General features: G+C 70.5%; 53 protein-coding genes (1 of these 53 cut by a window edge). 27 read left to right on the top strand and 26 right to left on the bottom strand.

From position 1 onward, the window contains the following. Positions 1-17: 17 nt before the first annotated feature. The 3 genes from QE399_RS07725 to QE399_RS07735 form a co-directional block, all read right to left on the bottom strand. Complete coding sequence (locus tag QE399_RS07725; protein WP_309827721.1) at positions 18-404, bottom strand: hypothetical protein; 387 nt, start codon at positions 402-404, stop codon at positions 18-20. Between the two features lie 360 nt (positions 405-764). Continuing rightward, entirely contained in the window at positions 765-1,118 is a 354-nt protein-coding gene (locus tag QE399_RS07730) for a DUF4148 domain-containing protein (protein WP_309827722.1), read from the bottom strand. Between the two features lie 166 nt (positions 1,119-1,284). Continuing rightward, positions 1,285-2,961 (bottom strand): adenylate/guanylate cyclase domain-containing protein, encoded by a 1,677-nt coding sequence (locus tag QE399_RS07735; protein WP_309827724.1) that lies wholly within the window; start codon positions 2,959-2,961, stop codon positions 1,285-1,287. A 112-nt stretch (positions 2,962-3,073) separates the two neighbouring features. Between QE399_RS07735 and QE399_RS07740 the strand changes: the two genes are divergently transcribed. Beyond that, positions 3,074-3,784 carry a Crp/Fnr family transcriptional regulator gene (locus QE399_RS07740; RefSeq protein WP_309827726.1) on the top strand — a complete coding sequence of 237 codons (711 nt, stop codon included), beginning with the start codon at positions 3,074-3,076 and terminating at the stop codon, positions 3,782-3,784. A gap of 132 nt (positions 3,785-3,916) precedes the next feature. Here QE399_RS07740 and QE399_RS07745 read toward each other — a convergent pair whose 3' ends face one another. Then, positions 3,917-4,819: a LysR substrate-binding domain-containing protein gene (locus QE399_RS07745; protein ID WP_309827728.1), complete on the bottom strand. Its 903-nt coding sequence runs from the start codon at positions 4,817-4,819 to the stop codon at positions 3,917-3,919. Positions 4,820-4,928: 109 nt separating this feature from the next. On the opposite strand from QE399_RS07745, the gene QE399_RS07750 reads away from it, so the two are divergent. From QE399_RS07750 to QE399_RS07760, 3 genes are all read left to right on the top strand, one after another. After that, a complete protein-coding gene (locus QE399_RS07750; RefSeq protein ID WP_309827730.1) occupies positions 4,929-5,891 on the top strand; it encodes a tripartite tricarboxylate transporter substrate binding protein BugE in 963 nt (320 codons plus the stop codon). Positions 5,892-5,909: 18 nt separating this feature from the next. Further along, a complete protein-coding gene (locus QE399_RS07755; RefSeq protein WP_309827731.1) occupies positions 5,910-6,842 on the top strand; it encodes an N-formylglutamate amidohydrolase in 933 nt (310 codons plus the stop codon). 519 nt (positions 6,843-7,361) lie between these two features. Beyond that, positions 7,362-8,339: a tripartite tricarboxylate transporter substrate binding protein BugE gene (locus QE399_RS07760; RefSeq protein ID WP_309827733.1), complete on the top strand. Its 978-nt coding sequence runs from the start codon at positions 7,362-7,364 to the stop codon at positions 8,337-8,339. A gap of 37 nt (positions 8,340-8,376) precedes the next feature. Here QE399_RS07760 and QE399_RS07765 read toward each other — a convergent pair whose 3' ends face one another. The 3 genes from QE399_RS07765 to QE399_RS07775 form a co-directional block, all read right to left on the bottom strand. After that, positions 8,377-9,114 carry an SPOR domain-containing protein gene (locus QE399_RS07765; RefSeq protein WP_309827734.1) on the bottom strand — a complete coding sequence of 246 codons (738 nt, stop codon included), beginning with the start codon at positions 9,112-9,114 and terminating at the stop codon, positions 8,377-8,379. Positions 9,115-9,198: 84 nt separating this feature from the next. Continuing rightward, the gene (locus QE399_RS07770) at positions 9,199-10,041 is read right to left on the bottom strand and encodes a biotin--[acetyl-CoA-carboxylase] ligase (RefSeq protein ID WP_309827736.1); all 843 of its coding nucleotides are present in this window, start codon (positions 10,039-10,041) and stop codon (positions 9,199-9,201) included. Then, on the bottom strand, positions 10,038-10,697 hold the full coding sequence (locus QE399_RS07775) for an SET domain-containing protein (protein ID WP_309827738.1): 660 nt from the start codon (positions 10,695-10,697) through the stop codon (positions 10,038-10,040). The genes QE399_RS07770 and QE399_RS07775 overlap by 4 nt, the downstream gene beginning before the upstream one ends. Before the next feature lie 140 nt (positions 10,698-10,837). On the opposite strand from QE399_RS07775, the gene QE399_RS07780 reads away from it, so the two are divergent. The 5 genes from QE399_RS07780 (at position 10,838) to QE399_RS07800 (ending at position 17,372) form a co-directional block, all read left to right on the top strand. Next, on the top strand, positions 10,838-13,783 hold the full coding sequence (locus tag QE399_RS07780) for a DNA topoisomerase III (protein WP_309827739.1): 2,946 nt from the start codon (positions 10,838-10,840) through the stop codon (positions 13,781-13,783). Further along, positions 13,780-13,989 (top strand): hypothetical protein, encoded by a 210-nt coding sequence (locus tag QE399_RS07785; RefSeq protein ID WP_309827741.1) that lies wholly within the window; start codon positions 13,780-13,782, stop codon positions 13,987-13,989. The genes QE399_RS07780 and QE399_RS07785 overlap by 4 nt, the downstream gene beginning before the upstream one ends. 155 nt (positions 13,990-14,144) lie before the next feature. Next, entirely contained in the window at positions 14,145-15,134 is a 990-nt protein-coding gene (locus QE399_RS07790) for a glycerophosphodiester phosphodiesterase family protein (RefSeq protein ID WP_309827743.1), read from the top strand. Positions 15,135-15,426: 292 nt separating this feature from the next. Further along, complete coding sequence (locus QE399_RS07795; RefSeq protein WP_309827744.1) at positions 15,427-16,836, top strand: DUF2130 domain-containing protein; 1,410 nt, start codon at positions 15,427-15,429, stop codon at positions 16,834-16,836. A 146-nt stretch (positions 16,837-16,982) separates the two neighbouring features. Then, entirely contained in the window at positions 16,983-17,372 is a 390-nt protein-coding gene (locus QE399_RS07800) for a VOC family protein (protein WP_309827746.1), read from the top strand. Positions 17,373-17,445: 73 nt separating this feature from the next. Here the strand turns inward: QE399_RS07800 and QE399_RS07805 are convergent, their stop codons facing one another. After that, a complete protein-coding gene (locus QE399_RS07805) occupies positions 17,446-18,378 on the bottom strand; it encodes an alpha/beta fold hydrolase (protein WP_309827747.1) in 933 nt (310 codons plus the stop codon). Positions 18,379-18,625: 247 nt separating this feature from the next. On the opposite strand from QE399_RS07805, the gene QE399_RS07810 reads away from it, so the two are divergent. From QE399_RS07810 to QE399_RS07825, 4 genes are all read left to right on the top strand, one after another. Then, entirely contained in the window at positions 18,626-19,228 is a 603-nt protein-coding gene (locus QE399_RS07810; protein WP_309827748.1) for a class I SAM-dependent methyltransferase, read from the top strand. Positions 19,229-19,308: 80 nt separating this feature from the next. Beyond that, positions 19,309-19,851, top strand: coding sequence for a DUF6216 family protein (locus tag QE399_RS07815; RefSeq protein WP_309827750.1), 543 nt, complete (start codon positions 19,309-19,311; stop codon positions 19,849-19,851). Then, a complete protein-coding gene (locus QE399_RS07820; RefSeq protein ID WP_309827752.1) occupies positions 19,739-20,161 on the top strand; it encodes a DUF6216 family protein in 423 nt (140 codons plus the stop codon). The genes QE399_RS07815 and QE399_RS07820 overlap by 113 nt, the downstream gene beginning before the upstream one ends. Positions 20,162-20,225: 64 nt before the next feature. Continuing rightward, a complete protein-coding gene (locus tag QE399_RS07825) occupies positions 20,226-21,071 on the top strand; it encodes a tRNA-uridine aminocarboxypropyltransferase (RefSeq protein WP_309827754.1) in 846 nt (281 codons plus the stop codon). Here QE399_RS07825 and QE399_RS07830 read toward each other — a convergent pair. Both QE399_RS07830 and QE399_RS07835 read right to left on the bottom strand, forming a co-directional pair. Further along, the gene (locus QE399_RS07830; RefSeq protein ID WP_309827756.1) at positions 21,025-21,687 is read right to left on the bottom strand and encodes a DNA-3-methyladenine glycosylase; all 663 of its coding nucleotides are present in this window, start codon (positions 21,685-21,687) and stop codon (positions 21,025-21,027) included. The genes QE399_RS07825 and QE399_RS07830 overlap by 47 nt on opposite strands. Before the next feature lie 21 nt (positions 21,688-21,708). Further along, entirely contained in the window at positions 21,709-22,182 is a 474-nt protein-coding gene (locus QE399_RS07835) for a GFA family protein (RefSeq protein ID WP_309827758.1), read from the bottom strand. Positions 22,183-22,561: 379 nt separating this feature from the next. Here QE399_RS07835 and QE399_RS07840 point away from each other — a divergent pair, with 379 nt between their 5' ends. The 9 genes from QE399_RS07840 (at position 22,562) to QE399_RS07880 (ending at position 31,742) form a co-directional block, all read left to right on the top strand. Further along, positions 22,562-23,305, top strand: coding sequence for an exopolysaccharide biosynthesis protein (locus tag QE399_RS07840; RefSeq protein WP_309827760.1), 744 nt, complete (start codon positions 22,562-22,564; stop codon positions 23,303-23,305). A 74-nt stretch (positions 23,306-23,379) separates the two neighbouring features. Next, positions 23,380-23,964, top strand: a complete 585-nt coding sequence (locus tag QE399_RS07845) for a DUF1439 domain-containing protein (RefSeq protein WP_309827762.1) — start codon at positions 23,380-23,382, stop codon at positions 23,962-23,964. Between the two features lie 215 nt (positions 23,965-24,179). Then, positions 24,180-25,025: an SDR family NAD(P)-dependent oxidoreductase gene (locus QE399_RS07850; RefSeq protein WP_309827764.1), complete on the top strand. Its 846-nt coding sequence runs from the start codon at positions 24,180-24,182 to the stop codon at positions 25,023-25,025. A gap of 14 nt (positions 25,026-25,039) precedes the next feature. Continuing rightward, on the top strand, positions 25,040-26,782 hold the full coding sequence (treF, locus tag QE399_RS07855) for an alpha,alpha-trehalase TreF (RefSeq protein ID WP_309827765.1): 1,743 nt from the start codon (positions 25,040-25,042) through the stop codon (positions 26,780-26,782). Between the two features lie 209 nt (positions 26,783-26,991). Next, positions 26,992-28,128, top strand: a complete 1,137-nt coding sequence (locus QE399_RS07860; protein WP_309827767.1) for a mechanosensitive ion channel family protein — start codon at positions 26,992-26,994, stop codon at positions 28,126-28,128. 112 nt (positions 28,129-28,240) lie between these two features. Then, positions 28,241-28,498 (top strand): hypothetical protein, encoded by a 258-nt coding sequence (locus QE399_RS07865; RefSeq protein ID WP_309827769.1) that lies wholly within the window; start codon positions 28,241-28,243, stop codon positions 28,496-28,498. A gap of 186 nt (positions 28,499-28,684) precedes the next feature. Continuing rightward, the gene (locus tag QE399_RS07870; protein ID WP_309827771.1) at positions 28,685-29,704 is read left to right on the top strand and encodes an SDR family oxidoreductase; all 1,020 of its coding nucleotides are present in this window, start codon (positions 28,685-28,687) and stop codon (positions 29,702-29,704) included. A gap of 198 nt (positions 29,705-29,902) precedes the next feature. Further along, complete coding sequence (locus QE399_RS07875) at positions 29,903-30,325, top strand: hypothetical protein (protein WP_309827773.1); 423 nt, start codon at positions 29,903-29,905, stop codon at positions 30,323-30,325. A gap of 361 nt (positions 30,326-30,686) precedes the next feature. After that, on the top strand, positions 30,687-31,742 hold the full coding sequence (locus QE399_RS07880; protein ID WP_309827775.1) for a pirin family protein: 1,056 nt from the start codon (positions 30,687-30,689) through the stop codon (positions 31,740-31,742). An 8-nt stretch (positions 31,743-31,750) separates the two neighbouring features. On the opposite strand, the gene QE399_RS07885 is transcribed toward QE399_RS07880, so the two are convergent. After that, positions 31,751-32,080, bottom strand: a complete 330-nt coding sequence (locus tag QE399_RS07885) for a DHCW motif cupin fold protein (RefSeq protein WP_309827777.1) — start codon at positions 32,078-32,080, stop codon at positions 31,751-31,753. Positions 32,081-32,263: 183 nt separating this feature from the next. Here QE399_RS07885 and QE399_RS07890 point away from each other — a divergent pair, with 183 nt between their 5' ends. Then, the gene (locus QE399_RS07890) at positions 32,264-32,737 is read left to right on the top strand and encodes an FKBP-type peptidyl-prolyl cis-trans isomerase (RefSeq protein WP_309827778.1); all 474 of its coding nucleotides are present in this window, start codon (positions 32,264-32,266) and stop codon (positions 32,735-32,737) included. Between the two features lie 43 nt (positions 32,738-32,780). Here the strand turns inward: QE399_RS07890 and QE399_RS07895 are convergent, their stop codons facing one another. The 6 genes from QE399_RS07895 to QE399_RS07920 all read right to left on the bottom strand — a co-directional run bounded on the left by QE399_RS07895 (position 32,781) and on the right by QE399_RS07920 (position 39,463). Continuing rightward, on the bottom strand, positions 32,781-33,740 hold the full coding sequence (locus QE399_RS07895) for a Csu type fimbrial protein (RefSeq protein WP_309827780.1): 960 nt from the start codon (positions 33,738-33,740) through the stop codon (positions 32,781-32,783). Further along, positions 33,737-36,178 (bottom strand): fimbria/pilus outer membrane usher protein, encoded by a 2,442-nt coding sequence (locus QE399_RS07900; RefSeq protein WP_309827782.1) that lies wholly within the window; start codon positions 36,176-36,178, stop codon positions 33,737-33,739. Before QE399_RS07900 ends, QE399_RS07895 begins: the two co-directional genes overlap by 4 nt. Continuing rightward, entirely contained in the window at positions 36,162-37,040 is an 879-nt protein-coding gene (locus QE399_RS07905; protein ID WP_309827784.1) for a fimbrial biogenesis chaperone, read from the bottom strand. The genes QE399_RS07900 and QE399_RS07905 overlap by 17 nt, the downstream gene beginning before the upstream one ends. After that, positions 37,034-37,615 carry a spore coat protein U domain-containing protein gene (locus tag QE399_RS07910; RefSeq protein ID WP_309827785.1) on the bottom strand — a complete coding sequence of 194 codons (582 nt, stop codon included), beginning with the start codon at positions 37,613-37,615 and terminating at the stop codon, positions 37,034-37,036. Before QE399_RS07910 ends, QE399_RS07905 begins: the two co-directional genes overlap by 7 nt. Before the next feature lie 52 nt (positions 37,616-37,667). Then, positions 37,668-38,282, bottom strand: a complete 615-nt coding sequence (locus QE399_RS07915) for a Csu type fimbrial protein (protein ID WP_309827787.1) — start codon at positions 38,280-38,282, stop codon at positions 37,668-37,670. Between the two features lie 308 nt (positions 38,283-38,590). Beyond that, positions 38,591-39,463: a gamma-glutamyl-gamma-aminobutyrate hydrolase family protein gene (locus QE399_RS07920; protein ID WP_309827789.1), complete on the bottom strand. Its 873-nt coding sequence runs from the start codon at positions 39,461-39,463 to the stop codon at positions 38,591-38,593. A gap of 247 nt (positions 39,464-39,710) precedes the next feature. On the opposite strand from QE399_RS07920, the gene QE399_RS07925 reads away from it, so the two are divergent. After that, a complete protein-coding gene (locus QE399_RS07925) occupies positions 39,711-40,058 on the top strand; it encodes an HPF/RaiA family ribosome-associated protein (protein WP_309827790.1) in 348 nt (115 codons plus the stop codon). 36 nt (positions 40,059-40,094) lie between these two features. Here the strand turns inward: QE399_RS07925 and QE399_RS07930 are convergent, their stop codons facing one another. From QE399_RS07930 to QE399_RS07940, 3 genes are all read right to left on the bottom strand, one after another. Next, the gene (locus tag QE399_RS07930) at positions 40,095-40,964 is read right to left on the bottom strand and encodes a TIGR03915 family putative DNA repair protein (protein ID WP_309827792.1); all 870 of its coding nucleotides are present in this window, start codon (positions 40,962-40,964) and stop codon (positions 40,095-40,097) included. Continuing rightward, a complete protein-coding gene (locus QE399_RS07935) occupies positions 40,961-42,238 on the bottom strand; it encodes a putative DNA modification/repair radical SAM protein (RefSeq protein ID WP_309827794.1) in 1,278 nt (425 codons plus the stop codon). The genes QE399_RS07930 and QE399_RS07935 overlap by 4 nt, the downstream gene beginning before the upstream one ends. Before the next feature lie 164 nt (positions 42,239-42,402). After that, positions 42,403-42,942, bottom strand: a complete 540-nt coding sequence (locus QE399_RS07940; RefSeq protein ID WP_309827796.1) for a DUF924 family protein — start codon at positions 42,940-42,942, stop codon at positions 42,403-42,405. Between the two features lie 245 nt (positions 42,943-43,187). On the opposite strand from QE399_RS07940, the gene QE399_RS07945 reads away from it, so the two are divergent. Beyond that, positions 43,188-44,363 (top strand): M20 aminoacylase family protein, encoded by a 1,176-nt coding sequence (locus QE399_RS07945; protein WP_309831968.1) that lies wholly within the window; start codon positions 43,188-43,190, stop codon positions 44,361-44,363. A 4-nt stretch (positions 44,364-44,367) separates the two neighbouring features. After that, the gene (locus tag QE399_RS07950) at positions 44,368-45,345 is read left to right on the top strand and encodes a tripartite tricarboxylate transporter substrate binding protein (protein WP_309827798.1); all 978 of its coding nucleotides are present in this window, start codon (positions 44,368-44,370) and stop codon (positions 45,343-45,345) included. A 71-nt stretch (positions 45,346-45,416) separates the two neighbouring features. On the opposite strand, the gene QE399_RS07955 is transcribed toward QE399_RS07950, so the two are convergent. Then, positions 45,417-46,892, bottom strand: coding sequence for an ATP-binding protein (locus QE399_RS07955; RefSeq protein WP_309827800.1), 1,476 nt, complete (start codon positions 46,890-46,892; stop codon positions 45,417-45,419). A 4-nt stretch (positions 46,893-46,896) separates the two neighbouring features. Next, on the bottom strand, positions 46,897-47,688 hold the full coding sequence (locus QE399_RS07960; protein ID WP_309827802.1) for a response regulator transcription factor: 792 nt from the start codon (positions 47,686-47,688) through the stop codon (positions 46,897-46,899). A 68-nt stretch (positions 47,689-47,756) separates the two neighbouring features. Here QE399_RS07960 and QE399_RS07965 point away from each other — a divergent pair, with 68 nt between their 5' ends. Beyond that, positions 47,757-49,736 carry a TonB-dependent receptor domain-containing protein gene (locus QE399_RS07965; protein ID WP_309827803.1) on the top strand — a complete coding sequence of 660 codons (1,980 nt, stop codon included), beginning with the start codon at positions 47,757-47,759 and terminating at the stop codon, positions 49,734-49,736. A gap of 51 nt (positions 49,737-49,787) precedes the next feature. Here the strand turns inward: QE399_RS07965 and QE399_RS07970 are convergent, their stop codons facing one another. From QE399_RS07970 to tkt, 4 genes are all read right to left on the bottom strand, one after another. Then, a complete protein-coding gene (locus QE399_RS07970) occupies positions 49,788-51,137 on the bottom strand; it encodes a TonB family protein (RefSeq protein WP_309827805.1) in 1,350 nt (449 codons plus the stop codon). A gap of 48 nt (positions 51,138-51,185) precedes the next feature. Continuing rightward, positions 51,186-52,901, bottom strand: a complete 1,716-nt coding sequence (locus QE399_RS07975) for an Hsp70 family protein (RefSeq protein ID WP_309827807.1) — start codon at positions 52,899-52,901, stop codon at positions 51,186-51,188. Between the two features lie 173 nt (positions 52,902-53,074). Next, complete coding sequence (gap, locus tag QE399_RS07980) at positions 53,075-54,076, bottom strand: type I glyceraldehyde-3-phosphate dehydrogenase (protein ID WP_309827809.1); 1,002 nt, start codon at positions 54,074-54,076, stop codon at positions 53,075-53,077. A gap of 86 nt (positions 54,077-54,162) precedes the next feature. Beyond that, positions 54,163-55,125, bottom strand: partial view of a transketolase gene (gene tkt / locus QE399_RS07985; protein ID WP_309827811.1) — the end only. The gene runs 1,128 nt beyond the window's last position; 963 of the gene's 2,091 nt are visible here — the last part of the coding sequence; its start codon lies off the right edge, out of view — the gene reads right to left on this strand; its stop codon occupies positions 54,163-54,165.

A 55,125-nucleotide genomic window follows, 5' to 3' on the forward strand; every position in this document is an offset into this window, starting at 1 on the left:
TCCCGCCGTCGTCCGGCTTAGTAAGTGGTGGGCACCACGCCGCGTTCGTACTGGTAGGCGATTGTGCTCACGTCACCGCCCAGGCGCTGGATCTCGGCCAGGTACTCAGGGCCGCTGCGCATGCGCTGGTACTCGGCCAGGCGCTGCTGGTACACCGGGTCGGAGGCCAGCGAGCGTTCACCCATTGGGTAGCTGCCCAGGCCGGCGCGCTGCCACAGAGCCCAGTCGGCCTGCACTTCCACCCGTGCCACGCCTTGCTGCGGCTGGGGCGTCATGGTCGACACGGCGGGGCTGGCGGCGATGGGTTCGGGACCGCCCCAGCTTTCCTGGGACACCTGGGCATTGGCGGCGCCCACACCCGTGATGGCAATGGCGGCTGCGGCGATGAGATGCTTGCAATTCATGACAGAAGTCCTTTCTTGGTCATCAAAACGTGCAGTTAGCGGAATTGCTTGCTGCGAGGAATCCAGTGTGCGCCGCCCTGGGACCCCGTCCTGTGCGAAATCCCGGGGATGCGTGTCAGCCCGGTTCCGACAGCGGCGTGCTCCTGGGCGACGGCCCCTGTCCCTGGCGGAGACGGCTTTCCGAGGGGCCGGACCTGTCGTCCATCGCAGGGTCCGGCGCTGCCTGGCGCGCGAAGGCTCCCGTCGCGCTCCCTGCCTTTTCTGCCGGGCTGTCAGACGAAAAAAAGCCTCCCGGCCATACAGGGCGGGAGGCAGCCTCGCGCAAGCGAGGGAGAGGGCTTCTCGTGCGGGGCGAAGCGATCAGTGGGCGTTGCCCGTGGCAGCGCGGCCGGCCACGGCGCTCACATCGCCACCCAGGCGGCGCACTTCGGCGGTGTACTCGGCGCCGCTGCGCAGGCGGCGGTACTCGGCGACCTTCTGGTCATAGGCGGCGTCGGCGACATGGGTCGTCTCGCCGCTGTTGTAGTCGGACAGGCCGGCACGGTTCCACAGGTTCAGGTCGGCCTGCACTTCGGCGCGGCTCAGGGCCGGGCCCTGGGCCACGGGCTCGGCACCGAACCATTCTTCCTGGGAGTGCGTGGCGGCCGAGGCGGTGCCCGCGAAAGAGGCGGCGGCGAGGGCGGCGATGGCGATGAGCTTGTTGGTGTTCTTCATGGCGTACTTCCTTTGGACTAGAGACCGTGCAGCGCGGGATTGCGTCTGCATGGGGGGAAGTTTCCGCTTCTGCCGCCGCGGTGTATGTGCGTAAACGCACAACTTTTCCCAGGTCGCCCTGCTGGGGAAATCCGCTCGATGCGCCGATGCGCCGCGACGGATGCGCTCAGGCGGAAGGCGGCAGGGGCGTGGCGAAGCGCGGCTCGCCCCACTGCTGCGAAGGCCGGCGCACATGCAGCACCTCCAGGGGCTGCGACCGGCCCCGCACCTGCACCTGCTGGGGCGTGCCCAGCGCGTGCTCCACGCCGGCCAGGCGTGCGGCCTCCAGTGACAGCACCAGGCGCGCCTCGGCCACCTTGGAATAGTCCTGTAGGCGGCTGGCGGTGTTGACGACCTCGCCCACGGCCGTGAAGGTGGTGGTGTCTTCGTAGCCCACGCGCCCCACGGCCACGCGGCCGGCGTGCAGCCCCATGCCGAAATCGAGTGGCTGCCCGAATTGCGCGCGGAAGGTGTCGCTCCACGACTCCATGCGCTGCTCGATGAGCGCTGCGGCGTGCACCGCCTGCCGGCAGGCGGTGGGCAGATCCGTCTCCAGGCCGAACAGCGCCATCACGCTGTCGCCGATGAACTGGTTGGCCAGGCCGCCGCTGTCGTGCACGGCCGCGCCGACGCGGGCGAAATACTGGTCCAGCACCCACGCCAGGTCGAAGGGCCACTGCCGCTCCGCCAGGCCGGACCAGCGGCGCAGATCGACGAAGAGCACGGCCACCTCGCGCTCCTCGCCCGCGCGCCCCGCCACGGCCGACGCGCCGGCGCGAAACAGCGGCGTGACCGTCACGTCGCCCCGCGGGCGCAGCTGGCAGGCCAGGCGCACGTCGGCGGGTGCATGCACGCGCTGCAGCGTCAGGCGCTCGTCGCGGTGGGGTGGGGGCAGCACCCCGTCGGCCGCCTGCACGCGCACGCGGCAGGTGGAGCAGCGCGCGCGGCCGCCGCACAGCGACAGGTGCTCGATGCCGTGCGCGCGGCTGGCTTCCAGCACGCTGAAGCCCCGCGGCACCTGCACCGCGCGGTCGGGGTAGCGCAGCGTGATCGGGCCCCGGCCCAGCCCCTGGCGCATGGCGTCCCAGGCCCAGCGCAAGGCCAGCAGCCCGGCCAGGGCGATCACCCACCAGCCGCGCAAGACATCGATGAGCTGGCGCAGCGCATGGCCGGCCTGCGGGCTGGGCCCGGCCACCGGCGGCAGGGCGCTGGCGGTCATCTCGCGCGCCATCGCCAGCAGGCCCAGCGCGGCCAGCACCGGCAGCAGCACCGCGCCCGTCAGCAGCAGCGGCTGCCAGCGCCGCCAACCGGCGCGCAAGCGCAGCGCCAGGTGCAGGCCCAGGCAGCCGTGGGCCCAGGCGGTGCTGAGCAGCAGCAGCTGCAGCGCGAGGCTTTCAGGGCTCCAGATGGCGCGCACGATGCGGGCGTAGGACGGGTCCACGCCCCAGGCCTCCTGGGCCCAGCGGGTGGACACGAAGTGGGCCGCCAGCAGCAGCGGCAGGCACAGGCCGAGCGCCAGGCGCACCGCCTCGATGGCCGGCATGCGCAGGCTGCGCCGCTGCCACACCGCCACGGCGGCCATGCCCAGGTGCACGGCGAACGCGCCATACAGCAGCACCGTGCCGGGCACCGTGCCCCACAGGCCGTGCAGCCCGCGGCGCAGGGCCTCTGCCGCGTCCAGCGACACCAGCCCGGCCGCGTGGTTGACCAGGTGCAGCGCCACATAGACCCACATCACCACGCCGCTGGCCCAGCGCAGGTTGCGCACGGTGGGCAGGCGAAGGCGAGGGAGCGGCAGGGACATGGAGCGGGGGCGCTGCGGAGCGGAGGGGGCCTGAGCATAATGCGCCACCCCGCCCCGCGCGTGGCGGCGTCCCGTGCCATCGCTTCCATCCCTCCTCCGTCCATCCCCTCCCATGACCGCCCCCGCTGCCCGCTCCAGCCTGGCCCTGCGCCGCATTGCTCTGCTGGACGGCCTGGGCGATGCCTGCCTGGACCGCATCGCCGCCGAGTGCGACTGGCGCACCATCGATGCGCGCAAGCCGGTGTTCACGCGGGCCTCTGCGGCGGGCGAGGTGTTCTTTCTGGTGTCGGGGCGCGCGCGCATCACCACCTACTCGGCGAACGGGCGCGAGGTGACCTTCCGCGACTACGAGGCCGGCGAGCACTTCGGCGACCTGTCGGCCATCGACGGCCAACCGCGCTCGGCCGACGTGGTGACTCTGGAGCCGTCGCTGCTGGCCTGCCTGCCGGGCGAGGCCTTTCTGGCGCTGCTGCGGCGCGAGCCGGTGGTGAGCATGCGCATGATGGCCAACCTCACGCTGCTGGTGCGGCGGCTGACCGAGCGCGTCATCGAACTCAGCACCCTGGGCGTGCAGACGCGCCTGCATGCCGAACTGCTGCGCCTGGCGCAGGCCGCAGGCGTGGAGGGCAACACCGCCCGCATCGACCCGGCCCCGGCGCACGCCGTGCTGGCCGGCAAGATCAGCACCAACCGCGAACAGGTCACGCGCGAGCTGAGCGCCCTCACCAAGCGTGGCGTGCTGCGCAAGGACGGGCCGCACGCCCTGGTGGTGGCGGATGTGCGCGAGCTGGAGGCCCTGGTGGCCGAGGTGCGCGGCGACTGAGCGGCGCGCAGCAGGCGGTTTGCTATTAATTAAATAGCTGCTCGCGATTGATGGACAAGCGCTGGAGGCCGATTGGGCTCGTGGCTTCTGTGCCTCGTATCCCCAAGCCCCCGGCCCGGGCTCCGTCGCCGCTCAGGGCACCGGCTTGGGCACCGCCAGCAGCCAGTCGCGAAAGCGCACCAGCGTCGCCAGGTGGGCGCGGGCCTCGGGGTAGCACAGCCAGTAGCCCAGGTCGCTGGTGTAGCCGCCGCCGGGCAGCGGCTCGGCCACGGTGCCGGCGGTGATCTCGTCCTGCACCAGGCAGCGCGGCACCAGGGCCACGCCCATGCCCACGGAGACGGCGCGGATCATGGTCTGGAACTGGTCGAACTGCGGGCCGGCCAGCGTGTTCAGGCCGTGCAGGCCGTGCGCCTCGCTCCAGCGCTCCCACGATGCCGGAATGGTCGCATGGCGCAGCAGCGTGCAGCGCGCCACGTCCTGCGGGCTGCGGATGTCCACCTCGGCCAGCTCCTTGCGCGGCGCGATCAGCGCCACGTCGTTGCCGGCCAGGTAGTGCGATCGCGCGCCCGGCCAGTGCCCGTCCCCGAAGAGGATGGAGCAGTCCAGTTCTGGGTCCGAGAAGTCGTAGCCGTGCACGAAGGGCACGAAGTGCAGCGTCACCTGCGGGTGCTGCTGGTGCAGCTGGGGCAGTAGGGGAATGAGCCATTTGGCGGCGAAGGTGGGCAGCACCGACAGGTGCAGCGCGCCGCCGTCGCCGCCGCTGGTGATCAGCTCCAGCGTGGCCGCCTCCAGCCGCGTGAGCAGCGCGCTCACAGCCTTCTCGTAGCGCTCGCCGGCGGGAGTGAGCGTGAGGCGCTTGCGGCTGCGCTCGAACAGGTCGATGCCCACCCAGCGCTCCAGCTCCTGCACCTGCTTGCTGACGGCGCTCTGCGTGAGGTGCAGCGCCTCCGCGGCACGGGAGACGCCGCCGAAGCGCGCCACGGTACAGAAGGCGCGCAGCAAATGCAGCGGGGGATTGAGGCGGCGCAAAGACATGGCTCGGGGCGATCAAAACATTCCTGGTTGGAATATTAACAGGCATACCATTTGCTTTTTCACCGGCACCGAATCCGGTAATCTCAGTCTCTCTTAAAGGAATAACCCCATGCAACGTCGTCATCTTCTCGCTGCAGTGGCTGCCGCATCTGTCGCTCCTGGAATGTCTTTCGCCCAGGACAAGCCCCTGCGCATCGTCGTTCCCTTCCCGCCGGGCGGCGCCACCGACATCGCCGGCCGTTCGCTGCAGGAGCCCCTGCAGCGCCTGCTGGGCCAGCCCGTGGTGATCGAAAACCGCGCTGGTGCCGGCGGCTCCATCGGCATGGCCGAAATCGCCCGCGCGGCCGGCGACGGCCTGACCTTCGGCGTGGCCACGCTGTCCACGCACGGCGTGAACCCCGCCGTGTACGCCAAGCTGCCCTACGACCCCATCAAGGACTTCGTGGGCGTGACCGAGATCGTCAAGGCCCCCGGCATCATCGTGGTCAACCCGCAAGTGCTGCCTGTCAAGGACTTCGCCGACCTGGTGAAGTACCTCAAGGCCAACCCCGGCAAGATCTCCTACGCCACGCCCGGCAACGGCACCATCGGCCACATGTGGGGCGAGCTGTTCAAGAGCGCGACCGGCACGGCCATGGTGCACATTCCCTACCGCGGTGCGGGTCCGGCCATCAACGACGTGCTGGGCGGCCAGGTGCCGGTGTACTTCGACCAGGTGGCTTCGTCGCTGCCCCACGTGAAGGCCGGCAAGCTGAAAGCGCTGGCCGTTTCGTGGCCCGCACGCCTGGACGTGCTGCCCGACGTGCCGACCTACGCCGAACTGGGCTACAAGCAAGCCAACGAACCCTCGTGGTTCGGCCTGGTGGCGCCGGCTTCCACGCCCGCCGCCGCCGTGCTGCGCGTGCAGCAGGCCGTGGCCACGGCGCTGAAGGAACCGGCCGTGCGCGACCGCCTGGCAGGCCAGGGCCTGTACCCCTCGGGCACCACGCCGGCTGACTTCTCCAAGCAGATCGTGCGCGAGATCGAGAAGATGAAGCAGGTCGCGGCCTATGCCAAGATCAAGATCGAGTAATTCGCAAGGAGTGCGCCTATGCAAGCCGTGCTGAAACTGATCCACAGCCAGTACCTGCACGCCGAGCCCGGCGCCGCGGGGGCGCCCTGCGCGCCGCCGCAGGCGCGCATGGTGACCACCGTGCCCGGCCGGACGCCGGTGGTGCTCGACTCGCCGCACAGCGGCACCGTGTACCCCGAGGACTTCCGCGCCGCGCTGGCCCTGCCGGTGCTGCGCCGGGCCGAAGACACGCACGTCGAAAAGCTCTACGACTTCGCCCCCGCGCTCGGCGTGGGCTGGGTCGAGGCGCATTTCCCGCGCATCTACCTGGACGCCAACCGCGACATCACCGAGGTCGATGCCTCGATGTTCGACGGCGGCCAGTGGCCGCACGAGGTGACGGCCGACCCGGTGGTGCTGCAGAAGGTGCGCCTGGGCAAAGGCCTGGTCTGGAAGTTCACCGACGAAGGCGTGCCCATCTACGACCGCCCGCTGACGGTGGCCGAGATCGAGGAGCGCATCGCCCGCTGCTGGCGCCCCTACCACGCCGCCGTGGCGCAGGAGATCGATGCCGCCCATGCCCGCCATGGCTACAGCATCCACATCAACTGCCACTCCATGCCGGCCGTGGCCGCCAGCCACGCCACGCTGCACCCGGGCCTGCACCATGCGGACTTCGTGGTCGGCGACCGTGACGGCACCACCGCCAGCCCCGCGCTGTCGCAAAAGATCTGTGACTTTTTGCGAGAGCGTGGCTACAGCGTGGACTACAACCACCCCTACAAGGGCGTGGAGCTGGTGCGCCGCTACGGCAACCCGGCGGACCACCGCCACAGCATCCAGGTGGAGATCAACCGCAAGCTGTACATGGACGAGCAGACCCTGGCGCTCGACCCGGCCGGCTATGCGCGGCTGCATGCGGACCTGCGTGCCCTGGTCGAGCTGCTGCTGGCGACCGACCCGCGCGTGTAACGCCCGGCCCCGGGCGCCTGCCGCGCCCGTGGCATGCGGCATGCGCCCAAAGGCTTGCGCCCCAGAGAAGAGGCCCCTTCGGTGACGACGGGGCCTTTTTGCATGGGCCGCCGCCGTGCCCGGAGGGGGCAGCCGCGGCGAGAGCGGCAGGGCCATGCCGCAGCGCCGCGCCACAGGGCGGCAGCGATCAGTGGAACGGTGGGTGAGCGCAGGGCCCGCTGTGGCCCTGATGCCAAGCCTGCGTCACGCCGGGCGTGGCGGCGCGCAAGGCGCCCGTCAACGTCTGCCGAGGCACGGTCGGGTGCTGGCGGCAGCCGGCCGGGCGGAATGTTTGCTCCTGAAAAAGGAGCTACTAGCGCAGGTGGGTAAGGCGTTGAGGCCGATTTTGACTCGAATCGCATACGGCGCCGGCAGTCGGCCGGGGAATGACATCAGTCGCAATGGTCGTTGGCCGCACCGCAGCGAACTCCCCAGAATCGCCGGCATACCAACACCCGAACCGAAGAGGGAGATCTCCACATGCAACGACGCGAACTGCTGGGGTGGGCTGCGGCTGCCTCCATGCTCCCGGCCGGCACCACCGCCCAGACTGCTGCGGGCGGCACGCTGCGCCTGCTGGTGCCGTTCCCGCAGGGCGGCGCCACCGACATCACCGCACGCGCGCTGACCGCGTCGCTGGCGCGGCTGCTGGGCCTTCCCGTGGTGGTGGAAAACCGCCCCGGGGCGGCCGGCGCCACCTGCATGCAGGAAGTGGCCGCAGCCCGCCCCGACGGCATGACGCTCGGCATGGCCACGCTGTCCACGCACGGCGTGAACCCGGCGGTGTACAAGCAGCTGCCCTACGACGCGCTCAAGGGCTTTACGCCGGTGACCGAGGTAGTCAAGGCTCCTGGCGTGCTGGTGGTGCACCCCAGCGTGCCGGCGCAGGACTTCGGGCAGTTCATCCGGCTGCTCAAGGCGCAGCCGGGCAAGATCGCCTATGCGTCGCCCGGCAACGGCACCATCGGCCACATGTGGGCCGAGCTGCTCCAGAGCACCACCGGCACGTCGATGGCGCACGTGCCGTACCGCGGCTCCGCCCCCGCGCTGGCCGATCTGCTGGCGGGCAAGGTGCAGGTCTACTGCGACCAGGTGGCGTCGTCGCTGCCGCACATCCAGTCGGGCAAGCTGCGTGCGCTGGCCGTGTCGTGGAAGGAGCGCCTGGCCGTGCTGCCCCGGGTGCCTACCTATGCCGAGCTGAGCCTGTTCACCAACAACGACCCGTCATGGTTCGGCCTCGTCGGGCCAGCGGGCATGCCGGCCGCACTGGCCCGCAGCCGGCGCGACGCCGTGGCCCAGGCGCTGCAGGACCCGGCCGTGCGCCAGCAACTGGCCGAGCAGGGCCTGTTTCCTGCCGCCAGCATGCCGGACGAGTTTGGCCACCTGATCCAGAAAGAGGTGGAGAAGATGCGCCGCGTGAGCCGCTTCGCGCGCATCGAGCTGGCGGCGGTTCCGTAGAAAAAGTGCCTCGGGCGCGCGTCCCCGGCGGCCGTGCTCAGCCGCAGGCGCGCAGGGCCTTGGTGCCCAGCGCGGGGCGCAGCGTTTCCAGCCGGGCGCGCAGGGCCTCGTTGGCCTTGGGCACACGCAGCACGTAGCCGGTGGCGTCGCTGCGTTCCTGCACCACGCGGGCGGTGCGCACGCCCTGGCCGGCCAGCGTCGCCAGCGCCCGCTCGGCGCCTTCCTCGGTGGAATAGCGGCCCAGCGACAGGCCGGGCTCCAGCGCGGCGCCGGGGCGGTCGAACGGCACCTTGCGGTTGCGCAGTTCGGCCCGCTTCTTCTCCAGCGCTTCCTCGTCGGCGAAGCGGCCCATGTAGACCATCCAGCGGCCGGCGACCGGCGTGCCTTCCAGCGACCAGGTCCCCGAGGGCAGGGCCGCGGCCACCACCTGGCGCAGGGCTTCGGCCTGCTTGGCATCGAACGTGCCGGCCTGCAGGCAGGCGGTGGGCTCCCCTGCCCCCGGGGCAGAGGAGGAGGAGGCTGCCGAGGACGCAGCCGCTTCGGCGGAGCTGGTAGCCGGCGCGGCCGTGGGGGCGGAAGGCATGGGGGTCTCTGCGCCGCTGCGGACCGGCGGTGCGCCCACGATGCGCAGGCGCTCGGGGTGGATCTGCTGCTCCAGCCGCTGGGGCTCCGACTGCTCGGCCGGGCCCAGGCCCACGCTGCGCAGCCAGCCGCCGTGCCAGGCGTAATAGCCGGCGTTGGCGAGGATCAGCACGAGAACGGCGATGCGCAGCATGTCAGCGGCTCCCACCGTCCGGGGGGCGCGGCAGTGCCGGCGGCGCGAACGCAGGCCGGGGCAGGGTGCTTGCGGGCTGCATCGTCACCGGGGCCGCACGCTGATTTCGGAACTGGTCACGGCCTGCATGCCCTGCGGTGTCTGTACCAGCAGGGCGCCGTCCTCGCCCACGCCATGGGCCGTGCCGGCCTGGCCGTCGCTCAGCGCGACCGGCCGGCCGCGCAGCACGTCCCGCCGGTCGAAGCGGGCCTGCACCGGCGCGAAGCCGTACTGCGCAAACGACTGCAGCATGGCCACCAGCGGCGGCGCGATGCGCAGCAGGGCGGCGGGGGCGTCCAGCCCGGGCTCCACGTCCTGCAGGCAGGCGGGCGGCATGCTCATGCCCTCGCCGCTGCGCGGCAGCACGTTCAGGCCGATGCCCACCACCACGTAGCGCGGCGCGGCGCTGCCGACAGGCGCATGCCCGTCCTGCGGCGCGACGAAGCTGGCGGTCTCCACCAGAATACCGCCCAGCTTGCGGTCGCCGTCCAGCCACAGGTCGTTGGGCCACTTGAGGCCGATGCGCGGGGTGCCGCTGCCGGCGGCGGGCAGTGCGGGCTGCAGGCTCTCGGCCACGCTCACCCCCACGGCCAGCGACAGGCCGGACCAATCGCGCGGCGCCAGCGGCAGGCCCAGGGACAGCATCAGCGAGGGCGGGGGGCCCTGCCGATCGCCCGCGCTCTGCCAGGGCCGGCCCAGGCGACCGCGGCCGGCCGTCTGCTCTTCGGCCACCAGCAGCGTGGGCTCGGTCCGGCCGGCGCGCGCGCGGCGCATCAGCTCGGTGTTGGTCGAGTCGATGCTGGGCAGCACCTCGACGGTGAAGCCCGGCAGCAGAGGGGCCACCGCCTCCCACACGGCTTCGGCGGGCCAGCGCACCGGAGTCGTCACGGGCGCTTGCCTCCGGCCCGGGTGCCCGCCTTTTCGGGCTTGGCGGCCTTTGCAGGCTTCGCAGGCTTTGCGCCCTTGACGCTCTTGCCGCCCTTGCCCGGGGCGGCCGCAGCAGCGTCCGCTTTGCGGGCCCTGGGCTTCTTCTCGGGAGCCAGGCCGGGCGGCGCCCAGCCGCGCTTGGGCGCCAGCAGGGTGCCGCGGCAGTTCTTGCTGCCGCACCAGCACGGGTATTCGGCCTTGAGCTTCGGGGTGTAGCGCTCTTCGATGATCAGGCCGTAGTCGTAGTTCAGCTCTTCGCCGGCGCGGATGTTGCGCAGGGCGGTGATGAAGATGCGGCCGTCCTGCTCGTCGGCGAAGCAGTTGGGGTTGCAGCTGTGGTTGATCCAGCGCGAGGAGTTGCCGCCGAACTTCGCGTCGATGACGCGGTCTTCATCCACATGGAAATAGAAGGTATGGTTGGGCTGCTTCGGATCGTGCGGATGCCGGTCCTGCGCTTCCTGCCAGCTGATCACCTCGCCGGTGTACTCCACCAGCACCTCGCCCTCGGCGATATCCTGCACGGCGAACACGCCCTTGCCATGCACGCCCGAGCGCCGGGTCTGGATGCGGCGCCCCGGGGCAATGGTGGGGGCTGCGGGCGGTGCGGTGCGGGGCATGGAAAAACTCTGTTAGTTTGAATATGCACACACATGCGTGCGCGTGCGCGCGTAAGTGACGAATTCTAGGGCCTGTCTCAAGAGCGAGAGACGACGGACACGCCCACCCAACGCCGTCAAGGCGGAACGACCACAAGAAAATGACCAAGACCCTGGTAATCGCAGAAAAGCCGTCGGTGGCGCAGGACATCGTGCGCGCCCTCACCCCTGTGGCGGGCAAGTTCGACAAGCACGAGGACCACTTCGAGAACGACCGCTACGTCGTCACCAGCGCCGTGGGCCACCTGGTGGAGATCCAGGCGCCCGAGGAGTTCGACGTCAAGCGCGGCAAGTGGAGCTTTGCCCACCTGCCGGTGATCCCGCCGCGCTTCGACCTGAAGCCCGTGGACAAGACCAAGAGCCGCCTGAGCGCCGTGGTGCGCCAGGCCAAGCGCAAGGACGTGACCGAACTGGTGAACGCCTGCGACGCGGGCCGCGAAGGCGAGCTGATCTTCCGCCTGATCGAGCAGTACGCCGGCGGGGCCAAGGGCGGGCTGGGCAAGCCCGTCAAGCGGCTGTGGCTGCAGTCCATGACGCCGCAGGCCATCCGCGACGGCTTCGATCACCTGCGCAGCGACCAGCAGATGCAGGGCCTGGCCCACGCCGCGCGCAGCCGCTCCGAGGCCGACTGGCTGGTGGGCATCAACGGCACACGCGCCATGACGGCCTTCAACTCCCGGGACGGCGGCTTCTTCCTGACCACCGTGGGCCGCGTGCAGACGCCCACGCTGTCGCTGGTGGTGGAGCGCGAGGAAAAGATCCGCAAGTTCGTGAGCCGCGAGTACTGGGAGATCCACGCCGGCTTCCACGCCGAGGCCGGGGAGTACCTGGGCAAGTGGTTTGACCCGCAGTGGAAGAAGCACTCCGACGACCCCGAGGCACGCGCCGACCGGCTTTGGGACATCCACGCCGCCCAGGCGATCGCCGAGGCCGTGCGCGGCAAGGCCGCCACCGTCACCGAGGAAAGCAAGCCCACCACGCAGGCGTCGCCGCTGCTGTTCGACCTGACCAGCCTGCAGCGCGAGGCCAACGGCAAGTTCGGCTTCTCCGCCAAGACCACGCTGGCACTGGCGCAGAGCCTGTACGAGCGCCACAAGGCGCTGACCTACCCGCGTACCGACTCCCGTGCCCTGCCCGAGGACTACCTGCCGGTCGCCCGCGACACCTTCGGCATGCTGGCCACCAGCGGCATGCGCCACCTGGCGCCCTTCGCCCAGCAGGCGCTGGACGGCAACTACGTCAAGCCCACCAAGCGCATCTTCGACAACAGCAAGGTGAGCGACCACTTTGCCATCATCCCCACGCTGCAGGCGCCCAGCGGCCTGTCCGAGGCCGAGCAAAAGCTCTACGACCTGGTCGTGCGCCGCTTCATGGCCGTGTTCTTCCCCAGCGCCGAGTACCAGGTCACCACCCGCATCAGCCAGGTGGTGGGCCACAGCTTCAAGACCGAGGGCAAGGTGCTGGTGCGGCCGGGCTGGCTGGCCATCTACGGCAAGGAAGCGGCCAACGAGGTCGAGGACGGCAAGGCCGGCGACAAGGGCCAGCCCCTGGTGGCCGTGAAGCCCGGCGAGATGGTGCGCACCGAGTACGCCGAGGCCAAGGGCCTCAAGACCAAGCCCCCCGCACGCTACTCCGAAGCCACGCTGCTGGGCGCCATGGAAAGCGCCGGCAAGCAGATCGACGACGAAGAGCTGCGCTCGGCCATGCAGGAAAAGGGCCTGGGCACGCCTGCCACGCGCGCGGCCATCATCGAAGGCCTGCTGACCGAGAAGTACATGCTGCGCGAGGGCCGCGAGATCATCCCCACGGCCAAGGCCTTCCAGCTCATGACGCTGCTGCGCGGACTGCAGGTGGATGAACTCTGCCGCGCCGAGCTGACGGGCGAGTGGGAGTACAAGCTCTCGCAGATGGAAAAGGGCCAGCTCAGCCGCGAAGCCTTCATGCAAGAGATTGCCGCCATGACCGAGCGCATGGTCAAGAAGGCCAAGGAATACGACCGCGACACCATCCCGGGCGACTACGCCACGCTGCAGGCGCCGTGCCCCAACTGCGGCGGCATCGTGAAGGAAAACTACCGCCGCTACGCCTGCACCGGCAAGTCCGGCACGGGTGCGGACGCCTGCGGCTTCAGCTTCGGCAAGTCGCCGGCGGGCCGCACCTTCGAGACGGCCGAGGCCGAGCAGCTGCTGCGCGACAAGAAGATCGGCCCGCTGGAGGGCTTCCGCTCCAAGGCCGGCTGGCCGTTCACCTCCGAGATCGTCATCAAGTACGACGATGAGGCGCACAACTACAAGCTGGAGTTCGACTTCGGCGACGACCGGAACGCCGAGGAATCGGGCGAGCTGGTGGAATTCTCCGACGCTTCGCTCGGCCCCTGCCCGATCTGCGGCGCCGACGTGCACGAGCACGGCAGCAACTACGTCTGCAGCAAGGCCGTGCCCACGGCCGCGCAGCCCACGCCGAGCTGCACCTTCAAGAGCGGCAAGATCATCCTGCAGCAGCCCGTGGAGCGCGAACAGATGAGCAAGCTGCTGGCCACCGGCAAGACCGACCTGCTCGACAAGTTCGTCAGCATGCGCACGCGCCGCGCGTTCAAGGCCTTCCTGGCCTGGGACAAGGCCGCGGGCAAGGTCAACTTCGAGTTCGAGCAGCGCGACAGCAAGTACCCGCCGCGCAAGACGGCATCGGCAGCTGCTGCAAAAACAGGAGCCGCCGGCGCAGCGCGGACGGGCGCTGCGGCCAAAAAAGCCGCAAAACCCGCGGCCAAGGCCGCTGCCAAGAAGACGGCCGCCGTGAAGGCCCCGCGCAAGCAGGCCGCCGGCAAGGCGCCCAGCGCGGCGCTGGCCGCCGTCATCGGCAACGAGCCGGTGGCGCGCCCCGAGGCCGTCAAGAAGATGTGGGAATACATCAAGGCCCACAATCTGCAGGACCCGAAGGACAAGCGCACCATCAACGCCGACGACAAGCTGCGCGCCGTCTTCGGCAAGGACTCGGCCGGCATGTTCGAGCTGGCCGGCATCCTCGGCAAACACCTCGGAGGCGAATGATCCACCACGACCGCACCCCCATCACCGCAGCCGTCGCCGCGCGCCGGCTGATCGCATTGCTGGCCTGCGCCGCCGCGCTGGCCGGCTGCGGCACCGCCACCCCCCGCTCGGACATGAAGGACGACCTGAACAGCCAGAAGGGCGAGAGCGGCGTCACCGTGTTCGGCACCATCGACATGGGCGTCGGCGTGCAGCGTTCGCGCTGAAGGGCATGCGGGGCGCCGCATGCGCCTACGCCTGCGCTGCAGCAGGGGCCGCGGGTAGCGCGGGCGCACAGGGTGTGCGCACCCGTACCTGTCACGGCACTGCCACGGGCCGTCGCTAGAGTCTGGCGCTTTCGCACTCTAGAGACTCCCTCCCCATGAAGAAGACATCTTGGATCGCATCGCTGTGCCTGGCGACCCTGGGCCTGGCCGCTTGCGGCGGAAGCGACAACGACGACAGCGCTGCGGCGCAACCCCAGGTGATCGCCCACCGCGGCGCCAGCGGCTACCTGCCCGAGCACACCCTGGGCGGCTACGAGCTGGCCATCCGCATGGGGGCCGACTTCATCGAGCCCGACCTGCAGATCACCAGAGACGGCGCGCTCGTCGCCATGCACGACGACACGCTCAACCGCACCACCAACGTCGCCACGCTGTTCGCGCAGCGCAACGGCGGCTACAAGGTGGCCGACTTCACGCTGGCCGAGGTGAAGAGCCTCACCGTCGTGCCCACGGGCACCGGCCGGACCAGCTACCCCGGCTTCTCGCCCACGGCGGCCAACCCGTTCACTGTGCCCACCTTCCAGGAAGTGGTGGACTTCGCCAAGCGGCAAAGCAGCGCCACGGGCCGCGACGTGGGCCTGTACCCCGAGGCCAAGCAGGCCGACCCGGCGATGGAAGACGGCATCCTGAAGACGCTCACCGCCAATGGCTACACGGCCAGCAGCAAGGTCTTCATCCAGTCGTTCAGCGACGCCACCCTGCGCAGCCTGCGCACCAAGCAGACCGCGCAGAACAACAAGATGCCGCTCATCCTGCTGGGCGTGGCCGGCACCGCGGCCGACGGCACGGCCCGCATGGGCGTGACGGGCGGCACCGGCGTGCGCCAGCTCACGCTGCAGGAAGTGGCCGGCTTCACCGAAGGCGTGGGCGTGCTCATCAACAACGCCACCTACCCGGTTACCAAGGCCTTCATCGACCAGGCCCACGCCGCCGGCCTGAAGGTGCACGGCTGGACCTTCGCCCAGGCCGACGCCACCCTGGCCGCGGCCGACTTCCGCAGGTACCTGGACATGGGCATGGACGGCATGTTCGCCAACTACCCCGACCTGGCCGTCACCGCGCGCAATGCGTTCGTGAAGAAGTAAAAAAACGGTGACAGGGCCAAGCGCCCTGTGACGGCGAGGTCCACCGCGGCAGGCTGGCGTTACACGCTGCCTGCCGTTGGGTTTTGGGGGCGGCGCGGGGGTACGTTGCGGCGTCACCCTCGCTTCAACAAGATGCCGAGGTGGCTGAAGGGTGAGCAAGCGATCCGGTCGCACTGCGCCGACCCGCGCTCTTCGGGCGAGGATGGATGTGGCCAAAGCGCAGACGCGCCGGCTCGGGCCCATCGCCCGCTATGCTTCCCCCCCTCCCGAAGCAAGACCCACGGTAACTGCCATGCACGACATCATCTGCCCCCACTGCAACAAGGCGTTCAAGGTGGACGAAACCGGGTATGCCGACATCCTCAAGCAGGTGCGCGATGCGGATTTCAGCGCGCAGTTGCACGAGCGGCTGGAGTTGGCCGAGCAGGACAAGCGCAATGCCGTGGCGCTGGCGCAAGCGCAGGTGGCCCAGGAACTGCAGAAGTCTGCGGTCGCCAAGGACGCGCAGATCCAAGCGCTGAAGGCTCAGCTGGATGCGGGCGCGGTGGAACGCGACCTGGCGGTGGCCCAGGCGCTGAGCGCGGTAGAGAAGCAGCGCGATGCGCTGGCGAATGAGCTGGAGCGTGCGCGGCATGCGCAGCAAGCGGCGGATCAGTTGGCCCAAGCGCGGCTGGCGCAGGAGCTGGCTGGCGTGGCTGCCAGGAAGGATGCCGAGATTCAGCAGCTCAAATCGCAACTGGAAGCAGGCGAGCTGGCGCGCAGGCTGGCTGTGACCGAGGCGGTCACGGTGGTGGCGCGGGAGCGCGACGAGCTCAAGAATGACCTGAGCCTTGCGGCGGTGAAAAGGCAGCTGGAGGAGACCGCCATCAAGGAGCAGTACGCCTTGCAGCTGCGCGACCGCGACGGCGAGATTGCGCGGCTGCGGGACATGAAGGCGCGCCTGTCGACCAAGATGGTGGGCGAGACGCTGGAGCAGCACTGCGAGACAGAGTTCAACCGCATCCGCGCCACGGCGTTTCCTCGCGCGTATTTCGAGAAGGACAACGACGCACGCGGCGGGAGCAAGGGCGACTACATCTTTCGCGACGTGGACGAGGCGGGCACCGAGATCGTCTCGATCATGTTCGAGATGAAGAACGAGAACGACGAGACCGCGACGAAGAAGCGCAACGAAGACTTCTTGAAGGAGCTGGACAAGGACCGGTCTGAAAAGGGCTGCGAATACGCGGTGCTGGTGTCGCTGCTGGAGCCCGAGAGCGAGCTGTACAACACCGGCATCGTGGACATGTTCTACCGCTACCCTAAGATGTACGTGGTGCGGCCGCAGTTCTTCATTCCCATCATCACGCTGCTGCGCAACGCCGCCATGAAGTCGTTGCAGTACAAGTCGGAGCTCGCACTGGTGAAGGCCCAGAACCTCGATATCACCAAGTTCGAATCGCAGCTGGAGGAGTTCAAGGGCGCCTTCGGGCGCAACTGGCGATTGGCGTCCGATGGGTTCGAGGAGGCCGTCAAGCGCATTGACGAGGCGATCAAGGACCTGGAGAAGACCAAGGAAGCGCTGCACAAGTCGGCCAACAATCTGCGTCTGGCGAACGACAAGGCCGAAGACCTCACGATCAAGAAGCTGACCCGCGGCAACCCGACGATGGCGGCCAAATTTGCCGAGCTCAAGCAGATGCAGATTTCTGACGGGGAGTGATACGGAGCAGGGCACGCGCAAGCGGGACGTTGCGGGCCATCGCTGCCGGCTGTCGCTTGAGCTGTCTGGTCGCCCCGCTACCATGCCAAGGCCAGTCTGTTGATCACAAAACGCCCCTCCAGGGGTTCACAGGAGACCACCACCCCATGTTCAGCCACATCATGGTCGGCGTGACCGACCTCGAAAAGTCACGGCAGTTCTACGACGCCCTGCTGGGCACCATCGGCGTGCCGCCGGGCGTTGCCAACAAGAACCGCTACTTCTACCGCAGCCCCACGGGCACGTTCGCGATCTCCACGCCCATCAATGGCGAGCCGGCCTGCCATGGCAATGGCAGCACGATCGGGTTCACCGTGCAGTCGCCGGAGCAGGGCGATGCCTTCCATGCGGCCGGCGTGGCCCACGGCGGCACGACGTGCGAAGACCCGCCGGGCTTTCGCGAGGGCCCCACGGGCAAGCTCTATCTGGCGTATCTGCGCGATCCGGACGGCAACAAGCTTTGCGCGTTGTACCGGCCGCCCAAGGCGTCGGCATAAAGCCGCTTTGCAGCATCGCTCTTGTATTGATAGCTGCTTGCGCTTATTACATAAGCGCTCAAGGCCTGTTTGGCTATAAGTCGCTGCGCGGGCTCGCACCAGGGGCCTGGGGCAGCTCTGTCAGAAACCGCGCCACCCGCGCAGCCACAGCCTCGGGCTGCTCCCGGTGCGGCACATGGGCCAGGCCGGGCAGCAGTTCGACCTGCGCCGGCCCGGCCGCCCAGCAGGCGATGCGCTCGGGCTGTTCGGCCGATCCGTACTCGTCGTTCTCGCCGTGCAGGGCCAGCACGGGGCAGGTGACGCGGGCCAGCGTGGCCTCGAGCGACCAGGCCGCAAACGCGGGGCTGAGCCAGGTGTCCACCCACGCGTTCAGCACCCAGTGGGCCTTGCGGGTATCGCCGCCGTGGTAGCGGGCCAGGCGGTCCATCTGCGCGGGGTGGGCCAGGAACTGGTCGCGCGCGTCGCGGATGCCCTGCCGCGTGCGCTCTTCCACGCAGGCCTGCGCGGCGATGGTGACAAGGGCCTCGCAGTCGCCGTGCTCGCCGGGGCCCGGCTGTCGCACCGATGCGTTTGCCGCTGAGGCCGCCGCGCAGTGTGCGGCCATGCCGCCGCCCACGCTGTGGCCCAGCACCACGTAGCGGCCGATTTCCAGTTGTGCGCGCAGGGCGGGCAGCGCGGTGTGCGCTTCGTCTTCCACAAAGTCCAGCGGCAGCACATCCGTGCGCGCGTCGGATCGGCCGAACCCCAGCCGGTCGTAGGCGATGACGTCGCGGCCGGTGGCAGCGGCCAGCACGGCCGGAAAGCCGCGCCACAGCTCCACGCAGCCCAGCGAATCGTGGAAGAGCACGATGGGCGGCCGGGCCGTCTGCCCGTCCGCTGGCCGAGGCGCCGCCCAGCGCCGGGCGAACAGGCGGCCCCGGGGCGTGGTGACCCAATGGTCCTGCGGCGCCGGGGCCGACGCTGCAGCGGTTGTGGGGGCGGAGGAGGGTACGTGCGGGGCGCTCATGTCCGGCATTGTGGACAGTGCCGCGCGCTGGGCCTGTCGCCTGCGCTGCGTTGGCAGCATTTGCACCTTCGATGGCCCGCATGGTCGGGATGGCCTGCGCGGGCGCAGTGCGGGATACTCGGCGCCCGCGCCCGCCTTTCGGCCATCGCCTCCGCTGCGCGCTGTGCCCTGGCCGCGCCAGGCCAGGCCAGGCCAGTGTCCCCTTCAGACCCTCAGCCACTCACCCACCGCCCCAAGGATTCCCGCATTGAAATCAGCCAGCGCAACCACCTTCGATGAGGCGTACTACCAGCGCTTCTACTTCGACAAGAAAACCAGCGTGGTGGACCCGGCGCACATGGAGCGCCTGGGCACCTTCGTGTGCAGCTACCTGCAGTACCTGCGGGTGCCGGTGCTGCGCGCGCTGGACGTGGGCTGCGGCATCGGGCTGTGGAAGGGCATCGTGGAGCGGCACTTTCCCGCCGCGCGCTACAAGGGGGTGGAGTTCAGCCCCTACCTGTGCGAGCGCTTCGGCTGGCAGCAGGGCTCGGTGGTCGATTACCAGGCGGCCGAGCCGTTCGACTTCGTGATCTGCCAGGGCGTGCTGCCCTACCTGAGCGAGGCGGACCTCAAGGCCGCCCTGCGCAACCTGGGCCGCCTGTGCCGCGGCGCCCTGTACATCGAGGCCGTCTCGCGCGAGGACTATGAGCGCGACATCGTCGACGAAGACCTGACCGACGGCCGTGTCTTCCGCCACAGCGCCCAGTTGTACCGCCGCGGCCTGCGCGAGCACTTCCTGGAGCTGGGCGGCGGCCTGTGGCTGAGCCGTGAGGCGGAAGTGCCGCTGTTCGAATTGGAGCACCGGGGCTAGGCTCGGTGCCGTGGATCGGAATGCTCCGAGACGCCACCTGAAGTGGCGCGCGGATGGAGAGTTAACGAGGGAGGTGAACGATGGACAGCACGGCAATTGCTGGCGTGTCACAAGGTGTGATTGCGTATCTACCGTTAAGTTTGCCTTTGGGCATCACTGCCTTGTTTGTCTGGGCGGTGCTGCGCACGGAGTCCTGGCACTTGCTGCGACGTCGCTTTCGGCAGGTGGTACATGGCAAAGGTGAAATTACGGATTCAGGCATTCGCGCATTCGTTGAGGATCAGAGCAATCTAGCTGCGTTCCGAATTTTTGTGGGCCCTGCGGCTGCCACTTTGGAAGAGGCACGTACGCTGATGGAGTGGTGCCGGACGCGGGATGTCGATCTCGGCTCGTTGCGCATGTGCGGCGACCACTTTGATTTGAAATCACGGCGGATTAAGGTCAGTGAGCGATACCTGAAATGGCTTGGCGGGTTTTGGCGCGTTTGCAGTGATTTTCCCAATTGCCGGCTTGGTTTCGCTGCAGCTGATCTCATCGTCACAGGCGCTTCTTACCGTCAAAGCAAGCGGGCAGGACTTTTTCGCTTCCGTATCGGGGGCGCGGGCGGTGTGGCCGCTGCTTGACGGGCCTGCCATTACGTCAGAAGACTGCGGCAATGCCGAAGTTGCGGCAGACCGCGTGCGGCTCTCGAAAGAGGACACACAGGTGATATGCCGTTTGCTCTTGAAACCGGGGTTTGACGTTTACATAAGGAACGCTTTAAGTGAACAAAGGGCAGCCTTGGCATTGCTTGGCATTGCTTTCTTCGCAGCCATGTATTTCGCTGGCGTTTGGGCCATGACCTGCGCTTCTGCATTGAAAATGCTGCGGCGACAAGTCGATCCGGCGTTACCTGGCGCTCAATTGGAACTGGACTTCGACGGCGCGCGCTAACCGACATGAACATGCAAAAGATCGTGCATTTGCCTATGACTCCGGTCACACAATTTCCGCCCCAGTGAACCCTTCAGTCCCCGTGCCCCACGCCGTCTCCCGCCTGCGCGCCGCGCGCCTGGCGCGCAGCTCCAAACCCTTCCTGGCCCGCGGTGGCCCACGGGGCGAGCGCTGCCCGGGCTGCCGGCTGGTGCCCAGCCATTGCCTGTGCAACCTGCATCCTGCCGTGCCCACGAACGCGGGCGTGTGCCTGCTGATGGCGGACATCGAGCCGCTCAAGCCCAGCAACACGGGCTGGCTGATCGCCGATGTGGTGCCCGACACGTGGGCCTTCGGCTGGGCGCGCACGGAGGTGGACCCGGCGCTGCTGGCGCTGCTGGGCGATCCGCTGTGGCAGCCGTATGTGGTGTTTCCGGGCGAGTTCGTGGCGCCGGAGCGGGTGGTGACGCAGTTGCTGGCCGAGGGGGCGGACCCGGAGTGCGCCGGTGCAGCTGCCCCCAAGCGCCCGCTCTTTGTGCTGCTCGATGCCACCTGGCCCGAGGCGCGCAAGATGTTCCGCAAGAGTCCGTACCTGGACCACCTGCCGGTACTGAGCCTGCAGGCCGAGCAGCTGTCGCGCTACCGGCTGCGGCGTTCCACGCGGGGCGACCATTTCTGCACGGCCGAGGTGGCGGGGCTGTGCATGGAGCTGGCGGGCGAGCCGCGCGCATCGCAGGTGCTGGAGGCGTACCTGGACGTCTTCACCCACCACTACCTGCAGGCCAAGCACCAGCTGCCGCCGCAACGGGACGGAGACGAACACCGCCGGCTGCGCGAGGCGCTCCTTCGGCAATGCGCTGACCTAGGCGAACAGGGCGCCGCGCTCAGCTGGGTGCTGCCCGCCCGCGCGCTGCCGCGAACGGCCGGCTGAGGTAGCGCGACCCCGCCTCGCCAAAGCGCCAGGGCACGTCCACCGCCTTGGAGATGCCGATGCGCGGGCCGCAGGCGACGGCCACGGCGCCCGCGGTCGACGCCGCGCCGGCCTCCGAAGCCGGGGAGGGCGCTGGCTCCAGCAGCTGGAAGGGCGGCTGACCCAGCGGCTCGCCGTTGAGCCGCGCGTCGATGCCCAGCGCCTGCGCCAGGCGGCCGGGGCCGGCGCACAGCAGGCGCGCGTCCTGCAGACCGCGGCGGGCGCGCATCGTCTCCAGTCCGTGCGTGGGCTCCAGCGCGCGCAGCAGCACGCCGGCGCCGTGGCCGGCTTCGCGGCAGACGGTGTTCACGCACCAGTGCAGGCCGTACGAACGGTAGACATACGCATGCCCCGGCGGCCCGAACATGGCGGCGTTGCGTGCGGTAAGCCCGCCGTAGGTGTGCGATGCCGCGTCGGCCTGGTCATAGGCCTCGGTCTCCACGATGCGGCCGCCCACGCCGTCCACCAGCAGCGTCACGCCGATCAGCCGGCGCGCCACTGCGTGCGCAGGGGCAGAGAAATCGATGGTGGCGGGCACCAGGGCGATGGGGGCAGCAGCGGAAGAAGCCAGGGACATGGGCCGAGTGTGCCGCGCCGGTCAGGACGACAGGCCGTGCTGTCGGTGCCAGTCGGCCAGCGAGGTGTCCGGCAGTTCCTGCACCGAGGTGTCCTGCGGCCCGGCGTGCACCACCACCCAGTCGGGCTTGTAGGCCAGCATGGCATGCGTGCTCTGGGGCGGCGCGGGCAGGGGCGTGTCCACCGCGCCGGCGTGCGGGTGCACCAGGTCGGGCCAGCGCGGGTCGTACAGCCACATCGCCGTGCCGCAGTGCTTGCAGAAGTGGCGCTCGGCGGGGCTGCGCGTGCCGTCGGGCATCTTGGCGTGGTAGATCGCCAGGTGGTGGCGGCCGCGCACTTCCAGCGTGCGATGGTCCGCCCCCAGGTTAATGGCGTAGCCGCCGGTGCCCGCCGTCTTGCGGCAGATGGAGCAATGGCAGCGCATGAAGGGCACGGGTTCGTGCGCCGTGACGGTGTAGCTGACGGCGCCGCAGTGGCAAGAGCCTTCGATGTGCATGGGGGATCTCCTGACAGGGCCGGGACGACCGGTCCGCTGAAGCGATCGTGGTGGCGTGCGCTGCCGTGCGGCGTCGGAGGGCGGCGCGTCGGGCCGTCGGTGCAGGTGGGTGCGGCAGAGGATGCGCCGCCGCTTCTGTTTTGATAGCTGTTTACGCACGCGGGACGGGCGCTGCAGGCCCATTTGATATGAAATCTCTTCCTGCCCGGTACGGCTCCTGCTCCATCTCCATGGGCGCGCAGGCGACGCGGGTAGCCGCAGCGCGCCTACAAGGAGGCGCTGCGCCGCGTCCGACAGTGGCGTCAAGGCGCGGGCGATGCCTCCGCGCTCGCCCCACATCGCTGCCCCAGGCCGGCTCCCTCTCCGATCGCAAAGACCCATGACCGCATCAACGACGACCTCCTCCACGTGCCCCCGCACCGCCCGCAGCGCAACGGACGCCTCGGCGTCGCCCACGGACCCCAAGGCGCCGGGCGCCGCCGCGGCCGATTCGCTCACCGGCATCCTCGACGCGCTGGGCACGCTGGCGCGCGAGAACCGCCCGCAGGCGGACGGGGCAGGGCCGGCCGGCGCGGACCAGGACAAGGAGAGCAGCCCGGAGGATGCCGGCAAGGTGCGCGTGGGCGACATGGTGGGCGCGTTCGGCACGCGCAGCTATGGACCGTTCCTGATCGTGCCGGCGCTGCTGGAGATCTCTCCCATCGGCGCCGTGCCCGGCGTGCCGACGGTGCTGGCGACCATGGTGGTGCTGTTCGCCGCGCAGATGCTGTTCGGCGCCAAGCGCCTGTGGGTGCCGGGGTTCGTCGAGCGGGCGGGCTTCTCCGCGCGGCGGCTGGAGCGCGGCGTGCAGAAGCTGCGGCCCGTGGCGTGCCGCATCGACCGCTGGTTCCACGGCCGCCTGCGCCGGCTCACCACCGGTCCGTTCATGCGCGTGGCCGCGGCGGGGTGCATCGCCCTGGCCATCACCGTGCCGCTGCTGGAGGTGGTGCCCTTCGCCAGCTCCATCCCCATGGCCGCCATCGCGCTCTTCGGGCTGGCCCTGCTGGTGGGGGACGGGCTGCTGATGCTGGGCGCCTGCGCCCTGGCTCTGGGCGCCCTGGGCATGCTCGCCGTGGCCCTGTAGCCGCGGCCGTTGCCGCGCCCACGATGGGCGCCGTGCCTACAGCCCGGCGGCGGCGTGCGGCGTACCATCGCCGCATGTCCGATCGCACCCTGCCCCGCCGCGCCCTGCTCAACGCCGCGCCCGCCGTGCTGCTGATGGCCACGGGCCTGCTCCGACCGCTCGCCGCCCACGCCGCGCCGCGCTACACCGTCCCGCGCGAAGAGATCGAGGAGGCTGTGAAGCAGCGCTTTCCGCTGCGCTACCCGGTGAGCAACCTCGCCACCCTGGCGGTGCTGGCGCCGCGCATCGGGCTCAAGCCGGACGTCAACCGCCTCAATGCCGACCTGCCGGTCGAGGCCAGCGGGCCGGTACTGCGGCGCACGTACAACGGGCGGCTGAACGTGGACTTCGGCCTGCGCTACGAGCCCAAGGACCGCACGCTGCGCGCGCACGATCTGCAGATCAACGCGCTGGAGTTTCCCGACCTGCCGCCCGAGGCGGCTCTGCTGCTGTCGCAGTACGGCCCCCAACTGGCCCGCCAGTCGCTGGGCGAGGTGGTGCTGCACACCCTCAAGCCCGAAGACCTGGCCCTGCCGGACGGCCTGGGCCTGCAGCCCGGCGCCATCACGGTGACGGACCGCGGCCTGGCGGTGAAACTGGTCCCCAAGCCTCTTTTCTGATCCTGGCGAATCGCTGCCCGCCTTCCAGATGCACACGGTGCGGTGATGCGCTAATTGGCTTCTAACGCTTATCCCATAAGCGCAGGCAGCTATTGAAGGAGTAGCAATAGGCCCGGGCTGAGGCGGGCAGCACCCCACCCCGTGGCGCCTCCCCACCTTGGCGTGCGGCGCCGTCCTGCACCGGGCGGTGGGGGCCTCGGGGCATTCTCTGCGGCATGACTGCGCCTGCTCCAGCCCCCCAGCCTACCCCCTCCCATGCCCTTTCGCCCGCTGCTGCAAAAGCCGCTGGCACGCCCCGCCTGCAGGGGCTGGTCGCCCTGGTCACGGGCGGCGCGCAGGGCATCGGCCTGGGCGTGGCCGAGCGCCTGGCGCAGGAGGGCGCGGACATCGCCCTGCACGTGCGCAAGGAAGACGAGCGGTCGCGCGCCGCGCACGACCGCATCACGGGCACCGGCAGCCGCTGCGAGGTCCTGGCCGGCGACCTGCGCGACGTGCCGCGCATGCAGGCCGTAGTGCGCGAGGCGCAGGACGCTTTTGGCCGGCTCGACGTGCTGGTGAACAACGCCGGCCTGGAGCTGCGCGCGGACTTTCTGGACACCACCGAAGAGGACTACGACCGCGTGCTGGACGTGAACCTGAAGGGCGCGTTCTTCACGGCGCAGGCCTTCGCCCGCGCGCTGCGCGATGCACGCCGGCCGGGCCGCATCATCCACATGAGTTCGGTGCACGAGGATCTGCCTTTTCCGCACTTCACTTCGTACTGCGCCAGCAAGGGCGGCATGCGCATGCTGATGCGCAACATGGCCATCGAGCTGGCACCGCTGGGCATCACCGTCAACAACGTGGCGCCCGGCGCCATCCGCACGCCGATCAACCAGGATCTGCTGGCCAACCCCCAGAAGCTGAAGGCGCTGACGGCGCAGATTCCCCTCGGCCGGCTGGGTGAGCCGCCGGACGTGGCGGGCGCGGTGGTGTACCTCGCCTCGCCCGACGCCGCCTACGTGACCGGCACCACGCTGGTGGTCGATGGGGGCTTGCTCTGGAACTATGAAGAGCAATAAAGAACAATCCCTGCATGAGCGCCGTCATCGCCCCGCCTCCCGCCCTCGCCGCGGCCGCTGTCTCCAGCGGGCTCCGCATCTCGGAACGCCACCCGGCGTACAGCACCAATCCGGCCCGCGTGCAGGTACCCGGCGCACCGGGCGCGCCGCCGTCCGACCACTGCACGCCCGCCGACCGCTACCAGGAGCTGTTCGTGGCGGTGCAGAGCCAGCAGATCTTCGAGGACAGCAAGACCTTCGTCGACTGCGGGCCCATCGGCGAGCCTGAGGACATTCTTGCGGCCTACCGGGCCGAGCACGCGCAGCCGGGCTTCGACCTGGCGCGCTTCGTGGCGCAGCACTTCACCGCGCCGCAGGTGGCCGCGAATGATTACGTGGGCGCGCCCGGCATGGCCCTGGCCGAGCACATCGACGCGCTGTGGCCCGTGCTCACCCGCAAGCCCGAGGACCACCCGGTGCGCGGTTCCGCGCTGCCGCTGGCGCACCCGTACGTGGTGCCGGGCGGGCGTTTCGCCGAGCTGTACTACTGGGATTCGTACTTCACCATGCTGGGGCTGGCGGCCACGGGCCGCAGCGAGCTGGTGCAGTGCATGACGGACAACTTCGCCCGCCTCATCGACGCCTTCGGCTTCGTGCCCAACGGTACGCGCACCTATTACCTGAGCCGCTCGCAGCCGCCGCTGTTCGCCGCCATGGCCGAACTGGGCGCGCTGGTGGGTGGCCCGCCCGTGTCGCACTACCTGCCGCAGCTGCTGCAGGAGCATGCGTGGTGGATGGACGGCCTGCATGTGCTGCACCCCGGCGAGGCGCGCCGCCGCGTGGTGGCGCTGGCCGGCGGCGAGATCCTCAACCGCTACTGGGACGACCGCGACACGCCGCGCGAGGAATCGTGGCGCGAAGACATCGAGACGGCCTCCGCCGTGGACCGCCCCTCGGCCGACGTGTACCGCGACTTGCGCGCCGCCGCGGAGTCGGGCTGGGACTTCTCCACGCGCTGGCTGCGCGCGCCCGACGCGGCCAACCCGGCCAGCCTGCACCTGTCGCAGATCTGCACCACGGACCTGCTGCCCGTGGACCTGAACGCTTTTCTCTACCGCATGGAGGTGTCGATCGCCAAGGCCAGCCAGTCGGCGGGCGACCGCGCCACGGCCACGCACTTCCACGACCTGGCCGCCCATCGGCGCGAGGCCGTCAACCGCCTGATGTGGAACGAGGCCGAAGGCGCCTACTTCGACTACGACTGGCGCCGCGGCGAACTGCGCGGCTGCCTGACCGCGGCCACCGTGGTGCCGCTGTATGCGGGCATGGCGACCGAGGCCCAGGCCGCTGCCGTGGCCCGCGCCGTGCGCACGCACCTGCTGGCGGCCGGCGGCCTGGCCACCACCGTCTGCTCCAGCGACCAGCAGTGGGACCGGCCCAACGGCTGGGCCCCCCTGCAATGGATGGCCGTGCGCGGCCTGGAGCGCTACGGCCACAAGGACCTGGCCCTGGAGGTGCGCCAGCGCTGGATCGAGACGGTGCGGTCGGTCTACCAGCGCGAGGGCAAGCTGGTCGAGAAATACGCCGTGGGCAACGGCGACGGCGCGCCGCTGTGCGGCGGCGGGGGCGGCGAATACCCGCTGCAGGACGGCTTCGGCTGGACCAACGGCGTCGTGCAGTGCTGGCTGGACCCGCGCTACGACACCTATGCCGCCGCGCAGACGGTGTACTACGGGCCCGCCGACGAAGGGGCGGCGGAGTGGTCGCCCGAAGCCTAGAAGCGCTGCTGCTGCGCCGCCGCCGGGCTGGGCAGGCCATCGTCGGCCTTAGCCTACGGCCGCGCGGCGCCGGCCTTGCATAGGATCGTTGCCAGCACCTTAGGCCGCCTGTGACGGCCCGGGGCGCGGTCTTGAGGGCTTCGGCCCGGCGTGCTCTCCATCCTCCGCATCCCCATCCCCCGTTTTTTCCCGAGAAAGGACCTTGCCGCATGGATACCGCTTCCGCCACCGCCTGGCTGCACCACGAAACCTTCTGGGGCATGTCTGCCGCCAGCCTGCTGATCGCCACGGCGGCGGCGCTGGGCACCTATCTGGTACTCACGGTGCTGCTGGGCTGGTCCATGGCCCGCGCCAAGCGCAATGCGGAAAGTCACGAGCAGCACGGTGCTGCCCAGGTCGCGCTGCAGGTGCTGTCGGGCACCAGCCATCTGCTGATTTTGCTGGCGGCCCTGCTGGTGGGCGCCGGCATGCTGGACCTGCCCCAGCGCTGGCACGACCGCGTGGGCCAGCTGTGGTTCCTGGCCGTGGCGCTGCAGATCGGCCTGTGGGGCACGCGCGCCACGGTGCTGGTGGTGGACCGCTACCGGGTGCACCACGGCGCCACCAACCCGTCGCAGATCAGCGCATCGGCCACGCTGATGTCGTGGGGCCTGCGCACGCTGCTGTGGGCCACGGTGCTGCTGGCGATCCTCTCCAATTTGGGCGTCAACATCACGGCCTTCGTCGCCAGCCTGGGCGTGGGCGGCATCGCCATCGCGCTGGCCGTGCAGAACGTGCTGGGCGACCTGTTCGCGTCCATGGCCATCGCGGTGGACAAGCCGTTCGAGGTGGGCGACTTCATCGTGGTGGGCAGCATCGCCGGCACGGTGCAGCAGATCGGGGTGAAGACCACGCGCATCCGCTCGCTGAGCGGCGAGCAGGTGGTGATGAGCAACACCGACCTGCTCAAGCAGACCATCAACAACTACCGCTACATGCAGGAGCGGCGCATCGTCTTCAAATTCAGCGTGCCCTACGGCACCCGGCCGGAAGACGCCGAAGCCATTCCTCAGGCCGTGCGCCGCATCATCGAGGCCGAGCCCCAGGCCCGCTTCGACCGCGCCCACCTGCTGGCCTTCGGCGACAGCGGGCTGACCTACGAGGTGGTCTACATCGTGCTCGACCCGGGCTACAACCTCTACATGGACCTGCAGCAGAAGATCAACCTGGCGCTGATGCGCGAACTGCAGGCCCTGGGCGTGCCCTTTGCCGTGCCGGTGCGCACGCTGCAGATGGCGCCCGACCAGCCGGCCCCGTGGGCGCCGCCGCCGCCCGCCGGCCCGCTGCACGTGGGTGCCCGGGCGTGAAGAGAGGGGCGGCCACGGGACGCGCCGTGCGGCCTGGGTTTAAAGTAGCGCCCCTGCCGAGCCGCCGGCCCGGCGCGCATCCCGCGCACACCGCACCTTTCCATCCTGCCCCATGAACAAAGACCTGCTGGCCCGACAAGGCGAACTCAAGAAGATGGAGCTGTGCGAACCCTGCGCCGGCATCCAGCGCAACTGGCGCAAGGCGCCTGGCCATGCCGAGCTGGTGCAGCGCGGCAACCGCAAGGAACAGCACGCCGACGGCCACAGCGTCACCATCACCCGCTACCGCTGCGACCGCTGCGGCACCGCCTGGGAATACACCAACGACCGCAAGGACCAGCGCGCCGGCTGGTCCGTCGTCGGCGGCTGAGCGGCCATGGATTGCCGGGGCCCCTGGCTGGGCGGTGCGGCGTCAGCGCCGTCCTACGCGGGCGGCGCGAAGGTGGGTCTATAAGAAGGGCCTCTTTCGAGAGAGACCCCTGAACCGGGCCGGCCGGGGCGGCGCCCGCCGTCCGCCGCCCGCTCTGGAGCCCCTGCGACCCAAGGACCTTCGAGCATGCCGCAATCCCCCCTGCATTCCGTCCCCGCCTCTGGCGCCGATGTAGCGCCCCCCGCCGCGCCGCTGGTCGTCGTGATCACCGGCGCCTCCAGCGGCATCGGCCATGCCACCGCGCTGGCCTTTGCGCGCACCGGAGCGCAGCTGGTGCTGGCCTCCCGCAATGGCGACACCCTGGCCCCGGTGGCCCGCGCCTGCCGCGAAGCCGGCGCGCAGCAAGCCATCGCCGTGCCCACCGACGTCACGCAGGCCGGCGACGTGCAGGCCCTGGCCGACCGTGCCCTGCGCCAGTACGGCCGCATCGACGTGTGGGTCAACGGCGTGGGCGTGGGCGCGGTGGGCCGCTTCGACGAGGTGCCGCTCGACGCCCACCGCCGCGTGCTCGAAGCCAACCTGCTCGGCCACCTGCACGGCGCGCATGCGGCGCTGCGCCACTTCCGCCAGCGCGGGCGTGGTCTGCTGGTCAACCTGATTTCGCTGGGTGGCTGGGTGCCCGCGCCGTATGCGGCGGCGTACACGGCCAGCAAGTTCGGCCTGCGCGGCCTGTCGGAAAGCCTGCGCGCCGAGGTGTCCGATCTGCCCCAGGTGCATGTGTGCGACGTGGCGCCCACCTTCGTCGATTCGCCCGGCCTGTCGCACGGTGCCAACTACACCGGCCGGGCCCTGCGCCCGCCGCTGCCCATGGTGGACCCGCACCGCGTGGCCGATGCGGTGGTGGCCCTCACGCAGACGCCGCAGCCGCGCTCGGTGACGTGGATGGGCACGGGCGCGCTGGCGGGCCGGGTGGCGCATGCCGTCGCGCCGGACAGCGTGGGCCGCGCCATGCGCTGGCTGACGGAAACCGGCCTGCGCCACGCCAGCGCAGCGCCGCGATCGGAAGGCAATCTGTTCGCGCCCTCGCGCGGCACGGGCGTGGACGGCGGCCACCGGCAGCGCATGGCCGGGCAGGCCGGCCTGCTGGTGGTGCTGGGCGCCCTGGGCATCGCGTACGGCTGGCGCGCCGGGCGCAAGCCGCGCTGACACGGCGGCGGGGCCGTTCCCCGGGCGCTGTTGTGCCGAACGGAGCGCTGCAGCCGGGCGCCCGGCCTCCTCCTACAGGGTCAGCTTGCCGCGCTGCCTACGATGGACCAGCGCACCCGCCGTCCGCCGTGCTCCCTCGTGCCCGCTGGGGCTCCGCCAGTTTCCGGCCGGCAGGAGCGGGCCTCACCAGGAACCGCCATGACCACTGCTTCCGACTTCCCCTCCGACAATGGCACGGCCACCGCCGCTGCCGCCGCGCCGGCTTCTGGCGCGGGCGCCGCCTTCACGCTGTACGCCACGGGCGGCCGCGTGTATGCGAGCAATGTGCGCGAGAAACTCGTGGATCTGGGCCTGATGGAAGAGCAGCAGGGGCCGGGTGGCGGCACCTACCGCTACCGGCTCGACGGCGACGAAACCGTGGCCTCGGCCGGCTTTCCCACGGCGGAGGACGCGCTCGCCCACTTGGCACAGTCGATCACCTTCTTCTTCCTGGACGGGCAGTTCACCGCGCTGGCCGACCTGGGCGGCGTCTCGCGCCCCGACCTGCCGTCCGCCACGCAGATCCACGTCGTGCTCGACCGGCGCGGCCAGGCGAGCCCGGCCATCGAGGCCGATGTCTGACCGGCCTGCCTACCTGCCTACCTGCCTACCTGCCTACCTGTCTGCCTGTCTGCCTGTCTGCCTGTCTGCCTGGCACGCCGCCTCCGCGGAAGGCCGGTCCGCTGGTGCGCTCCGCGTTTGCTATGCATTGAATAGCTGCTTGCGCTTGTCCTGATTGGGCTAGAGGCCATTTTGGCTTCAAGTCGTGGCCGATGCCTCGGCCGGACGTTGCCCACCGTTCCACGGCTGCACCACAGCGTTGCACAGGCGGCGCTCTGGCGATGGCCGCTCCCGGCCCCATCTGCAGAAGACCGCTCGTTCTCCGGCCGGCTTTCCCATGGGGGGAAGCGGCCGGTGCTGCGCCCCGAAGGAGAATCCCCGCATGCCGCAACCATCCACCGCTTCGCCCATCCTGCAGACCCAGCCGCTCGGCGCGCTGTGGCCGACGATGGACCCGTTCCTCTTCTGCGCCCACCATGACGACGCCTACCCGCCCGGCAATGCCGACCTGGGCCCCGATGCGCCGCTGGCCGGCCGGCAGATCGGGCAGGACTTCTCGCGCCAGGACGGCTGGAGCATGTACCACGGCGACGTGGTGCCCGGCTTTCCCGGCCACCCGCACCGCGGCTTCGAGACCGTGACCATCGTGCGCAAGGGCCTCATCGACCACAGCGATTCGCTGGGCGCCACCGCGCGCTTCGGCCAGGGCGACGTGCAGTGGCTCACCGCCGGCGCGGGCGTGGTGCATTCCGAGATGTTCCCGCTGCTGGACAGCGCCGCACCCAACCCGCTGGAGCTGTTCCAGATCTGGCTGAACCTGCCGGCGCGCTCCAAGATGGTGGCGCCGCACTTCACCATGTTCTGGTCAGGCGACATTCCCCGCATCACCGCCCAGGACGGCGCCGGCCGCACCACCGAGGTGGCCGTGATCGCCGGCGCTGTGGACGGTGCCGCGCCGCTGGCCCCGCCGCCCGACTCCTGGGCGGCGCAGGCAGAGGCCGACGTGGCGATCTGGACCGTGCGCCTGGCCCCCGGCGCCCGCTGGACGCTGCCGGCCGCGGCGGGCGAGGGCACGCGCCGCATGCTGTACTACTTTGCAGGCAGCGGCGTCACCGTGGCCGGCCAGGCCGTGTCCCACGCCGCGCTGGAACTGCGCGCGGCAGATGCCGTGGAACTGCACAACGGCGGCGACGCCGTGGCGGAATTTTTGCTGCTGCAGGGCCGCCCCCTGGGCGAGCCGGTGGTGCAGTACGGCCCCTTCGTCATGAACAGCCAGCAGGAGATCATGCAGGCACTGCAGGACTACCGCCGCACGCAGTTCGGCGGCTGGCCCTGGGACGACCCGGCCCCCGTCCACGGGCGCGAGCCGCGCCGCTTCGCCCGACGGCCCGGCGCGGCGCAGGACGAGGTGCCGGCCGCCGTGGCCGATGGCGCCTGACGGCCTGTTCAATCGACGATGAAGAGCTTGGCACCCTGGGGCGAGCGCGAGCGGTGCGGCTCGGCGCCGTCGGCCACCTGGTAGCTCATCCCGGGCTTGAGCGTGAAGGTGCGGCCGTCTTCCAGCTCGGTTTCCATCTCGCCCTCCAGGCACAGCAGCACATGGCCCTTGCTGCACCAGTGGTCGGACACATAGCCCGGCGTGTACTCCACCATGCGCACGCGGATGCCGCCGAAGTTCTGGGTCTGCCAGAACGCCTGGCCGGCCTCGGCCGAATGCTCGGTGCGGGCCACGGTGGACCAGTCGGTCGTACCGAACGGAATGTTCTCCATCTTCATGTGCATTGCTCTTGGTGAGTGGCCCGCGGTGCGTGCGCTGCGCCGCACTGTACCGGCCAAGACCACAGGGCGCAGGCGGCTGCGGGCATGGTTGACAATGGCGCTCTGGCAGCGCTGCTGCGGCACCCGCGTGCGGTGCGCAGGCGATTGCGCGCGCCCCGTTCTTCCTTCGGAATCCTTCGCATGAACATCACCAAAGACACCGCCGTCACCCTGAACTACAAAATCACCGACCCCGCCACCGGCAAGCTGCTGGATTCGGGCGACGTGGCCTACCTGCACGGCGGCTACGACAACCTCTTCGCCAAGGTCGAGGCCGAGCTGGAGAACCGCGCACCCGGCTACACCACCACGGTGGACCTGGCCGTGGCCGATGCCTTCGGCGAGCGGGACGAAAGCCTGGTGCGCACCATTCCCAAGAGCGAGTTCCCGCCCGGCGTGAAGGTGGGGGGCCAGCTGCGCGGCGTGGGCAACGACGGCCAGCCGGCGCTGTTCAACGTGGTCAAGATCAAGGGTCCCCAGGTGCATCTGGACGGCAACCACCCGCTGGCCGGCCACGCACTGCGCTTTGCCTGCAAGGTGACCGAGGTGCGCGCCGCCACGCCGGAAGAGATCGCCCACCGCCACGTGCACGGCGGCCACGGCCACCACCATTGATCGGCACGCCGCCTGGCCACGGCGGCCCCGGGCGTGCCGTGCTTCAGAACTGCACGTCCACCACCACGTTGTCCTGGTACACGCCCGGCGGCGGCGGGGCCTGGTCGCCATACACCCGGGCCGTGTAGGGCAGCACGATGGGCGTGAGCCCATCCGTCAGGGCCGTGCCCGCCACGCGGGCACCGGCTGCCGTGCCCCACACGCTGCCGTCGCCGCGGAACAGGTCGTAGGCCAGCCGGCTGGCGCCATTGGCCATCTGCCGCCGCCCGCCCGCAGGGTAGGTGCCCGGGCCCAGGCCCACGGTGATCGACAGGCCGCGGGTGCAGGTCACGGCCACGCTGCCGGCCACGGCCGGAAAGGCTACTGGCAGCGGCGCGGCGCCGAACTGCACATCCGGCGCCGCAAACGTGCAATCGTTGGTCACCACCAGCTGCACGGTGAGCAGCTGGTTGGTGTTGCCATTGCGCGGCGTGCCCACGCAGAGGCCACCCACGCCGAGCAGCCCCTCGCAGAGGTTGGCGTAGGTCCAGTTCACGGTGATGGTGTCCGTGTAGGTGCCCGCGGGCACGTTGGGCCCCACCGTGGTCGTGATGCGCAGCGGCACCGAGGTGATGCTGTTGCTCAGCAGGGAGAGCACGTTGGAGCCGCTAGCGTTGATCACCAGCAGGCCCTGCGTGTAGGTCGCTCCGCCCAGGTTGGTGATCTGGTAGGGGATGGGCGGCTTGGTGCCGTCCTTGAGCGTGAGGCCGGTCGTGGGGCTCACGAAGCGGGCCTGCAGCGTCGGTGTGCCCAGCACCGACAGCACGAGGCCGCCGCAGCCGAACGTGAACTGCGCCGTGGTGCTGATGGCCGGCCCCCCGAGTACCCGCTGCGACGGCACACTGCCCAGGTTGCCGCCGGTCTGGCTGGGCACGCAGTCGGCGGCCGCAGGGCGGCAGGCGGCTGCCAGGACGGCTGCGCCGGCCCAGGCGAGCCGGCGCCACCAGCGACGGGTGTGCTTCATGGCCTGCCTTTCCGTGCCGCCCCCGCAGCGGGAGCGGGTTTGTCGCCCTCTGCGCGGCACACCACGCGCAGGTCGCCCCGTGCCGCGTGCTCGGCTTCGGTGAACGCCGCGCGGCAGGCGCTGCCGTCCGGCATGCGGGCCCGCAGCGTGTTGCGTGGCTGCAGCGCCGTCAGGTAGACCACGCCGTCCCAGCCCACCACCGTCGGCACCTGGCCCTGCTCATGCAGTACGGTGCTGCCCGGCGGCAGCGGGGCGCCCGCCGCGTTCACCAGCGTCAGGGTGGCCGTGTGCTGGCGCAGCACCGGCAGGTGCACCAGGGTGCCGCGGCCCTGCGCCACGGCCACGCGGCGCTCCAGCGCAGGCGTGTGCACGTCCACGGGCAGCGAGAGCGGATCGATCGCGTAGCGCGCCGGGTAGTAGGCCGGCACGTTGGGCACCAGCAGGTAGCCCCGGGCGTCCGTGGTGCCGGCGGGCTGGTGGTTGAAGGTCACCGGCACGCCGGGGGCCTCGGTGGACACCAGGGCGAAGCCGTCGGTCACCCGGTTGGCTGCGAAGGCGTAACCATCCATCATCCCGACGGAGCCCGAAGCCCCCGCCCAGTGCGTGGTGCCCGCCGAGGAGCCGAACAGCCCGCCCTGCACCAGGCCGTAGCGGCCCTGGTACTGCGCGCTGGCCAATCGGTAGTTCCGGCCCACGCTGCCGCCCGTGGAGCCGCTGCGCGTGTGCCCCAGGTGCCAGCCGACGCCGCCGTCGCTGCGCAGGCTGCGCTGCATGCCGACCTCGCCCTGCGCGGTGTCGCCCAGCCGCGCGATCCCCGCCTGCGCCGTGAGCAGCGGGTCAAGCAGGTAGGTGAGCTGCGCGCGTACCTGCATCTCGCCCGTTTCCACCGTGCGACCGGCCGTCAGCGAGAAGAACGCGTCGCGCCCCAGCGGCGTGCTGTAGCTGGCGTAGGCGACGCGGCTGCGCTGCGTGCCGGCGCCGCGCAGATCCACCCAGCCGGCCGCCAGCGAGCCCACGCCGCGCACCAGGCTGGCGTTGATCTGGCGCGTGCGCTGGTTGGGCTGCAGCGCGTCGGCGGCATGGTTGGCCGCATCGCCGAAGCCGGCGCCGCGCCGCGTCTCCAGCAGCGTGATGCCGCCGCGCGGCGTCAGGTACTGGTAGCCTGCGCTCCACTGCCAACCGCCGGGCCGGTCTGCGGCCAGGTCGTTGTGGCCGGTCGCCCGGCCGTGGGTCAGCGATGCATTGAAGACCCCCAGCGTGCCCCAGCGCATCAGCCCGCCCGCTCCCAGCACGGCCAACCCGCGGCCGGCCTGCGCCTGGGCCTCCACCGTCACGCTGTCGCTCAGGCCCCGCCGCGCCACGCCCGTGGCCAGCGGCGCGCCGTAGCCGAAGCTGCGCAGGCCGTAGCCACGCCGCAGTGCGCCGAGCGACAGCGCATAGTCCGTCCAGCCGGGGCGCAGCAGCTGGCTGCTCACGTAGAAGGGCACCGCAGTCACCACCTGCCGGCCCAGCGCATCCGTGGTGACCACCGAGGCCGTGCCGGCGCCGTTGACGGCCGGCAGGTCTCCGAGCGTGAACGGCCCGGGTTGCACCTGCTGGCGACCGGCGCGGAAGCCGTTGACGAACACCTCGACCGCCGACGGCACGGCCGCCTGGCCGGCGAACTGCGGCATCGGATAGGTCACGAGGTCGGGCCGCGCGGCGAAGTTGCGCGCCCACTGCACGCCGCCCAGCCGCACCGGGGTCGTCCAGGGCAGGGCGCCGGTGATGTGGTCGCCCACCGTCCAGCCCGTGGCGTCGGCGGTGTCCACGTCCGACCAGGCGGTGTCGTAGCGCAGATAGCCGTTGCCGCCACCATCGGCATGCCGCACGATGCCGGTGTGGGAGAGCACGCCGTGCTCGCCAAACCAGCGCTGCTCCGACCACAGCGTCGCCGCGTCACGGCCCTCGGTGCGCGTGGCGTACAGCTCGTAGTTCATGAGCAGCCCCGTGCCACCTGCAACGGCCTGCGCCTCCCGGCCTTCCAGGCCCAGGTCCACCGTCTGCGCCGGCAGCCATTCGGGCGGCACGTCGATGCGCAGGCGCTGCGCCAGGCTGTCGTAGGCGACGCGCACGCCCGGCAGGGCGTCCACGGCCACAAGGGCTTCGTCGGCCTGGTCGGTGCGCACGTTCAGGCGGCGCAGCGTGGCGGCGTCGATCTCGAAGTGCGGGCCGCGCTGGCGCACCTGCACCAGCTCGCCGGTGGGGCGGCCGTTCACGTCCACCTCCAGGAACAGCAGGGCCGGAGAAGCCGCTGCATCGGCGGCGGGTGGCGGTGGCGTCGTGCTGCCCAGGTCGCCCGCGCAGAGCGCCTGGGGCACCCAGGCGAGCAGGGCCAGCCACCGGCGTCGGCGGGCGCAGACGGCGGGACGGGGTGCGGGGTCATCGCGCGGCGGCACGGGGCTGCATCGGCGCCTCGCGCCCATTCACGGTGGCCTGCAGCGCAGGCTGGGGTGGCGGGGGCTGGTCGAGCGTCCAGCGGCGCTCGCTGTGCGGCAACACGTAGCCCAGCAGGCCGGGGGTGACGACGGCGTCCGCACCGTTGGCGGCACGCCAGCGCACGGCGGTCAGCCGCGCATGGCCGGGGCCGGTGTTGTGCACCACGAGCGCTTGCGAGCCCTGCGGGCCGCTCTCCACCGCCCAATGCAGCGCCGGCTCCAGGGTGCCGTTGCCGGCCAGGCGCTCCAGCAGGTCCGCATGCGTGGCCGGCATGCGCGGGCCCAGCGTGCCGGGGCCGTAGACGAACAGCGGAATGGCATAGCGGATCTGCAGTTTCACCCCCAACTGGGGCGCCGACGGGGCCGCCTGGGGTGCGTCGGCGGTGGCCTCCATGGCCGGCGTGGGCCCGGGCAGCTCGTCCAGCAGCACGCGGAACGCCTGCTCCTGCCCTGCCGGCACGGACTGCGTGGCGATCAGGCGCACCATCTGCCGCGCGCCCGGAGGGATCTGGCTGATGGGCGGGCTGGCGACCACGGCCTGTTGCGGCGTGAACTGGTCGTCGCCGTTCTCCTGCCGCCACGCGTACACGCGGGCCTGCAGCGCAACGGGCGTGGTGCCGCGGTTCTCGACCCACACGGCCACGGCCCGCTGCTCCCCGGCGATGACCGGGTCCACCGGCCAGATCATCAGAGGGGCCGCGGCGTGCGCGGCCGGGGCCCATGCGAAGAGCGCGAAGGCCAGAGCGGCGACAGCCCGGGCCAGGCCCCCGGAGGGGGTGCGGCCCAGGGACGGGTGGGCGGCGGCGTGGCGAGCGCTCACCATGAAAGGGTCACCTGCACCGTGTCGGAGTACGCCCCGGCAGGCAGACCGAAGCCGGGAAAGCTGACGGTGCCCTGCAGCGGCAGCGCAGCCGCCGTGGCTTCCAGCGCGAGGCCTGCGGGCACGTTCGGCAGCAATGCGGTGGCGGGTGTGGCGGCCAGCTGCAGGCTATAGGGGACGAACGCACCGGCATTGTTGGAGAGTCGCCGCTGCGGGCCCAGGGCGTGCTGTCCGGCGTCGGCCGTGACCTGGACAGTGGTGCCGGGCGTGCACTGGATGCGCGCCTGGCCGCCGCTGCCGGAGCCGGCCAGCCGCGTCTCCGTGCCCACGCGCACGGCGGAGTGGGTGCCGAAATCCAGGGTGCCGAAATCCAGTCCCGTGGTCTGCCCGCCGCCACCTGCGACGACGCAGCCGCGCACGATCGCGGCGTTCACGGCGAAGCTGCCCGTGGTGGGGATCGAGGCCGGCACGGCCGGTGCCCCCTGCAGCATCAGCAGAGGCAGGGCGAGCAGGGTCCGGGGCACCGGCGAAGCGGCGCCCCGCCCGGGCCGTGTCGCACGGCGGTGGGCGGTTCGCATGGCGGGTCTCCTGCCGGGGCGCCGGCGTGCGGCCTGCCCCGGGCGGTGGCAATCAGAAGGTGAGCGTGACCTGGAGCTGGTCCGTGTACGCGCCGGCCGGCAGCGCCACGGCGCTGGTCTTGTTCACCAGCCCATAGATCGGCAGCGCGAAGGGATTGCCCGCCGAAGGCACCGCAATGCCCGTGATTGCCGTGGAAGCGACGTAGGGAATGGTGTGGCCCGGATCGCGGTAGACGTCGTAGGGCAGGAAGGCCCCGCCATTGGACATGGCACGGCTTCCGGTGCCGATGCCGGCGCCCTGGCCGGCATGCGCCCCGCCGTCGATGGAAATGCTGAAGGCCGTGATCTCCGGCGAGCAGACGATCTGCGTGACGCCGGCGCCGCCCTCGCCACCGCTCGCCGTCACGCTGACGGGGCCGACGAAGGTGGCCGGTCGGGTGCCGAAGTCCAGCGTGCCGAAGTCGGCGCCGGCCACGGTGCCCGGGCCGCCGTTGATCACGCAGCCGGAGGTGAGCATCATGCGGGCCGCCAGTACGCCCGACAGCGTGGCGGCGCCCAGCGGAGCGGCCGCTGAAACTGTCAGCAGCGCGGCAAGGGCCAGTGCTGCGGGGCGGCCGCGCCGGAGCCTCTGGAGCCCGGGCGGTGCGACGTGGTGTCTCTCTTCCATCGTTTTCTCCTCTGGACGAAAAATCGATGCCGGATACACGCCGCGGGATGACCACCCCCCAGGCGCCCATCACGGGCTGGCGGATGCGCCCCTGTACGAAGGGCGCTGCCCCAGGAGTTGTCCTGGGCTTGCGGTCTGCGCCGCTTGGAAACCTGTCTGAGAGGATGTTACCTATTTTTGGAAAGTCGAAAAATAGGCGGAAAGCCCTGGTCCGTTGCCGGGAATGTCCTGCGTCCCTGCGCGTCCCGGGCCTACAAAGGGTCGTAGCGTCCTGTGCTGCGGAGGGGCGGAGTGGCCCCGCGTCAGCGTCAGCGCCGACGCAGCAACAGGGCCTGGCGCAGCATGCGCGCAGCGCGGTCGCGGATCTGGAAGGGGCTGTGGCCCGGCAGCGGGCGGAGCTTGGACATGGAGCACGCCGCCAGGAAGTCGTGCAGGATGGGCGTGTCGTCCAGCGTGGACGCGTCGGGCGTGCGGAATTCCGGGTGCCACTGGGTCGCCGCGATGTAGCCGCGGCCGCGCGCGGGCCGGCGGCGGATGGCCTCGGGCACGCCGTCCGGGTGGCTCCAGGCCTCGATCTCGAAGCCCGGCGCCAGGTTCTTGATGCCCTGGTGGTGGATGCTGTTGACCACCACCCGTTGCTGGTTCGGGTACATGCGCGCCAGCCGGGAGCCCGGCACCAGATCGATCTCGTGCACGTGCTGGTCGTAGGTGGCGGCATTGCGGTGCTGCATGGCGCCCGGGTGCTGCGTCTCGATGTCCTGGTAGAGCGTGCCGCCGAAGGCCACGTTGATCAGCTGGAGGCCCCGGCAGACACCGAAGATGGGTTTGCCGGCCTGCTCGAAAGCCTCCACCACCGCCAGGTCGTACAGGTCGCGCACGCGGTCGCCCAGCCATGCGTCCTTGAGCGGCACCTCGCCATAGCTGCCGGGCCACACGTCGGCGCCGCCGTGCATGACCACGCCGTCCAGCCACTCCGCGTAGTGGGCCAGTGTCACGTCGCCGCGCGCCGTCTCACCGGTGGGGCACGGCACCATCACCACCATGGCTCCGGCCGACATGATCCAGTGCGCAATCGACTGCTCCACGTACTGCAGCGTCTTGTTGGTGAACAGCGAGCGTGCCGGATCAGCGTGGGAGAAGCACGCGGACAGTCCGATCTTGAGTCGTTTGGAGGCGCTCATGGGGCAGGCTTCCGCAAGGCAGCTGCACCGGGGCCGGCAAGGGCGTGACGAGGGGGGATGCGCATCCCAAATTTGTAGCACCGGTGACCGGTGAGCAGGTGTAGGAGCCGGCCGCAGCCCGGTGGCAGGCGCATTCACCCGCCCGGTTGCCGCGTATCAAGCAGTGACGGCGCAGTCTGGGCATGATGGGATGGCCGATCCCGCTAGGTCATCCTGGCGGGCCGATCATCCACCACAGGAGAACACGATGCAGATTCAAGTGAACACCGACGACCACATCCAGGGCGGCGAATCGCTCAGCCGCTGGGTCCAGGAAGAGGCCGGCAACCGTCTGGCGCGCTTTCGCGAGCATGTGACGCGGGTGGAGGTCTTCCTGTCGGATGTGGATGCCGGCAAGTCCGGCGCAGCGGACAAGCGCTGCGTGATCGAGACGCGCGTCGCCGGCCGACAGCCCCTGGCCGTGAACGCCGAAGCCGACAAGGTGGCCGATGCCTTCCTGAGTGCGGTCGACAAGCTGGCCCGCGCGCTGGACACCGACCTGGGCCGCCTCAAGGACCGTCACGGCCGCGAAACCATCCGCACCGCCGAGGGCTGAGTCCGTAGCAGCGGAGGTGGACGCCCTCCGCCGCTGCTACCGCCGTGGCGGTATGCGCCGCTGCGGCGTGCTGGCCTGCGCCGCCACCATGTGCGCGCTGCGCTCGTGGGCGCCGCGCGCCAGGCCGTCGATGAGTGGGGCTTCCGGCAGGTTCTTCCAGTAGCGCGTGGGCATCTCGCGCCGCATCATGGCGAGCTTGAGGCGCGCCGGGTTGAAGGTGTGGGCGTAGTAGGTGAGCCACAGCGATTCGCCCGCGTCCGCCGCGGGCGCATCGGCCCGCGTGCCGCCCGGGCCTATTTCCAGCGCCTGGCCGTCCCAGCGCAGGCTGCAGTCGGGCGTAAGGATGGCCCAGCGCATCTGCGTGAACCGCTGCACGAAGAAGCGGGCGTTGGCCTCGGTGATGAAGTGGTCGGGCTCGAACCAGGCCAGGTGCCAGGGCTCAGCGCCGAGGTCGCCAGTCACGGGCCGGAAGCGCACGAAGGCGCGCATCTTGTGGATGTCGCGGCGCACGGCGGCGGCCATGCGCGCCAGCCGCACGCGGTCCGGGTCCAGCGCGTCGTGGCGCAGGCCGGGCTTGCGCTGCAGGCGCCACAGCAGCCGGTAGACCAGCGCGAACCGCTCCGGATGGCGGTGCAGGATGCAGGACTCGCACAGGGCCAGCAGTTCGCGTGGCACGTGCAGCGCCGTTGCCGTTTCCCCTTCGCTCTTTGGTAGCGGCAGGGCAGGGAGGCGCTCCTCTGCGCCGGCATTCGCGGCGGCAAACAGGCTGTCTTCCGCGTCCCCTTGCACGCGCCATTCCACTGCCTCGGGCGCCAGGCCGGCCTGCAGGCAGGCGCGGGCCGACTGGCGAAAGCCTGCCCAGTCGGCTGGGTGGGCGAGCGTGATGCCGTGCAGCGGGGCGCTCATGCGAACAACGCACCCTGCGCCGGCGGCGGAGCCAGCAGGGCGGTGAGGCGGGTGGGGTCGCGCAGGCGTTCTGCGGGCCGGTGGTCTGCCACGGTGACGAAGGGCAGCACCTTGGCCAGCGGCACATGCAGGCGCGCCAGGTCGGCGTGGCGCAGCGCGCGGGCGCGGCGGGCGGCCAGCAGCCGGTCCACCGTGCGCACGCCCAGGCCGGGCACGCGCAGCAGGCGTTCGCGCACGGCGGTGTTCAGGTCCACGGGGAAGTGCTCGGGGTGGCCGATCGCCCAGGCGAGCTTGGGGTCCATGTCCAGCGACAGCATGCCGCTCTGGCGTGGCGGCACGATCTCGTCGTGCCGGAAGCCGTAGAAGCGCATCAGCCAGTCGGCTTGGTAGAGGCGGTGTTCCCGCACCAGCGGCGGGGCCTGCAGCGGCAGCGCGCGCGATGCGTCGGGAATGGGGCTGAAGGCCGAGTAGTACACGCGCCGCAGCTGCAGGCCGGTGTACAGCTGCGCGCTGGCGGTGAGGATGGTGCGGTCGTCCGCGCCGTCCGCGCCCACGATCATCTGCGTGCTCTGCCCGCCGGGGGCGAAGACGGGCGCCGCCGCCCGCCGCGTGCGCCCTGGCAGCGAGACGACCTGGCCCGTGCGCTGCTGCTCGGCCCGCGCCTGGCGCGCGTCGGCGATGTGCGTGGCCACGCGCGCCATCGACCGGCGGATGGCGGGGCCGTTCTTCTCGGGCGCCAGCGCCTCCAGCCCCTGCGCCGTGGGCAGCTCGATGTTGATGCTCAGCCGGTCGGCATAGCGGCCGGCGCGCTGCAGCAGCTCGGGCGAGGCGTCGGGAATGGTCTTGAGGTGGATGTAGCCGCGGAAGTCGTGCTCCTCGCGCAGCACGCGGGCCACTTCCACCACGCGCTCCATGGTGTAGTCGGGGCTCTGGATGATGCCGCTGGAGAGGAACAGCCCCTCGATGCAGTTGCGGCGGTAGAAGTCGAGCGTGAGGTCCACCACTTCCTGCACCGCGAAGCGGGCCCGGGGCACGTTGCTGCTCACGCGGTTCACGCAGTACAGGCAGTCGTACTGGCAATAGTTGGTGAACAGGATCTTGAGCAGCGAGATGCAGCGCCCATCCGGCGCATAGCTGTGGCAGATGCCCATGCCTTCGGTGGAGCCGATGCCGCGCCCGCCCTGCGAGTGGCGCGCCGTCGTGCCGCTGGAGGCGCAGGACGCGTCGTACTTGGCTGCGTCGGCCAGGATGGCGAGCTTGGATTCGGTGTTCACTGTATGAATTTACAGTGATTTGCCGTCCATGGAAAGCCTGGGGCTTTCCAGCCACCACAGGCATCCCGCCGCCGTCAGCGTCGCTTTGCTATCTTATGAATAGCTGCTTGCGCTTGATCCATAAGCGCCGGAGGCCGATTTGACTCAAAAGTTGCAGCCACAGATCAGAACGAGCTGCCCGGCTGTTCCAGGAACGCACGTTCCTCCGCCGTCGAGGTGCGCCCCAGCACCGCGTTGCGGTGGGGAAAGCGGCCGAAGCGCTCCACGATCACGTGGTGGCGGTGAGCGAAGTCGAGGTTGTTGGCATTGCCTAACGCGGTGAAGAGCGCCACCGAAGCCTCCTGCACCCGCAGCGATTCGCTGTGCATGTACGGCATGTAGACGAAGGCGCGTTGCTGCGGCGCCAGGGCGGCGTCGTCCTGGCGCGCCACGCACTCCTGCGCCAGCACCAGGGCCATGCCGTCCTGCGCGAAGGCGCGGACGTCGTCGCGGAACAGGTTGCGGGAGAACTGGTCGAGCACCAGGATCTCGGCCAGCCGGCCGGCGGCGGTGCTGCGCCATGCCCACAGCTCGCCCCGGGCGGCGCTGGCATGCAACGCCGTGAAGCGATCGCGGATGGCCGCGTCGAACGCCGCGTCCTTTTGGAACCATTGCTGGGGCGTGCTCTGTTCGAACCAGAAGTGCAGAACGTCTTGTGGAGTCATGGCGACAGTATCGCGGCCCTGCGGCAGGGCATGGCAGGGCAGGGCGGGCCTGGCCCGGGCGCATCGCCTGCTCGCCCAAGGCCTATGGCCGGAAAACGAGATTGGTTATGCGTTTTTTATCGTTCTCTTAAGGGGGCGCGCTCCGCAGAATCCGCCGCTTCCCCTGGCGCATGCGGCGCGTTCGACACCGCCCCGCCGGGGACAGCGGAGCCCCCTTGCCACGATTGACCGAGAGCTTTGCCGACATGGCCCCCTTCGTGGCCCTGCGGCGCGACCTGCACGCCCACCCCGAACTGGGCTTTGAAGAACACCGCACCAGCGCCCTGGTGGCCGAGCGCCTGCGGGCGTGGGGCATCGCGGTGCACACGGGCATCGCCGGCACCGGGCTGGTGGGGGTGCTGCACGGCCGCCACGCAGGCCCCCGCACCATCGGCCTGCGCGCCGACATGGATGCGCTGCCGCTGGAGGAAGAGAACCACTTCGCCCACCGTTCGCAGCACGCGGGCCGCATGCACGCCTGCGGGCACGACGGCCACACCACCATGCTGCTGGCTGCGGCGTGGCACCTGGCGCGCACGCGGGACTTCGCCGGCACCGTGCATTTCATCTTCCAACCGGCCGAGGAGATGGGCAAGGCGGGCGCGCGCAAGATGATCGACGAGGGCCTGTTCGATCGCTTTCCGTGCGACGCCGTCTTCGGCCTGCACAACTTCGCGCTCGAGCACGTGGGCGCGTTCGCGCTCAACCACGGGGCGCTCATGGCGTCCAGCAACACCTTCCGCATCACGCTCACCGGGCGCGGCACGCATGCTTCGCTGCCGCACACGGGCATCGACCCGGTGGCGGCCACCATCGACCTGGCGCAGCAGCTGCAGACCATCGTGGCGCGGCATGTGGATTCGCGCGAGCGGGCGCTGCTGGCCGTCACGCAGATCCAGGGCTCCGACGCGCCCAACGTGATCCCCGACACCGCCTGGGTGGGCGGCACGGTGCGCACCTTTTCCGTCACCGCGCTCGACGCCATCGAAGCCGCCCTGCGCACGATGGCCGAGCACACGGCGCGGGCCCATGGCTGCACGGCCGACATCCAGTTCCGCCGCGCCTCGCCGCCCGTGGTCAACCACCCGGCCGAGGCCCGCTTCGCCGCCGAGGTGATGCGCGAGATCGCGGGCGACGACCGCGTGGACGAGCAGTTCCCGGCCGTGCTCAGCGCCGAGGACTTCGCCCACATGCTGCAGGTGCGGCCCGGCTGCTATGCCTTCATCGGCAACGGCCCGGGCGACCACCGCCTGCCCGGCCACGGCAGCGGCCCCTGCCTGATCCACAACCGGTCGTACGACTTCAACGACGACATCCTCGCCACCGGCGCCAGCTACTTCGTGCGGCTGGCCGAGCGGTGGCTCCACCCCGACAGGACCTGACCCCATGGCTTTCTCCGCATCCTCCTTCGCCCCGTCCCGCCGCGCCGTGCTGGCCGCCACCCTGCTGCTGGGCCTGGCCGGCGCCGCGCAGGCCGAGCGCGTGATCCGCATCGTCGTGCCCTTCGGCCCGGGCGCCACGCAGGACACCGTCGCCCGCACCTTCAGCAACGAACTGGGCCAGGCCCTGGGCGCCACCGTGGTGGTGGACAACCGCGCGGGCGCCGGCGGCACGCTGGGCACGGCGCAGGTCGCCAAGTCCGCGCCGGACGGCAACACGCTGGTGCTGGCCGCCGCCAGCCACCACCTGGCCAGCCACCTGTACGCCAAGCTGCCGTACGACCCGGTGAAGGACTTCGTCGGCGTCTCGTTCCTGGGCCGCTCGGGCTACGTGGTGGGCGTGCCCGCCGCGTCCGGCATCACCTCGGTGGCGGACCTGATCGCCAAGGCCAAGGCGCAGCCCGGCGCGTTCAACTACGCCTCGGCGGGCAATGGCAGCGCATCGCACCTGGCCACTGCGTCGCTGGCCGCACAGGCCGGCATCCAGCTGCAGCACATTCCGTTCAAGTCGACCGGCGACGCCACCACCGAGCTGCTGGCCGGCCGCGTGCAGGTGGTGACGGGCGCCACCATCGGCATGATCCCGTTCCGCAGCGACCCGCGCGTGAAGCTGCTGGCGTACTCCGGCACGGCGCGCTCGCGCTTCCTGCCCGAGCTGCCCACGGTGGCCGAGTCCGGTCTGCCCGGCTATGCCTTCGACACCTGGCTGGGCCTGCTCGCCCCAGCCGCCACGCCGCCGGCCGAGGTGGAGCGCATCAACGCCGCCGTGCGCAAGGTGCTGGCCGACCCGGTGGTGCAGGAGCGCCTGGCACGCGTGGGCGTCGAGGCCGGCACGCTGCCCGCGGCCGAGTTCCAGGCGCTGCTGCGCGCCGACGATGTGGCGGCCGGCCAGCTGGTGAAAGCGGCCGGGGTGCGTATCGATTGATCGAAAGCTATTGTTTTTGTAGCTATGTGCGCTTAATGGATAAGCGCTAGAGGCCGAAAAGGCTTTAAATCTCAGGTGCTTGCCTGCGGCGGCGCTGGCAGCACGGCGGGCAGCCGCACGGTGGCGCAGAGCCCGCCGCCGGCCCGGTTGTGCAGCGCCAGGGTGCCGCCCTGCGTCTGCGCGCACTCCAGGGCGATCGATAGGCCCAGGCCGACCCCGCCGCGGCCCGGGCCGCGCGCGCCGTCCAGCTGGTGGAAGGGCTCCAGCACCTGCTCCAGCTGCGCCGGCTCGATGCCCGGACCTGTGTCGAGCACGCGGATCTCCAGCGCGTGCGGCGCGGCGCCGGTGCCGGCGTCGCCGTACGCCTGCGCTTCCAGCACCACGGCCGTGCCGGCGTGGCGCAGGGCGTTCTCCACCAGATTGGCCATCGCGCGCCGCAGGGCCAGCGGCCGGCAGCGCCACACCAGCGGGGACGGGCAGGCGCCCACCGACACGGCCTGCCCGCGCTGCTGGTAGCGCTGCGCCAGCGTGTGCAGCAGGGCCGCGATGTCGGTGGCGGCGGCCGGCTCGGCCTGCGCATCGGCGCGGGTGAAGTCCAGCGTGGTGGCTACCAGCGCCTCCAGCTCGGCCACGCTCTCCAGCAGGCCGGTGCGCAGGGCGGGGTCGTCCACCAGTTGGGCCTGCAGGCGCAGCTCGGTGACGGGCGTGCGCAGGTCGTGGCTGACGGCGGCCAGCAGGCGCGTGCGGGCGTCGCGGTGCCGGGCGATGCGCTGCTGCATGGCGTTGAACTGGCGCGTGAGTTCGCGTGCCTCGCGCGGGCCGCGCAAGGGCAGCGCGGGCTGGGGCCGGCCATAGTCCACGCGCGCGGCCGCGGCGATCAAGTCGCGCAGCGGGCGCACCAGCCGCCAGGCCAGCCACAGCGCGGCCACCAGCACCGGCAGGATGCTGGCCGGCAGCATGTAGCGCAGGGTGGGCGACCAGTCGTAGCGCCCCTGCAGCCGCAGATCGGCATTGACCCAGCGGCCGGTACCGGCCGCACCGCTGGCGCCGGACAGCGCCACGCTGGCGCGCAGGTGCAGCGGCTCCCAGGCGGCCAGGCTCAGCAGCCCGGCGCGGGCGTCCTCGCCGGACGCTCGTTCCAGCTGCATCCACACGCCGGCCCCGTCCGGCAGCGCCAGGCGGGTGCGCAGGTCGGCGGCCAGGCGGCGTTCCTCGGGCTGCATGGCGAAGGGCGCGACGGCGGGCGTGGCTGCCAGCCACAGGTGGGCGGCCTGCGACGCCTGGCGGGCCAGCAGGCCCGTGCGGCGGTCGGCGTCCGCACCGCCGTCGCCCGCCAGCGCGTGGGCCGTGGCCAGCGTGGCCAGGGCCTGTTCGCGCGAGATGGGGTGGATCAGCGCGCCGGTGCGCTGCAGCAGCGCCATCGCGATGCCGTGCGACGCGATGAGGGCCACCACCAGCAGCAGCCCGTACTGCCAGGCGAGGCCCAGGCCTCGGCCGGCCGGGGCAGATGTATGGGACGTGGCGACAGCGCCGGGCGCGGGCGGCATCGGCTCAGGTCTCCGCGGCGTCCGCGGGCACCACGCGGGCCACCAGCGAATAGCCACCCCCGCGCACGGTGCGCAGCAGCGGCGCCTCGGCCGCGGCATCGTGCAGCTGGGCACGCAGCCGGCTGATCTGCCGGTCGATGGTGCGGTCATAGGCGGCGTCGCCCTCGCGGCCCTGGGTGCGCGTCAGGTCGAGCAACTGATCGCGGCTCAGCACGCTGTTGGCGTGGTGCAGCAGCACTTCGAGCAGGCGGGCCTGCGCATCGCCCAGCCGCTGCACGGGGCCGGCCGGCGGGCGCAGGCAGGCCCGCGCGGCATCGAAGTGCCAGCCGGCGAAGGCGAAGCAGCGCGTGGGTGCGGGCGGGGCCGGCGCGGTGCGCGCGGCGGGCGCCGGGCTCCGCCGGCGCACCACGGCGCGGATGCGGGCCAGCAGCTCACGCGGATCGAACGGCTTGACGATGTAGTCGTCCGCGCCCCGCTCCAGGCCGTGCACGCGGTCCTCCACGCCCGAGCGCGCCGTCAGCAGCAGCACCGGAACGCCCTGCGCGGCCTGGATGCGGTGGCAGAGCTGGCTGCCGTCGCCGTCGGGCAGCATCACGTCCAGCACCACGGCGTCGTAGCGGTGCAGGTCCAGCAGGCTGAGCAGCGTGCGCGCGTCCCCGGCCGTGTCCACCGCCAGCCCCTCGCGGCGCAGGAAGGCGGCCAGCGGCTCACGGATGCGGGGGTGGTCGTCCACCACCAGCACGCGCAGGCGGGCGGGCGTGGCTGCAGGGTGGGGCGGTGGGGCGGCGGCTGTCACAAGCGGTCCAAAAACGCGGGTTGTTGATGATGATGATTCTCATTTTCCAACAATGAGAGAGGGATTCCATGCGCAAGGTTTCAACCAGGCGTCCGGTGGCGTGGGCGGTGTCGATGGCGCTGGCGGGCTGGGCCCAGGCCCAGACGGCGCCGGCACCCGCGGCCGATGAGCGCGGCATGGCCACGCTGGGCGGTGTGGTGGTGACGGCCACCGGCTTCGAGCAGCAGATCGAGCAGGCGCCGGCTTCCATCAGCGTCATCCAGGGCGAGGCGCTGCGCCAGCGCTCCTTCCGCGACCTGACCGATGCCCTGCGCGATGTGGAAGGCGTGGTGGTCAACGGCAACAGCAACGAGACCGACATCTCCATCCGCGGCATGCCGGCCGACTACACGCTGATCCTGGTGGACGGCAAGCGCCAGGGCCTGCGCGATGCCCGCGTCAACGGCAACCGCGGCTACGAGCAGAGCTTCGTTCCGCCGGCCGAGGCCATCGAGCGCATCGAAGTCGTGCGCGGGCCGATGTCGTCGCTGTACGGTTCGGACGCGATTGGCGGCGTGATCAACATCATCACGCGCAAGGTGCCCCCGACCTGGGGCGGCTCGGTGGGGCTGGACTACACGGCCCAGCAGCACGGCCGCTACGGCAACGCCACGCAGGGCCAGTTCTACCTGGCCGGACCGGTGAAGAGCGAGGTGCTGGGTCTGCAGCTGTGGGGCCGCCAGCTGAACCGGCAGGCGGACGACGACGTGCAGACCACGGAAGGGTTCACCCGCGCGCGCCACCGCGACCTGACGGCGCGCCTGGCGATCACGCCGTCGGCGCAGCAGGACATCCTGCTGGAGGGGGGCGTGACGCGCCTGGACAACGGCGACGGCCCCAGCGCCAACTGGGCCACGCGCGAGCAGGAGAACGACCGCGACCACGCCTCCGTCACCCACAAGGGCCGCTGGGGCTGGGCCTCGTCCGAGGTGTCGCTGGCGTGGGAGCGGGGCTCCCGGTGGGGCCTGAGCGACGGCAGCTCGGCCACCCAGGACGCGTTCGCCCAGCGCAAGCCCGAGGTGCGCAACACCGTGTTCGACGCCAAGCTGGTGGCGCCGGTGGGGGCGGCCCACATCGTCACGGGCGGCGTGCAGTGGAACGACAGCGAGATCGAGGACTGGAACGAGGGCCTGGGCGACCGCGTGCGGCGCACCTTCGGCGTGGTGCAGAAGGCGGTCTTCGTGGAAGACGAGTGGTCGCTGACCGACGCGCTGCGCCTGACGGGCGGCCTGCGCGTGGACCACCATGCGCAGTACGGCACGCACACCAGCCCGCGCCTGTATGCCAACTGGCAGGCCACCGACCAGTGGACGCTGAAGGGCGGCGTGTCGCGCGGCTTCAAGGCGCCCGAGATCCGCGCCGTGGTGCCGGGCTATGCCTATCTGCGCCGCAACCGCTTCGTGATGCTGGGCAACCCCGATCTGCAGCCCGAGACCAGCACCAACTACGAGTTCGGCGCGCTGTGGTCCAACCGCAGCGATCTGTCGGCGGGCGCCACGGTGTTCTACAACGACTTCAAGAACAAGCTCTCCACCGTCACCACCGACCAGCGCTGGAACGGCTTCATCCGCATGGACCGCGTGAACATCGACACCGCGCGCATCGCCGGCCTGGAGCTGCACGGCACCTGGCAGGCCACGCGGGCGCTGGCGCTCAAGGCCAACTACACCTACCTCGACTCCGAGCAAAAGAGCGGCGCCAACCGCGGCGCGCCGCTGAGCCTGACACCCGAGCACACCGCCAATTTGCGCGCCGACTGGAAGGCCACGCCGCGCCTGAGCTTCTGGGGCGCGGCCAACTACTACGGCAAGGAGTACAGCGCCACCCTCGGCACCGGTGCCGTGCCGGCCCACACCATGGTGGACCTGGGCGCGAGCTACCAGTGGAGCCCGGCCGTCACGGTCAACGCCGCGCTCTACAACCTGGGGGACAAGCAGCTGGACGCGGCCACCTATGACAAGACCAGCTACGGCCGGCGCGCGTGGGTGGGGGTGCGGGCATCGTTCTGACGCCTTCCCAAAGGCCGGTCACCGCGGACGGGCCGCAGCGGTGGAGCCGGATCAGGGATGCCGGCCGTCCTCCAGCACGAATCGCACGGGAATGCGGACGGCCTTGATGATGGGCTGACCGTCCTGCCCCACCGGCGCCGGAAAGCGCTTCTTGTTCACGAAGTCCAGCGCGGCTTGGTCCAGAATCCCGTGCCCCGAACTCTGCGCCACGCTGGCGGACATGGCGTTGCCGTCGGGGCCGATGAGGGCATACACGGTCACCGATCCCTGCAGCCCTTCGGCACGGGCCTGCGCCGGATACTGCAGCACGGCGGGCGGGGCGGGGGTCTCGAAAGGCTCACGCAGCAGGCCCGCCGCATCGCTGCTCCGCGGCTGCTGCGCCGCGGGCTGTGGCGGGCGGTCGCCTGTCCCGGAGACTCGGGCCGTCAGAATGGCGATGGCCGTCAGGGCACTCAGCAGACCGGCCAAGGGGACGGCGCGGGTGCGCAGGAAGCTGACATCCAGCGTCCACTGGCCCTGCTGCGGGGCCTGCGGCAGGGCGGTCGAACGGGGGCCGATGAGCTTTCGCCAGCGTGGAATCTGCTGGTGCAGCTGCTGCCAGCGCCCGATGTGGGAGGTGCAGGTGATCACCCCGAGCAAATGCGGGTACAGGCGTTCCAGGCGCTCCAGCAGGTCGGAGAACTGCAGAAGCTGGCGGGTGTCCGGCGCACCGGGTTGCCGCAGCAGGCGAATGAGTTCCTGCTGCGCCGCCCGGGCCTTCCAGGGCTGCGCCTCCAGTGTCTCCAGTTCCTCGATGGCCTGGTCGATCACGGCGGCTGCATGGCCCAGCCCGTCCAAGGCCGCGCGCTGGTCTCTCCACCCGAACACATCGATCGCCGCCTTGAAAAGATGTTCATGGCCGGGCTGCCAGCCGTTGGCGAGCACCGCCGTCACGCCGCTTTCGAAGAGCAGCCGCGCCTCCAGGTTCCGCAGTGCTTCATGCGCCAGTGCGGTGCGAAGCCGCTCGCGGGCCTCCGCCTCGCTGGTGAACCCGGCAGCTCCGGCCAGGACATCGTCCAAGACGGCCTGGGCGAGTGCTGTGGACCGCTGCATGGCATCGGTCGCGGCGCTTTCGGGCGACAGGGCTTGTGGCGGGGCGGTGCGCCAGGCCGCGTCGGCATGCGTCCCCAGCTCCGGCGCCGGGGGCACGAGCCCGTTCGCGTCGGTGGCGGAAACCGTGGATGCCTGTGCCCGCTGCAGCGCCCATTCGTAGGCCTGGCGCAGTTCCTGGAATTTCTCCGGTTCCCGCGCCGGGTCCAGCGCCTTCAGTTTCCGGGCGTAGGCGCGGCGCAGTGTCCTTTCATCGGCGTCCGGTTCCACCTCCAGGGTGGCATACGCCTGCACGCCTGCGTTTTCAAGCATGGTGGCGCGCCCTTCGCATCCACTGGCGGCGGGCTGATGCGAACGGTGTCATCGCTCGCCGTCCAGCACAGGAGGGTGGTCCAGTGTGTCGATCTGCCGGCCCAAAAGGCTTCGCGCCTTGGCGATCTGCCGCTCGTCCTGGCTGGCCAGCACGCGCTCGAACTCCGCGATCTGCAGGTCGAGCCACTCCCGCTCGGGGCCCTTGAGCAACTGGTAGATCCGTTCCGCCCGTGCCAGCAGGGTGCGGTTGGGTGTCGATTCCCGGGGGTGGATCTTCAGCGGCTCGAGCGCCTTCAGCCGCTCGGCGATCTCTGCCTCGGACAGCAGGCCGGGGTTGCCTGCGACCACCAGGCTGGCCGTCTGGCCCGTGTGCAGGAGGGTGGCCTCCACCTGCAGCAGGCCATTCACGTCGTAGGTGAACCGCACGTCGGTGGAGCACGCTTCAATGCTTGCGCCGGGCGGCAAGGCGACCTCGAGCGAGCCCAGGCGGATGTTGTCCCACACCATGCGTGATTCCCCCTGGTAGATCTCCAGGAGGATTGACTTCTGCCCCGGCTGGACGGGAACATAGTTCTTCAAGCGGCTGACGGGCACCACGCTGTTGCGTTCGATCACCGGGTCGAGGTGCCCGTGCGAGAGCGATCCATCCGACAGCCGTTTGGTCACTTCGACGCCCAGCGAGTAGGGCGCCACGTCGGTCATGACCACATCGTCGAGCGCCTGGTCCTTGGCCACCAGGCCGGCCTGCACGGCGGCGCCGAGGGCAACGACCTGGTCCGGGTCGAGGGTCGACGAGGGAAAGCGGCCGAACAGGGTGGTGGCCAGCCTGCGCACCATGGGCATGCGTGTGGCCCCGCCGGCCAGCACCACGTCGTCCAGTTCGCTGCTGCGCAGGCGGGTGTCCCGCAGCGCGCGCTCCACGGGGGTGCGCAGGCGTTGCAGCAGCGCCGCGCAGCCGCTTTCAAAGGCGGGTTCGTGCAGATCCGCTGTGTAGTCGTTATGGCCATCGCTCACTTGCATCGGTGCCTGCGGCGCACGGCTGAGCGACTTCTTCGCGCGCTCGGCCGCTTCCACGCACCGCTGCATGAACAGCGCATCCCCGCGCAGCGTGTCCGGCACCCCGGCCTGTGCGAAGAACTGGTCGACCAGCACGTCCCGGAAATCCTCCCCGCCCAGAAAGTTGTCGCCCGCCGAGGCGCGGACTTCCATGACGCCCTCGAACATCTCCAGGATGGACACGTCGAACGTGCCGCCCCCCAGATCGAAGACCAGAAAGCGGGTGTCGGCACCCCGCTGATGCAGGCCGTAAGCCAGGGCCGCCGCCGTGGGCTCGTTGAGCAGCCGCTCCACCTTCAACCCCGCGATGCGCCCTGCGGCGCGGGTGGCATGCCGCTGTGCTTCGGAGAAGTAGGCCGGCACGGTGACGATGGCCTCCGTGACCGGGGCGCCGAGAAAAGCCTCTGCATCCAGCTTGAGGGCCTTGAGCACCAGCGCGGAGAGTTCTTCGGGGCGGTAGTCGCGGCCCTCCAGGCGGTAGGCCTTGGCGCTGCCCATGTGGCGCTTGAACACCGAGGCGCTGCGGTCCGGGTGCGTCTGCAGGCGCTCCGTGGCGGCCTGGCCCACCAGGATGCCGCCGTCATCGTCGATGCTGACGCAGGAGGGCGTCAGGACCTGCCCCAGCGGATTGGGGATCAGGACGGGGCCGCCTTCCCGCCAGACGGCTGCCAGGCTGTGCGTGGTACCCAAATCAATGCCGATGATCATGGAACGCTTTCTCGTGTGCGTGGCCCGGCCCCAGCCGCACCCGCCGGAAACGGGGCGCCACGGGGGGCCTGGAGATTCACCGGAACGATAACCGAGCGGCCTGGTGGTAAAGCCGCCGCGCATAAAAAACGCGCCCGAAGGCGCGTTTTGGGGGGTGGCGATGGCCCGGGGGCTTACTTGCCCGCGATCACGCGCACCATTTCCAGGCACTTGTTCGAATAGCCCCATTCGTTGTCGTACCAGGACACGATCTTGACGAAGGTGCCGTCCAGCGCGATGCCGGCATCGGCGTCGAAGATGGAGGTGCGGGTGTCACCGCGGAAGTCGGTGGCCACCACCTTGTCTTCCGTGTAGCCCAGCACGCCCTTCAGCGCGCCTTCGGACTGGGCCTTCATCTCGGCCTTGATCTCGTCGTACGTGGCGGCCTTGTCCAGTTCCACCGTCAGGTCGACCACCGACACGTCGGAGGTCGGCACGCGGAAGGACATGCCGGTCAGCTTCTTGTTCAGCGCAGGGATCACCACGCCCACGGCCTTGGCGGCGCCCGTGCTGGAAGGAATGATGTTTTCCAGGATGCCGCGGCCGCCGCGCCAGTCCTTGTTGGACGGGCCGTCCACGGTCTTCTGCGTGGCGGTGGCGGCGTGCACGGTGGTCATCAGGCCGCGCTTGATGCCCCACTTGTCGTTCAGCACCTTGGCCACGGGGGCCAGGCAGTTGGTGGTGCACGAGGCGTTGGAGATGATGGCCTGGCCGGCGTACGTGTCGTGGTTCACGCCGAACACGAACATGGGCGTGTCGTCCTTCGACGGGGCCGACAGCAGCACCTTCTTGGCGCCGGCGTCGATGTGCTTTTGCGCCGTGGTCTTGTCCAGGAACAGGCCCGTGGATTCGATCACGATGTCGGCGCCGACGTCGTTCCACTTCAGGTTGGCGGGGTCGCGTTCCTGCGTCAGGCGGATCTTCTTGCCGTTGACCACCAGGGTGTTGCCTTCGACGGAGACGTCACCGTCGAAACGGCCGTGCACGCTGTCGTACTTCAGCATGTAGGCCAGGTAGTCGGGCTCCAGCAGGTCGTTGATGGCGACGACTTCGATGTCCGAGAAGTTCTGCACGGCCGAGCGCAGCACGTTGCGGCCGATGCGGCCGAAGCCGTTGATACCGATCTTGATGGTCATGGTTTGTCTCTCCAAAATTGCAAAGTTGAAAACTGGGGACTGCCACGCCCGCCCGCTGCGTGGCGGGCGCGGCGGGCAGGAGGGTTTTAGTGGGCCTTCTTGGCGGCGGGCTGCTTCTTCAGCCGCGCTGCGCCGATGGCCACCCGCACCGTGTCGGCCACGTTCTCGGGCGTGAAGCCGAAGTGCTTGAACAGCACGGGCGCCGGCGCCGATTCGCCGAAGGTGTCGATTCCGACGACAGCCGACACGCCGTACTTCCACCAGCCGTCGCTCACGCCCATTTCCACGGCGATGCGCGGCACGCCGGCCGGCAGCACGCTGGCCTTGTACTTGGCGTCTTCGCGGTCGAAGGTGGTGGTGCTGGGCATGGAGACCACGCGCACGGCGATCTTCTTCTCGGCCAGCAGCTTCTGCGCGGCCAGAGCCAGCTGCACTTCGGAGCCGGTGGCGATGATCACAGCCTGGGGCTTTTTCTTCAGGCCCACGGCGGCGGGTTCGCTCAGCACGTAGGCGCCGCGGGAGATGTCGCCCAGGTCGGTCTTGGCGGCGTAAGCCAGGTTCTGGCGCGACAGGGCCAGCACGGTGGGCTTGTCGCGGTTGGACAGGGCCACGCTCCAGGCCACGGCGGTTTCGGCCGTGTCGGCGGGGCGCCAGACGTCCAGGTTGGGGATCAGGCGCAGGCTGGCGACGTGCTCGATCGACTGGTGCGTCGGGCCGTCTTCGCCCAGGCCGATGGAGTCGTGCGTGAACACATGCACCACGCGCAGCTTCATCAGGGCGGCCATGCGGATGGCGTTGCGGCTGTAGTCGCTGAAAGTGAGGAAGGTGCCGCCGTAGGGGATGTAGCCGCCGTGCAGGGCCACGCCGTTCATGATCGCGGCCATGCCGAACTCGCGCACGCCGTAGTTGATGTGGCGGCCGCCGACGCGGGCGGTTTCGGTGCCCACGGCCACTTCCACCTGCACCACCTTGCCGGCTTCGTCGAAGCGCAGTGCGGGCGTGCTCTTGGTGTTGGTCAGGTTCGAGCCGGTCAGGTCGGCGCTGCCGCC

The organism is Paracidovorax wautersii (assembly GCF_031453675.1).
Taxonomy (GTDB): domain Bacteria; phylum Pseudomonadota; class Gammaproteobacteria; order Burkholderiales; family Burkholderiaceae_C; genus Paracidovorax.

What these genes read in the sequence shown, in the direction of transcription:
- QE399_RS07905 (WP_309827784.1), bottom strand. Translation starts at nt 37,040, where the DNA reads ATGGTGAGCGCTCGCCACGCCGCCGCCCACCCGTCCCTGGGCCGCACC.
- QE399_RS07800 (WP_309827746.1), top strand. Translation starts at nt 16,983, where the DNA reads ATGTTCAGCCACATCATGGTCGGCGTGACCGACCTCGAAAAGTCACGG.
- QE399_RS07750 (WP_309827730.1), top strand. Translation starts at nt 4,929, where the DNA reads ATGCAACGTCGTCATCTTCTCGCTGCAGTGGCTGCCGCATCTGTCGCT.
- QE399_RS07860 (WP_309827767.1), top strand. Translation starts at nt 26,992, where the DNA reads ATGGATACCGCTTCCGCCACCGCCTGGCTGCACCACGAAACCTTCTGG.
- QE399_RS07910 (WP_309827785.1), bottom strand. Translation starts at nt 37,615, where the DNA reads ATGCGAACCGCCCACCGCCGTGCGACACGGCCCGGGCGGGGCGCCGCT.
- QE399_RS07890 (WP_309827778.1), top strand. Translation starts at nt 32,264, where the DNA reads ATGAACATCACCAAAGACACCGCCGTCACCCTGAACTACAAAATCACC.
- QE399_RS07780 (WP_309827739.1), top strand. Translation starts at nt 10,838, where the DNA reads ATGACCAAGACCCTGGTAATCGCAGAAAAGCCGTCGGTGGCGCAGGAC.
- QE399_RS07760 (WP_309827733.1), top strand. Translation starts at nt 7,362, where the DNA reads ATGCAACGACGCGAACTGCTGGGGTGGGCTGCGGCTGCCTCCATGCTC.
- QE399_RS07835 (WP_309827758.1), bottom strand. Translation starts at nt 22,182, where the DNA reads ATGCACATCGAAGGCTCTTGCCACTGCGGCGCCGTCAGCTACACCGTC.
- QE399_RS07805 (WP_309827747.1), bottom strand. Translation starts at nt 18,378, where the DNA reads ATGAGCGCCCCGCACGTACCCTCCTCCGCCCCCACAACCGCTGCAGCG.
- QE399_RS07865 (WP_309827769.1), top strand. Translation starts at nt 28,241, where the DNA reads ATGAACAAAGACCTGCTGGCCCGACAAGGCGAACTCAAGAAGATGGAG.
- QE399_RS07850 (WP_309827764.1), top strand. Translation starts at nt 24,180, where the DNA reads ATGACTGCGCCTGCTCCAGCCCCCCAGCCTACCCCCTCCCATGCCCTT.
- QE399_RS07950 (WP_309827798.1), top strand. Translation starts at nt 44,368, where the DNA reads ATGGCTTTCTCCGCATCCTCCTTCGCCCCGTCCCGCCGCGCCGTGCTG.
- QE399_RS07775 (WP_309827738.1), bottom strand. Translation starts at nt 10,697, where the DNA reads ATGCCCCGCACCGCACCGCCCGCAGCCCCCACCATTGCCCCGGGGCGC.
- treF (WP_309827765.1), top strand. Translation starts at nt 25,040, where the DNA reads ATGAGCGCCGTCATCGCCCCGCCTCCCGCCCTCGCCGCGGCCGCTGTC.
- gap (WP_309827809.1), bottom strand. Translation starts at nt 54,076, where the DNA reads ATGACCATCAAGATCGGTATCAACGGCTTCGGCCGCATCGGCCGCAAC.
- QE399_RS07845 (WP_309827762.1), top strand. Translation starts at nt 23,380, where the DNA reads ATGTCCGATCGCACCCTGCCCCGCCGCGCCCTGCTCAACGCCGCGCCC.
- QE399_RS07915 (WP_309827787.1), bottom strand. Translation starts at nt 38,282, where the DNA reads ATGGAAGAGAGACACCACGTCGCACCGCCCGGGCTCCAGAGGCTCCGG.
- QE399_RS07880 (WP_309827775.1), top strand. Translation starts at nt 30,687, where the DNA reads ATGCCGCAACCATCCACCGCTTCGCCCATCCTGCAGACCCAGCCGCTC.
- QE399_RS07815 (WP_309827750.1), top strand. Translation starts at nt 19,309, where the DNA reads ATGGACAGCACGGCAATTGCTGGCGTGTCACAAGGTGTGATTGCGTAT.
- QE399_RS07795 (WP_309827744.1), top strand. Translation starts at nt 15,427, where the DNA reads ATGCACGACATCATCTGCCCCCACTGCAACAAGGCGTTCAAGGTGGAC.
- QE399_RS07925 (WP_309827790.1), top strand. Translation starts at nt 39,711, where the DNA reads ATGCAGATTCAAGTGAACACCGACGACCACATCCAGGGCGGCGAATCG.
- QE399_RS07870 (WP_309827771.1), top strand. Translation starts at nt 28,685, where the DNA reads ATGCCGCAATCCCCCCTGCATTCCGTCCCCGCCTCTGGCGCCGATGTA.
- QE399_RS07740 (WP_309827726.1), top strand. Translation starts at nt 3,074, where the DNA reads ATGACCGCCCCCGCTGCCCGCTCCAGCCTGGCCCTGCGCCGCATTGCT.
- QE399_RS07895 (WP_309827780.1), bottom strand. Translation starts at nt 33,740, where the DNA reads ATGAAGCACACCCGTCGCTGGTGGCGCCGGCTCGCCTGGGCCGGCGCA.
- QE399_RS07975 (WP_309827807.1), bottom strand. Translation starts at nt 52,901, where the DNA reads ATGATCATCGGCATTGATTTGGGTACCACGCACAGCCTGGCAGCCGTC.
- QE399_RS07745 (WP_309827728.1), bottom strand. Translation starts at nt 4,819, where the DNA reads ATGTCTTTGCGCCGCCTCAATCCCCCGCTGCATTTGCTGCGCGCCTTC.
- QE399_RS07965 (WP_309827803.1), top strand. Translation starts at nt 47,757, where the DNA reads ATGCGCAAGGTTTCAACCAGGCGTCCGGTGGCGTGGGCGGTGTCGATG.
- QE399_RS07785 (WP_309827741.1), top strand. Translation starts at nt 13,780, where the DNA reads ATGATCCACCACGACCGCACCCCCATCACCGCAGCCGTCGCCGCGCGC.
- QE399_RS07945 (WP_309831968.1), top strand. Translation starts at nt 43,188, where the DNA reads ATGGCCCCCTTCGTGGCCCTGCGGCGCGACCTGCACGCCCACCCCGAA.
- QE399_RS07970 (WP_309827805.1), bottom strand. Translation starts at nt 51,137, where the DNA reads ATGCTTGAAAACGCAGGCGTGCAGGCGTATGCCACCCTGGAGGTGGAA.
- QE399_RS07875 (WP_309827773.1), top strand. Translation starts at nt 29,903, where the DNA reads ATGACCACTGCTTCCGACTTCCCCTCCGACAATGGCACGGCCACCGCC.
- QE399_RS07755 (WP_309827731.1), top strand. Translation starts at nt 5,910, where the DNA reads ATGCAAGCCGTGCTGAAACTGATCCACAGCCAGTACCTGCACGCCGAG.
- QE399_RS07730 (WP_309827722.1), bottom strand. Translation starts at nt 1,118, where the DNA reads ATGAAGAACACCAACAAGCTCATCGCCATCGCCGCCCTCGCCGCCGCC.
- QE399_RS07840 (WP_309827760.1), top strand. Translation starts at nt 22,562, where the DNA reads ATGACCGCATCAACGACGACCTCCTCCACGTGCCCCCGCACCGCCCGC.
- QE399_RS07920 (WP_309827789.1), bottom strand. Translation starts at nt 39,463, where the DNA reads ATGAGCGCCTCCAAACGACTCAAGATCGGACTGTCCGCGTGCTTCTCC.
- QE399_RS07735 (WP_309827724.1), bottom strand. Translation starts at nt 2,961, where the DNA reads ATGTCCCTGCCGCTCCCTCGCCTTCGCCTGCCCACCGTGCGCAACCTG.
- QE399_RS07790 (WP_309827743.1), top strand. Translation starts at nt 14,145, where the DNA reads ATGAAGAAGACATCTTGGATCGCATCGCTGTGCCTGGCGACCCTGGGC.
- QE399_RS07725 (WP_309827721.1), bottom strand. Translation starts at nt 404, where the DNA reads ATGAATTGCAAGCATCTCATCGCCGCAGCCGCCATTGCCATCACGGGT.
- QE399_RS07955 (WP_309827800.1), bottom strand. Translation starts at nt 46,892, where the DNA reads ATGCCGCCCGCGCCCGGCGCTGTCGCCACGTCCCATACATCTGCCCCG.
- QE399_RS07830 (WP_309827756.1), bottom strand. Translation starts at nt 21,687, where the DNA reads ATGTCCCTGGCTTCTTCCGCTGCTGCCCCCATCGCCCTGGTGCCCGCC.
- QE399_RS07885 (WP_309827777.1), bottom strand. Translation starts at nt 32,080, where the DNA reads ATGAAGATGGAGAACATTCCGTTCGGTACGACCGACTGGTCCACCGTG.
- QE399_RS07930 (WP_309827792.1), bottom strand. Translation starts at nt 40,964, where the DNA reads ATGAGCGCCCCGCTGCACGGCATCACGCTCGCCCACCCAGCCGACTGG.
- QE399_RS07940 (WP_309827796.1), bottom strand. Translation starts at nt 42,942, where the DNA reads ATGACTCCACAAGACGTTCTGCACTTCTGGTTCGAACAGAGCACGCCC.
- QE399_RS07765 (WP_309827734.1), bottom strand. Translation starts at nt 9,114, where the DNA reads ATGCTGCGCATCGCCGTTCTCGTGCTGATCCTCGCCAACGCCGGCTAT.